The 50574-nt window shown below is 44.0% G+C and carries 47 protein-coding genes; 35 read left to right on the forward strand and 12 right to left on the reverse strand.

Going from position 1 to position 50574, the window contains the following annotated elements; all coding sequences use genetic code 11:
- Nucleotides 1-132: 132 nt before the first annotated feature.
- On the reverse strand, nt 133-1392 hold the full coding sequence (locus AB6C75_RS10520) for an adenylosuccinate synthase (RefSeq protein WP_372107730.1): 1260 nt from the start codon (nt 1390-1392) through the stop codon (nt 133-135).
- A 119-nt stretch (nt 1393-1511) separates the two neighbouring features.
- Here AB6C75_RS10520 and AB6C75_RS10525 point away from each other — a divergent pair, with 119 nt between their 5' ends.
- A complete protein-coding gene (locus AB6C75_RS10525) occupies nt 1512-2384 on the forward strand; it encodes a LysR family transcriptional regulator (RefSeq protein ID WP_372107731.1) in 873 nt (290 codons plus the stop codon).
- A 194-nt stretch (nt 2385-2578) separates the two neighbouring features.
- Nucleotides 2579-3493: a LysR family transcriptional regulator gene (locus AB6C75_RS10530; protein ID WP_065675186.1), complete on the forward strand. Its 915-nt coding sequence runs from the start codon at nt 2579-2581 to the stop codon at nt 3491-3493.
- A 67-nt stretch (nt 3494-3560) separates the two neighbouring features.
- Here AB6C75_RS10530 and AB6C75_RS10535 read toward each other — a convergent pair whose 3' ends face one another.
- A complete protein-coding gene (locus tag AB6C75_RS10535) occupies nt 3561-5078 on the reverse strand; it encodes an arylsulfatase (RefSeq protein WP_032545932.1) in 1518 nt (505 codons plus the stop codon).
- 601 nt (nt 5079-5679) lie between these two features.
- Between AB6C75_RS10535 and AB6C75_RS10540 the strand changes: the two genes are divergently transcribed.
- From AB6C75_RS10540 to AB6C75_RS10555, 4 genes are all read left to right on the forward strand, one after another.
- On the forward strand, nt 5680-7404 hold the full coding sequence (locus tag AB6C75_RS10540; RefSeq protein ID WP_032499726.1) for a methyl-accepting chemotaxis protein: 1725 nt from the start codon (nt 5680-5682) through the stop codon (nt 7402-7404).
- 234 nt (nt 7405-7638) lie between these two features.
- Entirely contained in the window at nt 7639-8637 is a 999-nt protein-coding gene (locus AB6C75_RS10545) for a DHH family phosphoesterase (protein ID WP_372107732.1), read from the forward strand.
- Nucleotides 8638-8856: 219 nt separating this feature from the next.
- Complete coding sequence (locus tag AB6C75_RS10550; RefSeq protein WP_065679656.1) at nt 8857-9777, forward strand: LysR family transcriptional regulator; 921 nt, start codon at nt 8857-8859, stop codon at nt 9775-9777.
- A 253-nt stretch (nt 9778-10030) separates the two neighbouring features.
- A complete protein-coding gene (locus tag AB6C75_RS10555; RefSeq protein ID WP_372107759.1) occupies nt 10031-12025 on the forward strand; it encodes a TonB-dependent receptor domain-containing protein in 1995 nt (664 codons plus the stop codon).
- 140 nt (nt 12026-12165) lie between these two features.
- Here the strand turns inward: AB6C75_RS10555 and AB6C75_RS10560 are convergent, their stop codons facing one another.
- The gene (locus AB6C75_RS10560; RefSeq protein WP_372107733.1) at nt 12166-12909 is read right to left on the reverse strand and encodes a class I SAM-dependent methyltransferase; all 744 of its coding nucleotides are present in this window, start codon (nt 12907-12909) and stop codon (nt 12166-12168) included.
- A gap of 114 nt (nt 12910-13023) precedes the next feature.
- Entirely contained in the window at nt 13024-14361 is a 1338-nt protein-coding gene (locus AB6C75_RS10565) for a diguanylate cyclase (protein ID WP_372107734.1), read from the reverse strand.
- Nucleotides 14362-14587: 226 nt separating this feature from the next.
- Here AB6C75_RS10565 and AB6C75_RS10570 point away from each other — a divergent pair, with 226 nt between their 5' ends.
- The 7 genes from AB6C75_RS10570 to AB6C75_RS10600 all read left to right on the forward strand — a co-directional run bounded on the left by AB6C75_RS10570 (nt 14588) and on the right by AB6C75_RS10600 (nt 23239).
- On the forward strand, nt 14588-15046 hold the full coding sequence (locus tag AB6C75_RS10570; protein WP_012604063.1) for a GNAT family N-acetyltransferase: 459 nt from the start codon (nt 14588-14590) through the stop codon (nt 15044-15046).
- A 14-nt stretch (nt 15047-15060) separates the two neighbouring features.
- Complete coding sequence (locus AB6C75_RS10575; protein WP_029223870.1) at nt 15061-15657, forward strand: LysE/ArgO family amino acid transporter; 597 nt, start codon at nt 15061-15063, stop codon at nt 15655-15657.
- Between the two features lie 326 nt (nt 15658-15983).
- Complete coding sequence (locus AB6C75_RS10580; RefSeq protein WP_372107735.1) at nt 15984-16640, forward strand: glutathione S-transferase family protein; 657 nt, start codon at nt 15984-15986, stop codon at nt 16638-16640.
- Nucleotides 16641-16853: 213 nt separating this feature from the next.
- A complete protein-coding gene (gene sbcD / locus AB6C75_RS10585; protein WP_372107736.1) occupies nt 16854-18107 on the forward strand; it encodes an exonuclease subunit SbcD in 1254 nt (417 codons plus the stop codon).
- Nucleotides 18108-18112: 5 nt separating this feature from the next.
- Complete coding sequence (locus AB6C75_RS10590; protein ID WP_372107737.1) at nt 18113-21829, forward strand: AAA family ATPase; 3717 nt, start codon at nt 18113-18115, stop codon at nt 21827-21829.
- Between the two features lie 288 nt (nt 21830-22117).
- Complete coding sequence (locus tag AB6C75_RS10595; RefSeq protein WP_108085651.1) at nt 22118-22261, forward strand: DUF2256 domain-containing protein; 144 nt, start codon at nt 22118-22120, stop codon at nt 22259-22261.
- 93 nt (nt 22262-22354) lie between these two features.
- On the forward strand, nt 22355-23239 hold the full coding sequence (locus AB6C75_RS10600; RefSeq protein WP_372107738.1) for a PA4780 family RIO1-like protein kinase: 885 nt from the start codon (nt 22355-22357) through the stop codon (nt 23237-23239).
- Nucleotides 23240-23417: 178 nt separating this feature from the next.
- Here AB6C75_RS10600 and AB6C75_RS10605 read toward each other — a convergent pair whose 3' ends face one another.
- The 4 genes from AB6C75_RS10605 to AB6C75_RS10620 form a co-directional block, all read right to left on the reverse strand.
- Nucleotides 23418-24158, reverse strand: a complete 741-nt coding sequence (locus AB6C75_RS10605; RefSeq protein ID WP_372107739.1) for an SDR family oxidoreductase — start codon at nt 24156-24158, stop codon at nt 23418-23420.
- Nucleotides 24158-25717, reverse strand: a complete 1560-nt coding sequence (locus AB6C75_RS10610) for a cryptochrome/photolyase family protein (protein ID WP_372107740.1) — start codon at nt 25715-25717, stop codon at nt 24158-24160. Before AB6C75_RS10610 ends, AB6C75_RS10605 begins: the two co-directional genes overlap by 1 nt.
- Nucleotides 25714-27096: a DASH family cryptochrome gene (locus AB6C75_RS10615; protein ID WP_372107741.1), complete on the reverse strand. Its 1383-nt coding sequence runs from the start codon at nt 27094-27096 to the stop codon at nt 25714-25716. The genes AB6C75_RS10610 and AB6C75_RS10615 overlap by 4 nt, the downstream gene beginning before the upstream one ends.
- A 225-nt stretch (nt 27097-27321) precedes the next feature.
- On the reverse strand, nt 27322-27744 hold the full coding sequence (locus AB6C75_RS10620; RefSeq protein WP_192888734.1) for a universal stress protein: 423 nt from the start codon (nt 27742-27744) through the stop codon (nt 27322-27324).
- Nucleotides 27745-27987: 243 nt separating this feature from the next.
- Between AB6C75_RS10620 and AB6C75_RS10625 the strand changes: the two genes are divergently transcribed.
- The 8 genes from AB6C75_RS10625 to AB6C75_RS10660 all read left to right on the forward strand — a co-directional run bounded on the left by AB6C75_RS10625 (nt 27988) and on the right by AB6C75_RS10660 (nt 36954).
- The gene (locus AB6C75_RS10625; RefSeq protein ID WP_305368056.1) at nt 27988-29118 is read left to right on the forward strand and encodes a PcfJ domain-containing protein; all 1131 of its coding nucleotides are present in this window, start codon (nt 27988-27990) and stop codon (nt 29116-29118) included.
- Nucleotides 29119-29142: 24 nt separating this feature from the next.
- Nucleotides 29143-29277 carry a hypothetical protein gene (locus AB6C75_RS10630; protein WP_017078071.1) on the forward strand — a complete coding sequence of 45 codons (135 nt, stop codon included), beginning with the start codon at nt 29143-29145 and terminating at the stop codon, nt 29275-29277.
- A gap of 66 nt (nt 29278-29343) precedes the next feature.
- Nucleotides 29344-29796, forward strand: a complete 453-nt coding sequence (locus tag AB6C75_RS10635) for a GNAT family N-acetyltransferase (RefSeq protein WP_372107742.1) — start codon at nt 29344-29346, stop codon at nt 29794-29796.
- Between the two features lie 316 nt (nt 29797-30112).
- Nucleotides 30113-30892, forward strand: coding sequence for an ABC transporter ATP-binding protein (locus AB6C75_RS10640; RefSeq protein WP_102267520.1), 780 nt, complete (start codon nt 30113-30115; stop codon nt 30890-30892).
- Complete coding sequence (locus AB6C75_RS10645; protein ID WP_372107743.1) at nt 30889-31827, forward strand: ABC transporter substrate-binding protein; 939 nt, start codon at nt 30889-30891, stop codon at nt 31825-31827. Before AB6C75_RS10640 ends, AB6C75_RS10645 begins: the two co-directional genes overlap by 4 nt.
- On the forward strand, nt 31824-33800 hold the full coding sequence (fhuB, locus tag AB6C75_RS10650) for a Fe(3+)-hydroxamate ABC transporter permease FhuB (RefSeq protein WP_372107744.1): 1977 nt from the start codon (nt 31824-31826) through the stop codon (nt 33798-33800). Before AB6C75_RS10645 ends, fhuB begins: the two co-directional genes overlap by 4 nt.
- A gap of 423 nt (nt 33801-34223) precedes the next feature.
- Nucleotides 34224-36425, forward strand: a complete 2202-nt coding sequence (locus AB6C75_RS10655; protein ID WP_372107760.1) for a TonB-dependent siderophore receptor — start codon at nt 34224-34226, stop codon at nt 36423-36425.
- A gap of 274 nt (nt 36426-36699) precedes the next feature.
- Nucleotides 36700-36954 carry a DUF3297 family protein gene (locus tag AB6C75_RS10660; protein WP_004733911.1) on the forward strand — a complete coding sequence of 85 codons (255 nt, stop codon included), beginning with the start codon at nt 36700-36702 and terminating at the stop codon, nt 36952-36954.
- A gap of 147 nt (nt 36955-37101) precedes the next feature.
- On the opposite strand, the gene AB6C75_RS10665 is transcribed toward AB6C75_RS10660, so the two are convergent.
- Complete coding sequence (locus AB6C75_RS10665; RefSeq protein WP_372107745.1) at nt 37102-37602, reverse strand: hypothetical protein; 501 nt, start codon at nt 37600-37602, stop codon at nt 37102-37104.
- Nucleotides 37603-37779: 177 nt separating this feature from the next.
- A complete protein-coding gene (locus tag AB6C75_RS10670; protein ID WP_372107746.1) occupies nt 37780-38499 on the reverse strand; it encodes a membrane lipoprotein lipid attachment site-containing protein in 720 nt (239 codons plus the stop codon).
- Between the two features lie 555 nt (nt 38500-39054).
- On the opposite strand from AB6C75_RS10670, the gene glpT reads away from it, so the two are divergent.
- The 8 genes from glpT (at nt 39055) to AB6C75_RS10710 (ending at nt 45507) form a co-directional block, all read left to right on the forward strand.
- A complete protein-coding gene (glpT, locus tag AB6C75_RS10675; protein ID WP_372107747.1) occupies nt 39055-40428 on the forward strand; it encodes a glycerol-3-phosphate transporter in 1374 nt (457 codons plus the stop codon).
- A 78-nt stretch (nt 40429-40506) separates the two neighbouring features.
- Entirely contained in the window at nt 40507-41562 is a 1056-nt protein-coding gene (gene glpQ, locus AB6C75_RS10680; RefSeq protein WP_372107748.1) for a glycerophosphodiester phosphodiesterase, read from the forward strand.
- A gap of 262 nt (nt 41563-41824) precedes the next feature.
- Nucleotides 41825-42289 (forward strand): ASCH domain-containing protein, encoded by a 465-nt coding sequence (locus AB6C75_RS10685; protein WP_372107749.1) that lies wholly within the window; start codon nt 41825-41827, stop codon nt 42287-42289.
- Nucleotides 42290-42384: 95 nt separating this feature from the next.
- A complete protein-coding gene (locus AB6C75_RS10690; RefSeq protein ID WP_372107750.1) occupies nt 42385-43329 on the forward strand; it encodes a D-2-hydroxyacid dehydrogenase family protein in 945 nt (314 codons plus the stop codon).
- A gap of 39 nt (nt 43330-43368) precedes the next feature.
- Complete coding sequence (locus tag AB6C75_RS10695; RefSeq protein WP_372107751.1) at nt 43369-43869, forward strand: N-acetyltransferase family protein; 501 nt, start codon at nt 43369-43371, stop codon at nt 43867-43869.
- 43 nt (nt 43870-43912) lie between these two features.
- Nucleotides 43913-44416: an HAD family hydrolase gene (locus AB6C75_RS10700; RefSeq protein WP_372107752.1), complete on the forward strand. Its 504-nt coding sequence runs from the start codon at nt 43913-43915 to the stop codon at nt 44414-44416.
- A 112-nt stretch (nt 44417-44528) separates the two neighbouring features.
- Nucleotides 44529-44909, forward strand: coding sequence for an STAS/SEC14 domain-containing protein (locus AB6C75_RS10705; RefSeq protein WP_099166966.1), 381 nt, complete (start codon nt 44529-44531; stop codon nt 44907-44909).
- 184 nt (nt 44910-45093) lie between these two features.
- A complete protein-coding gene (locus AB6C75_RS10710) occupies nt 45094-45507 on the forward strand; it encodes an NUDIX domain-containing protein (RefSeq protein WP_371728160.1) in 414 nt (137 codons plus the stop codon).
- A 52-nt stretch (nt 45508-45559) separates the two neighbouring features.
- Here the strand turns inward: AB6C75_RS10710 and AB6C75_RS10715 are convergent, their stop codons facing one another.
- Nucleotides 45560-45961: a YkgJ family cysteine cluster protein gene (locus tag AB6C75_RS10715; RefSeq protein WP_017107975.1), complete on the reverse strand. Its 402-nt coding sequence runs from the start codon at nt 45959-45961 to the stop codon at nt 45560-45562.
- Nucleotides 45962-46159: 198 nt separating this feature from the next.
- Here AB6C75_RS10715 and AB6C75_RS10720 point away from each other — a divergent pair, with 198 nt between their 5' ends.
- From AB6C75_RS10720 to AB6C75_RS10745, 6 genes are all read left to right on the forward strand, one after another.
- A complete protein-coding gene (locus tag AB6C75_RS10720; RefSeq protein WP_372107753.1) occupies nt 46160-46321 on the forward strand; it encodes a hypothetical protein in 162 nt (53 codons plus the stop codon).
- Nucleotides 46294-47019: a pseudouridine synthase gene (locus AB6C75_RS10725; protein ID WP_372107754.1), complete on the forward strand. Its 726-nt coding sequence runs from the start codon at nt 46294-46296 to the stop codon at nt 47017-47019. The genes AB6C75_RS10720 and AB6C75_RS10725 overlap by 28 nt, the downstream gene beginning before the upstream one ends.
- 78 nt (nt 47020-47097) lie before the next feature.
- Nucleotides 47098-47472 (forward strand): VOC family protein, encoded by a 375-nt coding sequence (locus AB6C75_RS10730; RefSeq protein ID WP_017063953.1) that lies wholly within the window; start codon nt 47098-47100, stop codon nt 47470-47472.
- Between the two features lie 96 nt (nt 47473-47568).
- A complete protein-coding gene (locus AB6C75_RS10735; protein WP_372107755.1) occupies nt 47569-48177 on the forward strand; it encodes a sugar O-acetyltransferase in 609 nt (202 codons plus the stop codon).
- 178 nt (nt 48178-48355) lie between these two features.
- Nucleotides 48356-48889, forward strand: a complete 534-nt coding sequence (locus tag AB6C75_RS10740; RefSeq protein ID WP_372107756.1) for a hypothetical protein — start codon at nt 48356-48358, stop codon at nt 48887-48889.
- A gap of 268 nt (nt 48890-49157) precedes the next feature.
- Entirely contained in the window at nt 49158-49379 is a 222-nt protein-coding gene (locus tag AB6C75_RS10745; RefSeq protein ID WP_372107757.1) for a hypothetical protein, read from the forward strand.
- Nucleotides 49380-49655: 276 nt separating this feature from the next.
- Here the strand turns inward: AB6C75_RS10745 and AB6C75_RS10750 are convergent.
- Nucleotides 49656-50574: transposase (locus AB6C75_RS10750; RefSeq protein WP_372107758.1), on the reverse strand; the 919-nt coding region annotated here is incomplete at its 5' end.

Here is a 50574-nt window from a genome sequence, read left to right on the forward strand (position 1 = left end):
GGGGATTATCTGCTAACTGCAAGATCGTTCAAGTCTTCTTAAACGATCGGCATTACACCTAGTGTGGGCTTTTTTGTGCCTGTCGTCTTTCAGCTAAAGCAACCGCTTTAGCTGAAATACTTGAGTAGAGCTCTAACCTCGAATGATCATTTGTTCGCGCTCTGGACCTACTGATACCATCACGATTGGCACGCCCATCAACTCTTCGAGACGCGTAACGTAATCTTGTGCTGCTTGAGGAAGGCTCTCAAACGTGCGGCAGCCAGTGATGTCTTCATCCCAGCCAGCCATATCTTCATATACAGGCTTTAGTTCAGCCGTTTGTGGCCAAATCGGGTTTTCAGTGTGCTCACCAGAGTAAGCGGTACAGATCTTAAGTTCAGACAAACCAGACAGGCAATCAATCTTAGTCAGTGCGATTTCCGTTGCAGCTTGCAGGTCAACACCGTTGCGAGTTGCTACCGCGTCGAAGTAACCCATATCACGTGGGCGGCCTGTTGTTGCGCCGTATTCGTTAGAGCTTTCGCGGAAGCTATCTTGCTCTTCCATTGCAGTCACTAGCGTACCAGTACCTACAGATGAGCTGAACGATTTAGCAACCGCAATAACGCGCTCAGGGCGAAGGGCAGGTAAACCACTACCGATGCCTGCGTATGCAGCGGTTACATTTGAAGATGTCGTCCAAGGATATTCACCGTAAACAAGGTCGCGACCTGCACCTAACTGAGCTTCGAACAGTAAGTTCGCGTCTTGCGATTGCAGTGCTTTAAGCGGCTCAGTTACGTTGCAAATGAATGGGCGCCAAGCTTTAGTCACTTCAAGTAACCATTCTGTCATTTCAGAAGCAGTCTGAGAGAAGTCACATTGTGGGTATAGCGCTTTAAGTTGAGGCATCTTCCAATCAAGTAAGAATTGAATGCGTTGCTCCAAAATTTCAGGTTGATTCAACCAGCCAACAAGAATGCCTTTCTTCATCACACGATCGCCGTAAGCGGGTGCAATACCTTGACGTGTTGAACCGTAAGCACCATCGCCTAAACGTTCTTCTTCAAGTGTGTCTTCAAGCGCGTGTAAAGGTAGACAAAGTGTCGCACGGTCTGAAATCGCCATTTTCACTTTGATGCCAGCTGCTTGTACTTCTGCAATCTCTTGAGTTAGCGCAGCAGGGCTGATCACCATGCCAGGGCCAAGAACTGCCGTACAATCAGGATTAAAAATACCACTAGGCAGTTGATGCAGTTTGAATGTACCGAAGTCGTTTACTACGGTATGGCCGGCATTGTTTCCGCCTTGAAAGCGAATGCTAGCAGAAGCTTGGTCTGCTAAAAAATCAACGATACGGCCTTTGCCTTCGTCGCCCCAGTTTGCGCCTACAACAACAATAGATGGCATAATTTTTCTCCTGACTGATTGAGAAATCATGTTAGGCCTACAAAGTGGATAAGAGAAATTAATTATCTTTATTATCTTGATAAGGATTTCATATATCATGTAAAAAACCTGGGAGGGATATGATGCTGGATATTAATTTGTTGAAGACGTTTGTGACGCTAGCGGAATACAAGCATTTTGGAAAAGCTGCCAACGCTCTTCATATGACGCAACCCAATGTGAGTTTGCACCTGAAACAACTAGAACAACAAACACGCATCAAGTTGATAGAGCGAAGTCCGTTTCAACTGACTCAAGCAGGTGAAAGGTTATTAGAGACAAGCCAAAGAACGTTACTCGAACTGCAGATTTGTCAGGCCGATCTCAACGCTATTAACGATCTCAAAATTGGTACTTTGACTATTGCTGTCAGCGACATCATTTCCCGGTTCTTGTTGATTCGTCCTTTCCAAAAGTTCAAAGCGCAGTATCCGGGTATCGATCTCACGTTGCTGAATACCACGTCATCTCAAGCATCGAGCTTAGTTAAGAACGCTCAGGCGGATATTGGATTTGTTATCGCCAAAGAACAGCACAACGAGTCACTGTATTTTACTAAGCTTCAAGAGCTTTCATGGTGTGCGTTAGGCGATGGGTTTGATATCCAAGACTCTGACGAAGAACTCACCTTGATTCTACTTGGCCACGATACGAGAACCCGTGACTTCATTGATGAAGGTTTACCAAGTTTGAACCTACCTAGTTATAGGGTGATGGAAGTAGGGAGCGTAGACGCTCAAATCGATTGGGCGGAAGCGGGATTTGGTGTGGCGATTGTTCCTGAGTTTGCAATATTCACTAAGCAGCACTTGAAATCAAAAGTGACTCCATTAACCAACTTCTCAAGCACAAGCCTTGGTTATATCGTGAGGCAGAACCAAGTCTTGTCTAAAGCGACCAAGCAGTTATTAGGCTGGGTGAATGATGAGATTACTCTGTCACAAAGCAAATAAACGCCATCACTGACTTTGAGTTACCTGAGCCTGCCAAGTGTGGGCTTTTTGTGTTCTGTTAATCATCGTTTTCTAGCATGATAATTCGTAGGTGACTTCCCAAAATAAAAGGGTCGCTAATGAAGTGCTTGGTTGATACGGTATAATTCAATGATATGAAAGTTAATTTAGTACGCTAGTTTGGTAAATAGAACATGAAAAACACAGATTTTAGTCTGATCCCGTATTTTGTTGTCATGATGGAAGAGCTCTCTATCTCGAATACCGCGAAACGTTTTGGCGTTACTCAGCCCGCGATTAGTAAGGCGCTTAACCGACTAAAAGAAACCTATGATGATCCGTTGTTTGTGAAAACAAAGGAAGGCTATAGACCGAGCAGTTTTTGTTATGACATCTACCCTCAGATAAAACAGGCCTACGATGCCTTTGAATCGACTTTCCCGAGTAAGCGAAAGTTCGACCCAACAAAAATTGAAAGGTCGTTTAATGTCGCTTGTATTAGTGGTGCAACTTATTCATTGATGAAGCGTGTATCCGATATCCTCTATGCGGAAACGCCAGATATAGGTCTTCATATTGACCCTTACTATACTGCAGACATCATTCTAGATCTTCGCCAACACCGATATGATTTGTGTATAGTCCATACGCCTATCAACGATCCGGCAATGGAGTGTGTTCAGCTCTCTAACGAACCTATGGTGGTTGCTTATGATAAAAACCACCCTAGATTAGGGAACGAGATTACGTTGGAAGAATACCTTGAAGAGAAGCATGTTCTTCATAGTATGTGGGACACCAAAGAGTCGCCATTAACTAAAACTAGCAAATACGCGAAGAGTAGAAAGGTTGCACGAAAGGCGCCTGGCCCATTTGAAATGCTTGATATGGTAAGAGGGACGGATTGGCTTTGTATTAGTCAGAAATCAATACTTGAAAGGTATGGCCTGTTGGATGATTTTAAGCTGTCGCCTTTACCGTTTGAATCGGATCTTGGTACTGAATATCTGGTGTGGCACAAGAGTCGTAATGCAGATATGGCGCATTCATGGTTTAGAAAAAAGATTGTTGATGCCTCACAAAAAAAGCCCCAGTGGGGCTTTAATTAGTCAGTTATCTTTAATGGTCGGTAGCCTGGTTATCTAGCTGTTGCTCCGCTGTTTAACCCTTGCTCCGCTATTTCGCGTTTTGTGCTTGCATCTGCTGAATTAGCTTTTGCATTTTTAGCGTGTTGTAATTGATCTCTGCAGCACTGAAGCCTTGGCCTTGTTGCATTGGGTAATCGTTTAGAGAGCCCATGAACTTAATCACTTCTTGAGACATTGGTACGAATAGCCACATGTTATCTACCATCCAACGAGTGTACATGCCAGATTCTTTCGCTGCGGTTTCAAACGGGTCCATACGTAGGTTTGTAATTGAAGCCCAAGCAGGAGCTTGACGGATAGCCGATTGCATTGTGCCTTCCATCATAGCGAAGCTTGCTTTCCAATCGTTCCAACGAAGCGCATTGAAGTCACCGTTTGCAGAGAAGTAGAAGATAGTTTCACGGGGTGACTTTTCAGCCTTTCCTTCAAAATATGGCATAAAGTTCGAGCCATCTAAGTGAACACGCCAATCTTTATTATTTAGAGAAACACCTTCTTTAAGGTCTTCAACGATAGAGTCATTGCCGGCAGCGGCAGCTAGTGTCGGTAACCAGTCTTCTTGGGACATTAGCGCGTTAACCGCAGAGCCAGGTTTGATAACACCTGGCCATTTCACGATTTGTGGAACGCGCATACCGCCTTCGTAAGTTGTGCCTTTTTCACCGTGGAAAGGAGATGTACCGCCGTCAGGCCATGTGAACTTCTCTGCACCGTTATCGGTAGAAAGGATAACAATAGTGTTGTCTGCGACTTCTAAGCGTTCAAGAGTATCAAGCAACGCGCCGACGTTGTCGTCTAATTGAGCCATACCATCAGCGTAGATACCTTGACCAGAAATGCCGCTGTAATGTTCGTTCAGACGAGTCCAAACGTGCATGCGAGTCGAGTTGTACCAGATAAAGAAAGGCTTATCTTCTTTTACAGATTTCTCCATGAACGTGATAGCCGCTTCGGTAAAGTCCTCATCGATGTTTTCCATACGAGCACGAGTCAGTGGACCTGTATCTTCGATTTTGCCATCAGAGGTTGCTTTGATAACGCCACGAGGCCCGTAGTTCTTTCTGAATTCTGGGTCTTTAGGGTAAAAGTAAGTTTCAGGCTCTTCTTCCGCGTTTAAGTGGTAAAGGTTACCAAAGAACTCATCAAAACCATGGTTTGTAGGAAGGTGTTTGTCTTGATCGCCTAAGTGATTTTTACCGAATTGTGCGGTCGCGTAACCTTCTTCTTTAAGAGCATCACCAATGGTAGGAGCCCAGTCAGGAATACCGTGTGCTGAACCTGGCATACCGATAGTAAGTAGGCCGGTACGGAATGGGTGTTGCCCTGTCACGAACGAAGCACGGCCAGCTGTACAAGATTGTTGTGCGTACATATCCGTAAAAATAGCACCCTCGTTAGCAATACGGTCGATGTTAGGCGTTTCGTAGCCCATCATTCCACGGTTGTATGCGCTAGTGTTGTAGTAACCAAGATCATCTGCCCAGATAGCAAGAATGTTCGGTTGGTCTGCCGCAGCGACGCCTTGAGCAACGCTGAGTGCGCTCATTGCTAACACGGTTTTGGTTAATTTAGTCAAGGTAATGTCCTTTCTTTAGTTTCTATTTGTTTAGAAAGAAAATACCAATTTTGTATTAACTCAGAGGACTACTGGGTATGAATTCTAGTTACTTAGAGGATCATCCGTTTAGTCTCACCAGTGTCCCGCTTACTGTTCACCTCCGATTTTGCTCATGAGTCAAATTAATGTCGACTTAAATACTAGTGCCGAAAATACCTAACTCGTCGTTTAAAACACTGTTTTTGCTTATTCTCGAGGTGATGTATGTCCCGTCAAATATCTGTCTCTCAGTTTTATAATTCTATTAATGTACATGTAGCGAAAATGTGTTATTGATTGATCTGTCGTTAATGGGTTGGGTCTTCTTTGTTTGAATGTATTGATGATGTCACTACTGGCGGGCAGGGCCGCTGCAAAAACTCAACCCCATTACTGATAAAAAATCATAACAATAACTCGATCGCACTAGCCGTATATCCATGCTTTGATGCGATCAATTAGATACTTATAGTTAATTTAGTAAAGACGAGCCATGTATATGAATATAAAGAAAAAGCTCTATTCGTTGGGGGTGTTCTCCATCTTCGGCATGATTTCATTGTTGTTTACCACATCTCAATTTGCGGACACCACCGCTAAAATGAGCGAAGCCAAACAAATTACCAAAGAACTTGAAGTGCGACTGCTAAACCTTCGTCGTAACGAGAAAGATTTCTTACTTCGCAGTGATCTGAAATACCTCGACAAGTTCGACGTAAATTACAAAAAATTCTTAGCGTCTGAATCTGAGCTTAATGCTGTGCTGAATGATCTGGGTTTGGCCAACAGTACGCATTTGCGTGAAGATATCGAAACGTACCACACAAGCTTTGTTAACCTTGTTAAAGCCAGCCAAGTGTATGGACTAGCACGAGACAAAGGATTGTTAGGGGAATTTCATGCTGTACTCGATAACATCAGTGCCACCGCGAGTGCTGAACAAAAAATTGAGCTGTATCTCTTCAATGATCTGATCGAGAAGGGTGAGTTCGACCCAAGTGTTCTGTCTATTACTTCTAATGCGGGTGGCTCAGCTGCTTTGATAGAAGCAGCTCGTCAAGTCGTAGATCAGAAACGAGTGATAGGGTTAAAACATAACGAAGGGTTACTAGGGCAAGCGCGTACAGGTTCGCACGTTATCGAGACTCAATTCAAAGAATTCTCGGCCGTGTTAGATCAACAGGCACAGCAAGAGATGGATAAACTATCGCTGATCAACAACACCCTTTGCGTCACACTGTTAGTGGCGATCATTCTATTCAGCTGGTTAATCGTACGTTCAATCATCGGTAAGATTGAGTCTCTACTTACTGTGATCCGTAATATTGTCGACTCGAACGACGTGTCTATTCGTGCGACGGAGAATGGCAAAGACGAACTCGGTAAGCTAGGCGAATACTTCAATCAACTGCTAGACCAGCTTGAAGGGTTGATTGCGACGTCTCAATCTAAGTCACATCAGTTGACACAAAGTACGTCGAGCATGCATGACGAGCTGGAATCGGTCATCAAACAGTTCGAAGTTCAAGCAAACCACACCTCAACAATGACAACTTCAGTGCAAGAGATGGTACTGACTATTGGGGAGATATCAGAAAGTACATCGGTTGCCGCTGAAGGCGTTCATCAAGCGAAAGTGAATGCCGACAAAGGTCGTGAAGTGGTGGTTGATACCATCAATAACATTACCCAGCTGTCTGAACGCCTTTCAAGTAGCCAAGATTCGATTAGTTCTTTGAATCACCATGTCGATCAAATTGGTAGTGCCGTTAACATTATCCAAGGTATTGCGGAACAGACTAATTTATTGGCATTAAACGCAGCCATTGAAGCCGCTCGTGCTGGTGAGCAAGGTCGTGGCTTCGCAGTTGTTGCGGATGAAGTCCGAGCGTTAGCAAGCAGAACGCACCAATCAACCACTGAAATCACCAGTGTAGTAACTGCAATCCAGAGCCAAATGAATGCTTCTATGACAGAGATTGGCGAGTGTAACCAACAAGGCCAGCTGACACTTAAAGATTCAGAAGAACTGGATGCAAGCTTGCAACTGATCTTGAGTGATATGGAAAGCATTCAAGGCAACTCAGAACGTATTGCTTCAGCGATTGAAGAGCAGGGTGCCGTAATGACACAAGTGAGTGACTCAATTACTGAGTTGAATACCATCTCGAATGATAACAACGCTTCGGCGCAGCATTGCTTGGTCGAAGTCGATAAAGTAGCCGAGCAAGCGAACGATATGGACCAAGCGGTAGCGCAGTTCAAGACGTCATAAGATCAAAGAGCGGCTATAAACCAAAGGCGTGAATTATTCGCGCCTTTTTTATACCTGAAGGATAGGCAAGTGCCTGAATCGATAGAAATAAGAATAAGGCATTACAAAATAGACTTAAGTATCTGTGGAATAAAACTAAAATAATGACAGACTAACGATGAACGAACGCGTTGACGTGAGCCATGTCTTTGGCGCGTTTCGAATAAACGTTAAATCTTACGGAAGAGGAATAGCATGCACTACGACGTATTCAATGGAGACGCAGACGGCATCATCGCGTTGTTACAACTGCGATTAAGTGAACCGAGAAAAAGCGTGCTCGTCACCGGTGTAAAGCGTGATATTAAGTTGGTTTCTCAAGTTGCCAGTCAAATCATAGATCCGGGCACTCCAAATGATGTCTCTTCCGTTACCGTTCTTGATGTGTCGATGGAGAAGAACCTGCCAGCATTGCACTCACTGTTAGATGCCAACATCGATGTGTTTTACTGCGATCACCATCGAACAGGGGACGTGCCAACCTCTGAGCATTTAGACACTCTGATAGACACCTCGGCAGAGAGTTGCACGAGTTTATTGATTAACCGGAAGCTAAATGGTGCACACGTAGCTTGGGCAATCGCGGCGGCCTTTGGTGATAATTTAAAAGTAGTGGCCGCACAGTTAGCTGATGAAAATGGATTCGAACAATCACAAATTGAGTTCTTAGAAGAGCTAGGTACCTTGGTTAATTACAACGGCTACGGCACATCATTGAGCGATCTACATTTCACGCCAGTTGAGCTCTACCAAAACCTTTATCAATATCCGAACCCGTTCGATCTTATGGATGACAAAGACTCGGTGTTTTATCGACTACGAGCTGCTTACCAGAATGACCGCCAGCAATTATCAAACCTTGCCCCTGCGTATGAAAGTGTATTCGCACGTGTGTTTGAACTGCCTGGTGAGACTTGGGCAAGACGTATCAGCGGTGTATTTGGCAATGAGATCGTGAATCAAGATCCAAACCGAGCGCAAGCAGTATTAACGAAAAACCAAGATGGCGAATCTTATACTGTTAGCCTAAGAGCACCACTATCCAATAGAACAGGCGCAGATGAAATTTGCTCTAGCTTTGTAACTGGCGGAGGAAGAAAAGCAGCGGCTGGCATTAATCAACTTAGCGAACTTGATAGAGGGAATTTCATTTCACTGTTGGACGCTTATTATTCGCCGAGTGTTGAGCGCTAACGAAAATAGTAGCGAGAGTGAATAGGGTAAAGAGAGGCCATTTGGCTTCTTTTTTTGTGTCTAAAGTCACCCAAATAAGCCTTTCAAAAACTTAGTTAGCATCAAATTCGGCACTTCACATTGTATGACATCAAAGTAAGAGTGATTATCAATTGTATTAATTCTGGGGAAATAGCACTATACGCATATTGAATCTTCAGTATTTTGAATATCCTTATAATGAATCTTGCCCAGGTCGACCTTAACCTACTCGTTATTCTTAAACACCTTCTTGAAGAGAAGCACGTATCAAACACAGCCTTGGCGTTGGACATGAGCCAACCGACGGTGAGTCGTTCACTACAAAAACTACGAACGGTATTCAACGATGACTTGTTAGTCCGCGCAGCCTATGGTTATGAGCTAACCCCGAAAGCAGAAGTCATCAAGCAAGACCTCAATTCTGTGCTCACACGCCTTGAGAAATTGGTCCATGGAGACGTATTTGAACCGGAGACGAGTAATAGTACCGTTCGGTTCTTTGGCTTGGTTCCTCAGGTTTCACACCTTTTGCCAAAAGTCGTGGCACAAATCCGCCAACAAGCGCCGAATATGGTTGTCGATATCGACTCGATTCCTAAACGACACTTTGAACCTCTGTTATCAGGTGATGCGCACTTTGTATTGTCGACGCATGAACCATTAAGTTCTGAACAAAACCTGTATCGAATGTTCGTAATCAGTCGCGATTATCGGTTATTAATGAGCAAAGACCACCCTCTGGCGGATAAAGAGATCACCGTTGATGATTTATTGAGTAGCCAACTCGGCCAGATCTCACTGCAAGGGGATAAGAAGCTCTCGATTGAAAGTCGTTTCAAAGATTTGGGCTTGATCGATAAGCAGCGTCAGCTATCGATACCGATTCAACTGTCTAACTTTAACGTCGCTCCAGATATGGCTGAAGCGACCGATATCATCTTTCACCTGCCGACACCTTTTGCTCAACAAGCAGCAAAACAGAGAAACCTTGTTTGTAAACGCGTACCCAAAGCGATCAGGAGCCCATCAGAAGACGTATATCTCTACTGGCATAAACGTTTCCACAATGACCCTATGTGCCGTTGGATTCGTGAACTATTTAAAGAGACATACTCCTAAATTATCTGGCACATGAATGTTACTGGCTTAATGCTAATGAATTGAATATATGTTGCCTGTATTATTTGATAGGTGAATAATCATAATGAATTTTCAGCATGAAACTTTCGTTGATTGGAGTGATAACTGGTTGTTTAATGCAAACCATTATCATTACTAATTACATATAAGAATAAATATCATGTCTGAGAAATCTCTGTTGATTCGCAAGCCTCTTTTGGTTCGCAAGCACCTTATAGTTCGCAAACCTCTTATGATTCGTAAACCCCTTTCGGTCGCAGTAGCTGTTATTTGCACCTCACTATCGGCTAACGTGTTAGCGCAAAAAGAAGCGCAAGCGACAGATGAGCAAATGGTTGTTACGGCAACTCGTACTGAAATGGCTCTAAAACAAGCGCCAGCTTCAATGTCGGTTATCACCGCTCAAGACATCGAAGACAGCCCTGGAATCACTTTGGCTGACATCGTTGCAGAATCAACGAGTGTGGAATCTGATTTTGATAGCACACGTGCTGGCCGTCAGATGATCTCTATTCGTGGTATGGATTCAGACTATACGCTTATCATGGTGAATGGCCGTCGCTTAAGCTCTGCAAGTGCCATCATTCGTGGTAACGATTTCGATCTCTCGACTATTCCAGCTGAGTCAATCGAACGTGTTGAAATCATCCGCGGCCCAATGTCTGCACTTTACGGTTCAGATGGTATGGGTGGCACAATCAACATCATCACCAAAGCTCCAGAAAACGATTGGAGTTCTACATTAAGTATGGACACTTCTTCTCCATTAGACGGAGATGGTGGCGAAGAATATTCTGTTGGTTTTACTACGTCCGGTGCATTGATTGACGATGAATTGTTTGCGCGTTTTTCTTTAAATCAAACCTCGCGTGACGCATGGCAACCATATACAGGTAATGGTCGTGAAAATATTACCGCTCTCGAGGAACGCGACACTTTAAGTTTGCTTGCCAACCTGACATGGAATATGACAGACAATCAGACGATTGATTTAGACCTTGGCTATAGTGACGATAAACGTGATGGTTTAGCAGAACACGCTACAGGTTCGAACCTAGTGGATAGTAATGTTGTACGTAACAGTCAAGCGATTACACACAGCGGTTTTTGGAACTGGGGTGACACACAAGTTCGTTACTCTCGTGAAAACGTGACAGACAACGATGCCGCTGATCTAGGTAACAATTACAGTAGCGATGTAGAAGAGCTAACTCAAATAGTAGAAGCGTCAGCAACGACTTATCTCGGTGATAGTCACACCGTAACTTTTGGTGTGGACTACCAGTTGAGCGAATTAACCAACAAAGAAAACTTGATCAACGGTACATCAGAAGCGTATCAAGGTGCTTTGTTTGTTCAAGACCAGTGGTTGATGACTGAACAACTCACCGCAACCATTGGTGGACGTTTAGATAAGCACGAATTGTACGGTGAAGAATTCAGCCCTCGTGTTTATCTAGTTCACCAAACAACGAATGACCTCATTATCAAAGGCGGCGTGGGTAAGGCGTTTAAAGCGCCTTCGTTAACTCAAAACCAAGCTGACTACACTGTTAATAGCTGTAAGGGAGCGTGCGATTTATATGGCAACGAAAACCTGAAGCCTGAAACGAGCTTGAACTATGAAATTGCAGCAATATACAACCAACCACGTTGGAATGTTGAAGGTGCCTTGTTCCGCAACGAAATCAATGACCTTATTGATCGCGATGAAACGTACTGCGAGAACGGCGGAGTGTTTGAATCGGGTAAAGGGTGCGCGGACAGTTCTAGCTCTACTGGCTATGTGAAAGGTAAGCGTACTTATACCAATGTATCTGAGGCGGTGGTTCAAGGTGCTGAACTTACGGGTCAATTCCAGATTACCGATGAGTGGGGCGTGTCTGGTAACTACACGTTCTTAGACACAGAAGATAAGTCAACGGGTGAAGAACTGCTTGAGCGTTACAAGCATTCAGGTTTAGTTAAACTGAACTGGAGCCCAACTTTCGATCTGAATGCCTTTATTAGTGCGCGTTACCGTGGAGAGCGTAATATCGAAAGCGACTTAACGCAAGACGCATACACAACACTGAACATCGGTACGGTGTATAACGTTAATGATTCTGTTCGAGTGCGTGCTGGTATCACTAACTTGACTGATGAAGCTGTATCACAAGAGCTAGAGAGTATGGGTTATGTTGAAGAGCCACGTACTTACTACGTAGGTATGACAGCGGACTTCTAATCAATCTGTGTTTGATTTGGTAGGAAGATACATATAGAAACGAAGAACCCACATTGACTCGATACTCTATAAAGAGAACGGCGAGTGTGGGTTCTTTTTTGTGTGCTTGTATCGGTTTAATTCGTTTGGAATTAGCTTACCTAGATTTTTACACAAGTGACCAAAGCATTACCTGATTTGGTATCCCAAGGCAGCAGCTTGTCATAATCGTGCTCAAAAATATGAACCTCAAAGTAGGGCTTCAATATCTCGATCAATTCCTTAAACGAGAATGCCACCATAGGGTGTTCGTCATTCCATACTTGAGTTTCACCTGCAGTCGTTTTTTCGATACTTAGCTTTAACATTTGCTTACTACCTTCGCCAGAGTAGTACCAACCTGAGCGAAAGGTAAAGTCATCATGTTCTTTGTTGGCTGTATGTCGAACAAACAAGTCATTGCTTATCTTCTCTTTATCAACCACGTTGAAGCAGAAGACACCTTCGTGTTTCAAAGCTCGGTGCACGCTTGCAATGCACTCTTTTAGTCTCTCAATACCGTCGTTGTAATGGATGGAATACAAGAAACAAGTGATAAGATCGAGCGGTTCTGAGACCGAAAAGTTACTCATGTTTTGTACTGAAAAGTTAGCTTCAGGGCAACGAACTTGAGCAATGTTGAGCATTGGTTTATTCAGATCAAGGCCACTACTTTGATAGCCGTAATCAATAAAATGGCGAACGTGTGGTCCAGTGCCACATCCAAGGTCGAGGTGTGTTTTTCCTTCATTTCCAAAAATCTGATGTAACCTACGAACGCAGTCACTCTGCGCTTGGTAGTCAATATCGACACACATTAAATCATAGTAACCGGATAGGTCGGTATAGAGTGCGTTGGCGGACATGTTTGCTTGCAGCATTTGCTGAAAAAATTGGGGTGGCGCATAGTAAACTAGAACTTAAAAATAACAAGAAAATCTTGGGTCAACTTATAAGCTTAAATGACCTTTTCTTGATGCTTAGCAATTGTTTCTTGAGCCACACTCTACACATGCACCTTCGTGGTTTACAGAGACTCTATTTTTTCCGTTGGATTTAGCACGATAGAGCGCGTCGTCTGTAACTCGAATCAACGTATCTAGGGAGTTGTTGGTACGAACGATGCAGCTGTCGGTAATGCCAATACTGACGCTTGATTGAAACTTGGTGCGATTAAATCCCAAGAATTGATGGGTTCGAAATTCTTCGCAAATACGTTGACCAACAATTTTTGCTTGTGAGTATGCCGTGTTGAGAATGGTTCCATGAGTCGTTCGGTTTTTTGGAAAGAAGACGATAAACTCTTCACCTCCCCAGCGGCCAACCACGCCGTTCAAGGCTTTGACGTGCTTCTTGATGGTATTCGCGAGAGTACGAATCACATCGTCACCAACACTGTGTCCAAATTGGTCATTAATCTTTTTGAAGTCATCAATATCCAATAGTAAACAAGACATCTCAGTTTGTTCTTTTAACGGCTTTTTTAACCAATCGTAAATGGCACTGCGCCTGAACACTTGTGTTAGATCGTCGTGAAGTGCGCGGTGCAGTAGCTCTTGTTCTAATATCACCTTGTCGGAAACGTCTTCTATCACCACTTGAATCGCTTTCTCGCCTTCCCAATTAATGATGTTGTCGTAGATGTTGAAGTGTTTTTTACTCCCGTCAAAGCATTGGTTTTCAACCACAGAACTGAAGCTTGGTGTATCACCGGCAAGAATACTCTGGCTGCGTCTCATGGCATTGATACGACTGTCCGGCGGAATAATTGAAATGATTGAGTCCATGGCGAGCACTGCTTCTATCGATTTGGCACCCTGCATTTCAACCCAGGCTTGATTAACCATTAGAGGCTTGAAATTTTGGTGGACGAGCACGCCCTGTTTCGAACTATTGAGTAAAGTCCGGTACATACGATCTTTTTCTTGATGTTTACGCTCTGAAGCAACAACTGAGGTAATATCTATGATCATTACACGAAGAGCGGGGCGGTCGTTGACTCTGACCGCTTGAGCAAGGCTAAACAGCGAGAGAAGGCGGTTATTCACCGGAATATCTTTATAGAGCTTTCCCTTTCCCAGTTGGCCTTTAATCGCAGAAAGGTAACGTTCACGGACAGAGCCGTGATAATCTTTGGGTATTAATGAGTAGACAAAATCGACGTTGTTGAGAAGTGCTTCACGGCAACTGTAACCGAAGATTTTTGCAATGTTTTCGTCGACATCGATGACACGGTGGTCTTGCAGCGTAATATAGCCCTGTGCAGAGTCGAAATTCTGCCTAGGGGTGGCTGTGGTTAAATCTAGTTGGATGCTCATATAGATCTGACTACATATCCTCTCACCAAAAACAGGTGCTTTAAATAAATGGTGGTGTCGTAAATAAATTGTGACTGCTGTATATCGACAAAGCTATCAGATACCTAACACGGCAAGCGTCACGAGACTATGTGATTAAAGTGTGCCGTACGCAACTTTTTGAGGGTAGCGTAATTTTACTGTATCTAAAACGGATAAAAAAATTATTAAGGATAATTAAAGAGTTATGGAAATAAAAATTGATGATTTGTCGGGTGGAGAGGTTATTGAGCTACTCGAAGAGCATTTAGCTGATATGTATGCGACATCGCCAGTCGAAAGCGTTCATGCACTGGATCTAGATGGGCTCAAGTCGCCAGAGATTACTTTTTTCAGTGCTTGGAAAGACAGCCAACTGCTTGGGTGTGTCGCCATTAAAGAGCTTGATACACAACACGCTGAACTGAAGTCAATGAGAACCTCGCAGTTTGCAAGAAAGTCCGGTGTCGCAAGCAAGCTATTGCAGCACGTTTTGGATACGGCAACCGCTCGCCAATATCGACGTATTAGCCTAGAAACGGGATCGGAAGACTACTTTAAGCCAGCGCGTAATTTGTATCAAAAATTTGGCTTTGGTTACTGTGAACCTTTTGCTAATTATGTGTTAGACCCGCACAGTCATTTCATGAGTATTGAGTTACGTTAAGAGGCTAACCTTTGATGCCGACTTATTTTGCAGGTTTTACTCTCGGGCTTTCGCTTATTCTCGCGATCGGTTCTCAAAATGCGTTCGTTCTTAAACAGGGCTTAAAGAATCAGCATGTGTTTGCTATTTGTGCTGTCTGCGCGATTTCAGATGCATTACTGATCAGCTTTGGTGTGATGGGCTTTGGTGCAATCGTTGATCAGTTTCCACAAATTGAGCAGTTTGCTCGTTACGGTGGGGCTATCTTTTTAGGGGTTTACTCATTCTTGAGCTTTCGCTCAGCATTTACCGAAAATCATGCCTTAGAAGCCGGTGTCGAAACCAAAAACTCTTTAACCAAAGCAGTTACCATGTGCTTAGCGTTTACTTGGCTTAATCCGCATGTGTATCTGGACACTGTGGTATTGCTGGGTTCTATCTCTACACAATATCAACCAAATCAAATGTTGTTTGGTGCAGGTGCAGTATCGGCTTCATTCGTGTTCTTTTTTTCACTTGGCTATGGTGCTCGCTTCTTAGCTCCAATGTTTAAAAACCCGAGATCATGGAAGATGTTGGAGTTTGTTGTAGGAGTGATCATGGCATCAATTGCACTATCTTTGGTTGTTTAGTTTTACTCTGCTTTCGTTAACTTCTCCTCATCAGTTGAACGCTGTTGGGGAAAGTACGGCTTGTTAGCTTGCTAGCTCGTTAATTAGTAATTAGTAATTAGTAATTAGTAATTAGTAATTAGTAATTAGTACTGTATCCCTCTGTCTTGCCTCCCTAGCTATTAATTATTCTTTGCAAAGATTTCGCATTTCTCTGTTGGTTTTAAACGTCTTGATAACAACAAATTAAATTATTTCGTGAAATAACGAATTATTCTTCGTCTTTTGGATTTTGGGTTCGTCTTAGGGGGGTAACAAGAAATTATTAACCCGATTCGGAGCCAAAAATGACTAAATTGATTAGCTTTAAAAACTGCCCATTTGTTCAACGTGTAATGGGTTCACTAGTAATGAAAAACGTCCCGTTTGAAATTGAGTACATTGAACTGAATAACAAACCACAGTGGTTTTTGGATATCTCACCGAACGGGCAGGTACCTGTATTAATTACAGAGAACGACACCGTCCTTTTTGAATCTGATGCAATTGTTGAATATCTAGACGATAAATATACGCCTATTGAAGAGGTTTCACCCGAGCAGAAAGCACTCGACCGTGCTTGGTCTTATCAAGCGAGCAAACATTACATACCACAGTGCGGCACCATGGCGAGTAAAGACAAAGAGACATTTGAAACACGCTTAGCCAATTTACAAAAGGCGTTCCTAAAGGCAGAGAAAAAACTGGGTGATACTGAGTTCTTTAAAGGGGACTACATCTCTAACGTCGACATCGCTTGGTTACCACTGTTACACCGAGCATTTGTAATTAAAGAGCGTTCAGGCTTCGATATGCTAGAAAGCTTCCCGAAAGTACAGAGGTGGCAAGCGGCTCTGATTGAATCTGGATTGACCGATAAAACCGTTCCAGCGGACTTTATTGACAAGTTCAGCGGCTTTTATTTAACGAATAACTACCTGGCAAGCCTAGCAGAAGCTCGCTAAAAAAAGATTAAGTATTTTATGGCGTTTAGGCCACAGACAACTAAAACCGCTCTAACGTTGAGCGGCTTTTTAATGTCAAAAATAACGATTGGTCACGCTATGGCCAGAGTTGGTCTAGAGTCTGAAATTAGTTGGTTTTCACAAGCTTATAAAAGGGAATTATGTCGACTATTTTGGTAGATTAAAGGGATTACAGACTTCCAGTGAGCAGCAATGAAGATTCTTCACACGTCCGATTGGCATCTTGGCCAAAACTTCTACAATAAAAGCCGTAAGAATGAACATGAACGGTTTTTACAATGGTTACTTGAGCAAGTTACAGAGCACGACATCGACGCGATCATTGTTGCTGGCGATATTTTTGATACCAGCACACCGCCAAGTTACGCTCGTGAGATGTATAACAAGTTTGTGGTCGATTCGAACAAGATCGGCTGCCAATTGGTGTTATTAGGTGGAAATCACGATTCAGTCTCTGTGCTTAAAGAGACACAACAGTTGCTCAAATACATGGGTGCAGACGTGATTCCGAACACCAATGAAGATCATGCGACTCAGGTTGTCGAACTAAAAGGCAAGAACGGCGATGTAGAAGCGCTGGTTTGTGCCATTCCTTTTATTCGCCCTCGTGATGTGTTGACCAGCCAGGCGGGCGTCACAGGCGTTGAGCGTCAGAAGCAACTCGGCGATGCAATCAAACAGCACTACCAAAGTGTTTATGATGCCGCTTTAGAAAAACGTGCGACGTTTGAAAACAGCGAGCACATGCCGATTATCGCTACTGGTCATTTAACAGCGATGGGTGTTCAACAATCGGATTCTGTGCGTGATATCTATGTCGGTAACCTTGATGGTTTCGCCGCTGATGGTTTCCCAGATGCCGATTATATTGCACTTGGTCATATCCACCGCCCACAAGTTGTGGCAAAACGTGAATACATTCGTTACTGCGGTTCACCAATCCCATTAAGCTTTGACGAACTTAAATCTCAAAAGCAGGTATGTGTGGTTGAGTTTGTTGAGGGCGTGCGAACCATTTGTCAATTGCCCGTTCCTACATTCCAACCTCTAGCTGAAATCAAAGGCGACTTGAGCGAGATCGAATCTCAGCTGAACCAATACATAGGTTTAGATAGCGAACAAAGCGTGTGGTTATCGATAGAAGTGCAAGCGCAAGATTACTTGTCGGATCTACAAGAACGTATGCGTTCATTGACTGACGGTTTGAATGTGGAAGTACTTCAACTGCGCAGAGCAAGAGAGCGTCGCAATCAAGCATTAGAGCAAGAGTCGGCAGAAACCTTATCTGAACTGAGCCCGATGGACGTGTTTACGAAGCGTATTGCCTTAGAAGAGTTTGAAACCGATTCTGAAAAAGCGCGTTTAGAGCGCATGACGGTGAAGTTTAAACAAGTGATGGTTGAAGTGTCTGAGAGCTCTCAAGCGCCAAACAAAGTAGAAGAGTAACCAGTATGAAGATTTTAAGCCTAGAATTTGAAAACCTGAACTCTTTGAAAGGACGTTGGAAACTCGATTTTACCCAATCACCGTTTGCGGAAAATGGCCTGTTCGCGATTACTGGTCCAACAGGGGCGGGTAAAACCACCATTCTTGACGCGATTTGTTTGGCATTGTTCCACCGCACACCGCGTTTGAAAAGTATCGCCAAAGGCAACAACGAATTAATGACGCGTGGCACGGGTGAGTGTTTTGCTGAACTGGAGTTTGAAGTGCAGGGCAAAACGTATCGCTCTAACTTCCACCAAAAGCGAGCGCGTGGCAAACACGATGGCGCATTACAAACGCCAACGTGTGAGTTTGCTGATGCGGACACCGACAAAGTTTTAGAGACCATGCTGACCAAGAAAACCAAGTTGGTGGAGCAGGTAACCGGTCTCGATTTTTCACGCTTCACTAAATCCATCATGTTGTCTCAGGGTGAGTTTGCGGCGTTCTTAAATGCCAATGCTAACGACCGTGCCGAGCTACTTGAAGAGCTGACGGGAACCGAAGTTTATAGCCTGATCTCTGAGCGCATCTACGATCATTTCAAGTCGAGTGAAGAGTCGCTTAATCACCTTAAAGCCAAAGCAGAAGGTGTGAGCTTACTGTCTGAAGAGCAAATCCAAGAGCTAACCGCAGAACGAGAAACGTTAGAAGCGGAACAGAAGCGTTTAGCGGAGCAATTAAAAGAGTGGCAAGCGCATCTAAGCTGGTGGAAAGACGTGACCAAAGCTGAGCAAACTATTGCAACCAGTGAGCACGATTGTAAAACCGCTCAAGATGAACTAGGCCGTAACCAACCTTCATTAGAGCGCTTGGCAAACAGTGAGCCGGCTGAAAAGCTGCGCCCAATGCACAAAGATTTAAAGCGTTGCGAACAAGAGGTGAACACTACTCAAGCTCACCTAGATAACAGCACCAAGTTACTTGCCGTTCGTGATGCAGAAAAGCAAGACGCGCAAACTAAATTGACTCAAAGCAGTGCAATTGTCGAACAAGTAAAAACCGAGCAACAAGATCAAGAGAAGATCATCGATCTTGTCCGTCCGCTAGATAACCAAATTGCCGTACTCAAAGATAAGCAAACTGCGGCCGTTAATGCAGCAAATACGCTAAACGAGCAACACACGCAACAGCGTAATCAACAGATCGTGTTAGCCCAAAAAATAGATGCACTAAAGCAACAAGATCAACTCAGCACTGAGTACTTAAATACACATCAAGCTGACCAACATCTGGAAAAATACTTAGGTCAGTGGCAAGCCAAAGTTGAGCAAGTTCGTACGCTAGAGCGTCAACATGCAGAACAGTTAAACTCGGCTAAGCAAGCTTTGTCGGTTCTTGATGCTCAGCAAGCGGTTATCAAAAGTGCGCAACAAGCCAAAGCAACGCAAGACAAAACTTTAAGTGAATTGGTTGTGTTAGAGAGTAGTGCAAAGCAACAGTGGGAAGCATTGCAAGGCAACACCAGCGAACAAGTATTGAATGCGCAAAAAGATCTGTTGGAGTACTGGAGTCGCAATACGCACTCATTACTTGAGATCAACCGTGGCTTCCTAAATGCCCAGCAACACCTGCACGCCAAAACTCAGGCACATCAGACCAACATCCAATTGGTCGACAAGCTTTCGAAAGAACGTGAAGTGTTAGTCGAGCGATATAAAGAGAAAGAGACCTCTCTTGAACGATTAACGCGATTGATTGATCAAGAAGGCGAATTGGCGAAATACCGTGCGGCTTTGGAATCTGGAACTGAGTGCCCACTGTGTGGTTCAACAGACCATTCGATTGAGCAGTCGCAAGATATTGCAAATTTGGTTGCTCAAAAAGAAACGGAAAACCTAGAGTTAACGGCCATCAAAAAAGAAGGCCAAGAGCATCGTCAGCAGTTAGATTCTCTTGCCCCTATGATTGCAGCGCTTAATGATGACATTCAACGTGCGCAAGCGGATATTCAACAAGCTCAATTGAATTGGCAAGGCGTTGTCGGCAAACTTCAACAGAGCTTATCGGATTTCGTTGGCACGGCTCCTGAACTGGCGCTGCTAACGATTAACGATTTAGGTAATGAAGCTACCGTCGCGACCTTTGCTCAGCAGTGTGAGCTTCAACTAAGTCAAAGCGCGCAGCAAATCAAAGCATTGGGCGATGCCAAAGCACACTATGCGGAAGCTGAGAAACAACACCTGTCTGTAAGTGTTACGGCTGATAAGGCGCAATCTAATCTCGAGTTGGCCGAGCAACGCTTAGCGGATCTGAATAAGCAAAATCACAGCACGAGCGAACAAGTGGCTCAGATTGCTCTAGCAAAAGAACAGCAATGGAACGCTCTGAAAGAGAGCATTGTTCAAACGGCTATCGAAGCGCCTGAACTTGAACATATTGATGATTGGTTTACTGCTAAATCACAAGCATCAAGCACATGGCAGCAAACTAAACAGCAACAGGCTGATATTGAGAAGCAACTGATTACTCAAAATGCCGAATTGAAAACTTTAGATGACAAGCTAAGCAGTGTTGAGAAAGAGCTCGCGACACTGACCCAACAGAGTGAGTCTCTAGTGTTAGAACTGACTCGTATTAGTGCTGAAAGAACAGAGTTGTTTGGTGACAAAGACATTCAAGCCACCAGCAATGCGATGAAGCAAAAAGTCACCGAAGCGGTAAATGCATTTGATGCCGCGCAGTTGGTGCTTAACCGCTGCGAGCTGGAACATCGAACTGAGCAAACCAAACACATTAGCTTCTCTGAAGAGTTGACTAGCAAGCAGTCAAGTTACACACAAGCGTCGAATGCTTGGTTAGAAGCGCTGAAAACTAGCCCATTCGAAGGTGAGGCTGATTTTGAAGCAGCATTGTTGGATGAAGAGGTTAGAACTCAACTTCAAAGCCTGAAGAAGTCTTTAGACGAAGCGATTGTCAGTGCACAAGCTAGGTTGAACACCGCCAAAGCGACGCAAGTGGAGCTACAAAACCACGTAAATGCGAAAGCATGGCAAGAGCAAGACCAACAGCAAGTTGAAGAAGCAACTACTGAATGCCAAAACGCACAACAAAGTCATGCGACAAAGATCGGCGCGATTTCTGCCAATCTTGAAACGGATAGCCAGAACCGCAGCAATCAGCAAGATTTGTTCAAGAAAATCGACGAGCAACAAGTCGAGTTTGATGATATCTCACGTCTCAATTCACTTATTGGCTCAAAGAACGGCGACAAGTTCCGTAAGTTTGCTCAAGGTCTAACACTGGAAAACTTGGTGTACTTGGCCAACAAGCAGCTACAGCGTTTGCATGGTCGTTACGAGCTAAAACGTAAAGCCGACGATGGTTTAGAACTGCAAGTGCTCGACACATGGCAGGGCGATGTGATGCGTGATACCAAGACTTTGTCCGGCGGCGAAAGCTTCTTGGTGAGCTTGGCGTTGGCACTCGCGCTATCTGATCTTGTGAGCTACAAAACCAGTATTGATTCTCTGTTCCTAGATGAGGGTTTCGGCACGCTCGATAGTGACACATTGGACATTGCACTGAACGCGCTCGATAACCTGAATGCATCAGGCAAGATGATTGGTGTCATTAGCCACGTTGAAGCACTGAAAGAGCGAGTTCCCGTTCAACTTAAAGTGACAAAACACTCTGGTTTAGGTGTGAGTGAGATGGAGAAGCAGTACAAGGTTGTTGCTTAGGTTCTAGCTATATTCCATCAGCGCAGAAATAGATACAAAGCTAGATGAAGCAGATCCCTGACTCAGTCGTTCCTCCTTCTCGAGAATGACGGAGTTTCGGGGGGCTGTTATCAATCACTCCGCCGTCACGTTCTGCAGTAAAGAGTGATTAGAGTAACTGCCGCTATTCCCTAAAGTGTGGTACGAACGTAATAGGGAATCTGGGGTTGGTCGTATTACCTTCGTCATTCTATGAAGCGAGAATCGAGCGTAGACGCAGGAAGTGGACTCATCAAAAAGGAAACGGCCATGCACAAGAAGCCCCATTTACCAACTAAGACATGTCCTATTTGCAAAAAGCCTTTCTCATGGCGTAAAAAGTGGCAGCGCTGTTGGGATGACGTGATCTACTGTTCTGAACGTTGCCGTCGTCATAAGACAACTTTGTCGTAATTTCTGTTCGTTTTTAGAACACGTTAATAGTTTCGTCATTCATTTCTTAAGTTAATATTTCTATCTGTAAGACAACTAATGTATAAAGGCGGCATGAAGATACCTAAAAGAATACAGCCCTTAGTTGACGATGGTTTAGTCGACGAGGTGACAAGCCAATTAATGAGTGGCAAAGAAGCATCAGTGTACATAGTACGCTGCGGCGATACGATCCGTTGTGCCAAGGTATATAAGGAAATAAGCCAGCGCAGCTTTAAAAAAGCAACGGCGTATCGTGAAGGCCGAAAAGTACGTAATAGCCGCCGTGCCAGAGCGATGGAAAAAGGCTCTGGTTTTGGCCGAGAACAACAAGAGAAAGTGTGGCAAAACGCTGAAGTGGATGCCTTGTATAAGCTGGCTGAAGCAGGCGTACGTGTGCCTGTGCCTTATGGCTGTTTTGATGGCGTACTGCTGATGGAGTTAGTCACTGATGACGAAGGCTATGTCGCTCCTAGATTGAATGATGTGGTGATGCCGCCTGAACAAGCGATTGAAGATCATGCGGTGATGATGACTTATGTCGTTAAGATGCTTTGCGTTGGTTTGATTCATGGCGATTTGTCTGAGTTCAACGTATTGGTTGATGAATATGGTCCTGTGATTATCGATTTACCGCAAGCGGTCGATGCTTCTGCGAACAACAATGCCGAGTGGATGCTGACTCGTGATGTTAATAATATCCGTGACTATTACGCGCAATTTGCCCCTGAACTGGCGACCACTGAGTACGCTAAGGAAATGTGGGCACTGTTTGAGAAGGGTGATTTGAAGCCGGACAGCAAACTAACGGGTGAGTTTACCGAAAGCGATGCCTTGGCAGATATTGATGCCATCATGCAAGAAATTGACGCAGCCCGCGCTGAAGAGCAAAGCCGACGAGAGCGCGTGAAGGAAGAAAAAGAAGGCGTCGACGAGAGTAAGTTCAACTGGGTTGAGTAGCGGTAATAGTAATGATCAGTTTTGATCCTTAGTTGAATCCTCAGAGAGTCCTTCGTTGAAACGACATCTTTAGTTTCAACCAACAGCTTCGAGTTAACGACTAAACCCAACAGAGTCACACCTTTGTTGGGTTTTTTCTTTTTTACCATTCATCAAAGCCAGCGATTGGTATTCTTCCCTACCAAGTCAATTGCTCACCATCATACGCGTAGAAATGACCGCTTTTATCCGGTGTCGCGGTTCGAATAATATCGACCAACTGATGAGCTACATAGCTCGACTCAAACAAGTTACCTTCAGGGACATTGGCCTGAAAAGGCTTCGATAGAGCTGTGTCTGTTGTGCCCGGGTGTAGCGCTAATATGGTGCCATTCTTAATGGTGCGTTGCCATTCAATCGACATGGTTTTGATGAACATATTGAGCGCCGCTTTCGATGACCGATAGCTATACCAACCACCTAATCTGTTGTCTGAAATGCTACCTACCTTTGCGGAAACTACAGCAAACTTTGGATTGTCGCTCGTTCTAAGAACAGGCGTGAAGTGCTTGGCCAGTAATAAGCTAGGTAGGGTGTTTACCGAGATGTTTTTCAGAAAGAATTCTGGGTCGATAGAAGATAGGTTCTTTTCCGGCCCCAGATCTGGTGTATGAAGCATACCCACGCAGTTTATCAACCAATCCAATTTTTCAAACTGTCTGCTGAGTTGCTCGATATCAGCTTCGTTGGTTGCATCGACTTTGTGCCAGTTCAAACGATTGTTTTCTAGTTCTGGCTGTTGAGAGTGGTAAGTCGCGTCGACATGGACATCGAGAAAATCAAACCGAGACAGCTCAGACAGCAGGTGCTTAACCACGGCGAAACCAATACCGCCGCTGCCACCAATGACCAATATGTGTAATCTGAGTTGTTCCACCATTATAAGTTCTCCAAGTTAGTCAGTCGTTGTTCTGCCGTGTTGAGTATCGCTTGTTGGTCTTGCTCATCCATATTGTCCCAAGAGCGATAAAGCATCCCCATTCGAGGGTTGCGATTTAAGGCCTCGCGGTGTTGGTTCATGAAGCGCCAATACAAGCTGTTGAATGGACAAGAACTCTCGCCACTGCGCTCTTTAATTTGGTAATGACAGCCTTTGCAGTAATCACTCATGCGATTAATGTAAGAACCGCTGGCAGAGTATGGTTTGGTTCCGACGATCCCGCCATCAGCAAAAAGTGCCATACCTCGCGTATTCGGCATTTCGACCCACTCAATCGCATCAACATAAATACCAAGGTACCAACTGTCGACTTGATCCGGAGCAATGCCTGTAATTAAGCAGAAGTTACCAGTGATCATGAGCCTTTGAATGTGGTGCGCATAAGCAAACTCGAGGGATTGATCAATCGCGTGCTTCATACAATTCATCTTGGTTTGCCCATCCCAAAAGTAATGAGGCAACTGACGGTCTGCTGCGTAGTGATTTTTGTTGGCGTAAGCAGGCATGTTCGCCCAATAAATGCCACGTATGTATTCTCTCCAGCCTAGAATTTGGCGTACGAACCCTTCGACTTGTGCAATATCGATAGTGGGTGTGTTTATCTTAGAAGAGGCTTGATAAGCCGGCAGTGCTGCATCAATCACTTCTTTAGGGCTCAGCAGTTTACTGTTCAGCGAGAACGAAATACGGCTATGATACAAGCTCCATTTAGAGTCGTGTTCTGTCGTCATCGCATCCTGAAACTGCCCAAATAACGGTAAGCAAACCTGGCAGAAATGAGCGAGTAAAGACAAGCTTTGTGCGCGGTTAACTGGCCATAATAATTGGTCGCCAACTTCACCAATGGTTTTAACTTGATGACGTTCGATGCGTTCTAGAATCGCGGAAATGTCGTTGGCAAACATCAGAGGTTGAGGCAGGCTTTCAATGTCTTGTTTCTTGAGTTTCTTTCGATTGCTCGCATCGTAATTCCATTTGCCGCCAACTGGCTTTCCGTCTTCTAGCAAAATGTCGAAGCGCTTTCTCATTCGGCGATAGAAGTGTTCCATCATGATGTGTTTGTCTTTCGGAAACTGTTGTTCGATCTCTTCGAATGGAAAGAGGAAGTGTTCGGAATCACAACAACCTTTGGTCGCATTAGTGAGCTTTAGCTTGTTCATCTGCTCTAAAAGGCGATATTCATCTGGCCTTTGATATTCGAATTTCTCAGCGCCGAATTCGTGTACGTAGTGTTGCAATAGAGCATCGAGATTTTCAAATTGCGTGGTGTCATCAAGAGTGAGGTGGAGTACCTGATGACCTTGTTGTTTGAGTTCGTCGGCAAAATAGCCCATCGCCGAGAAAAAAGCGGCCACCTTTTGGATGTGCGATGCAACGTAGTCAGTCTCTTGCTTGAGTTCTGCAATGATATAAATGACGTCGTCATCAACTTGTTGAAACCAAGAGTGCTGGACATTGAGTTGGTCGCCTAAGACAAGGCGCACGGTTTTGAAGTTCATAACATATCCTGATTGTTAGTTAAGACAGGTTCTTTGCTGCTCGCATTCCACTTGTTGATAAATATATGGTCTGGGTCATACATATCTGTCTGCCTAGCCAAGTCGAAATGGTGTGATTTGGGTTGTGCTTGGTTGGCATTTTTTTGCTTGTTGGTTTGGGTGTTTACCTGAGAGTTCAGGGTTCCGGCTATGTAAGCCCAATTGCCCCAGTTTGATGCCACGTCATAGTCGATAAGTTGGCTCTCAAAATAGGCTGCGCCGTGTCGCCAATCGATCCCTAGTTCATAGATCAAACAGCTAGCGGCTAGCTGTCTTCCGCGATTAGACATGTAGCCTGTTTCGTTAAGTTGGCGCATACACGCATCGACAATCGGGTAGTTGCTATTGCCACTTTTCCATTTGGCGAAATTCAGGCTCGACGTTGCGGAGGAGTTAGGACTGCAGAGTTCACGGTTTGAAGAATCACCGAACAACAACGAGCCCAATGATAAGCGCTTCCAATAGAAATATTCGCGCCATAACAACTCAAAGTAGATCCAATAGGTTGAATCGTTACTGCCATGTTCGGCTTCGAATTGTTTCAAATGGCGATAAATCGTTTTAGGCGAAACGCAGCCGAGTGCCAACCACGGCGAAAATTTGGTTGAGTTCTCGATGCCGTCAAATGCGTTTCGAGTCTGCTTGTAGTTAAGGGCGTAATCATGTGAAAAGTAGTTTTCTAAATGCACTAGTCCTGCGTCTTCGCCACCCAAATAATCGTTTGTTACTTCGCTCTCGTCATTTGGTGAACTGAATAATGAGATTGTCGATGTCGATGCTAGTCTCACTGCAGGTGGAAGACGTGAAATAACTGTCTCATCATCATTAACGTCCAAGTGTTCGACTATCTTTCTAAACTTGGTAAAGGAGCTTGGGACTTTCGATAATTCGAACGGTAGCTCATGTAAGTCAAACAAGGTGGCGTGATGTCGCAAGCATGTTATTAAGTCAGGGTGGCGGCGATGTACTGAATGAATCAATTGTCGCTCGTCGTAACCGCAATGTGCATTGGCGAAAAAGTGGGTGACGTGCTGTGTCGCAATAATTTGGCTGAGTGTTTGCTCGGCTACGTCTGGTTCTAAATGATTATTGTGAATCAGGACAAGTTGCTGACCAAGCTTCACTAAATTGGCTTCTAGATTGGCTATCGATTGTGAAATAAAGGTTTGGCGATGCGCTCCATAACTGTGCTCTTGTGCGAATTCAGCAGAGAAGCGAGAGAGCGTAGGTTCGACAATAACGCAAACGAGTTCATCGACCACCTGCGCGGCTTGGTGAAGCAACTGATTGTCGTTGATTCTGAAGTCGTTTGTAAAAAGATAGAGACCAATCTTTTTCATTGCTGACACTCGTGATTTGTTAATTATTAGACGCTTACGAGTTGATCAGCCGACAAGATCACAAATGATTTCAGCAAGTCAGTGATAGTTGGATTGAGGTAAATAAGAAGATTGAATAGGGGATGTAAGCCAACCAAAAATACCGATAGAGGTTGGCTCTTTATAAGTGCAAACAGCATGTTTTAGGAGCCGCGAGCCTTTAGAGGCTTTAGTCCGTAGAAGCAGTTAGTCCATAGGAACGACGAGTATGTCGACAGAGGACGAGTCTATCAATTGCTTCGAGTGCGAGATGATCTTATGCCAAAAATCATGATGATGACCACAAAGCATCAGGTCAATGTTGTGCGCTTTCACGGTGTCTTTGAGCTTGTCATTCAAATCACCCGTACCCACAAAGATATGCTGAATCGGCTGTTTAGCGTAAGCCTCAAATTCTCTTAAGTGTTTTATAGCACTTTCATTGACTGGTAGGTCATTATTACTTTGTTGAATATCAACGAGTTCTGGGTAAATTTCTCCGTGAGTACCGTCGATATAAACAAATGAAAGTTCCGTTTCTAGTTTGTTCGCGAAGAAGGTTGCTCTGTCGATGAGGATTTTCGAGTCATCAGACATTTCAAGTGCGACCAGAATATGTCGGTATTCCATAATTAAAGCCTCTTGTTATTAGTGATGTTACAAGCATAGTTTCTCTCTAAGTAAATGATATCGAAGAGGTCTCATATTGCGTAAAATCATCATTCAAAGATCTTCTAAGTACTATCGTATTTATATCGCTTTGATTGATAAGAAATTTACAAAAGGTTGTTATAGTGACTTTAGGTCGAGCTTTAGGTTTTTTGCTATTAGATATGCTCGACAGTTCAACGCGCCATTAACGAAGAGGCATCAATGACAGCATTACTTACCATTCCCACTCGCACATTAGGCTTTGACTACGATATTGAGATCAGTGATTGGTCACAAAAGCTCGTGGGCTTTCATGTGTTTGAAGATGGTAGACGCCCACTTGATGGTGGTATTGGTTTAAGCCTCAATCTTGTTGAACAGTTTGATGTAAATGGTCGTTGGTTAGATTCGTTGCCTGCTCGTTATCGTGAAATCACCGATGATTTTCCAGAGTATCAATATCAAATGCTTTGGTTAGCTGCGAACACTTATGAGGCGGCTCAACTGCTTGAATTAAGACCCGTTATTTTGGCGTTAATCTGCATGAAACACAGTGTCGATAACAAGAAAGCATTGGAACTGAGTCGCCTAGGACAAAAGAGAATCTTAGCCAAACTGGGCTTAGACGGCAGTAAAGCGACCCTAAAATTCATCGATAAGCTAGAGCTTAACTACAACGTCGGTGATGAGCTCGACCACATTGTACGAATTCTTGAACCGCTACAAAGACGTGTTCTTAAATTCAAGCACTATTCCAAAGTTGGCTACACAGCATTACGTTTGGATCAAGTTCATCCATTTCTAACCGGCAGTCGATTGGGCATTGCGATGGTGGAAGAGGGCAGGCTTAATGCGCCTTCAAAAATGGCGATGTTCCAAGATGCGATATTGTTAGGACTAGATTTGGAGATGGATGATCCATTACGCGCAATTACCAGCCAGAACTCATTTGCGATGTTCGAACAACTTCACGATAGATGGACAGAGCAACGTCAACTGCGTCGTTTAGAAGGTAACCGCCCAATGGATAAAGACATTCCTTACCCGGTTCCTTTGCTAGGTAACGACAATATTCATCCGCTTACTGATTACTACGACCTTGAAAAAGAAGGCATGGAGCAAAAACACTGCATTGGTGTTTATCACAATCGAATCATGAGCGATCGCTATGTGGTATTCCGCATGTTCAAACCTCAGCGTTTAACCATTGGCCTACGTCGTGTTCCAAGCAAAGCCTTTCCGTTTGAAATTGACCAGATTTGTGGGAAACGAAATGCACCGCCATCCGAGTCTGCTCGCCAAGTCATCCATGACTGGTTAGAAGCGAGTAAGCAAAAGTATCCTAAGCAATAGCCATGAAGTAGAAGGAGTAGCAGGATGTTTCAACAAGGCGATTTATGTCCGCATTGTGGTTTGATTATTATTATGCCAACAGATTTGCAAGCCGAATGCTTAGGGTGTGGCGAAGAAATCAATCAAGACCCTGCAGACGATTACGACGAAGAAGAGTAACTTTACCTACACTAATATAAACCAAGGCTAGGATGGCCGTATTAGCCCTTCAAAGGATGGAAAGACATGCAGAAAGTAATCTTTAGAAATTGCGATGAAAGTTCGCCATATTGGAGTGAATTAGAGCGCTTGCTTCAAAATGAATGGTCGGATTTTAAGTTTAAAGATACCTATAAAGACTGCGTACAACTCCCTCCAGTAATAGTAGTGCTTCGCGATAATGTGGTCATTGGTGGCTTGGCGTATTCCCATTTTCAGGAACCTCATCAAGTGCGGGATGTGGTGTGGATCAACGCCGTGTTTGTTGAACCTCAATGGCGCGGTCAAGGTATTGCGAGTGAATTGATTAAACGAGCTGTTGAACAAATGCCAGACTATTATCAATCCCAACCCTCGAAAGATTCAACGTCTAAGTTGTACGCCTACACCAATATTGCGCCTTTGTACCTTTCTCTTGGTTGGTCAATCGTCGAGATTGAAACCGAACCCAATCATCACGTCATGAGCGTTTCGTTTTAGGCTGAATATTCGGAAACAGCCTAACAGACACGAAACTCTCTGCCTTTCTCATCTATCTATTTATGAGCGCATTTTCATAAATGCTTAAACTTCGTTGCGACAAGATCTTGAATCAACGTCAGATGCCTTCTCTAAATTAATCTTCTAACTCTTTAAAATATAGGGATAAATTGGTACGACATTTAGTTTAATCTAAATGAAAATCGTTTGCGTTAGCGTTTTTGCAAGTGTATAAAAGCGTGTCTGTTAATGATTTTATGAATATGTTCGTATTTCATTAATTCTTTAGTGAATGATGTGTTTTAAGGTTGAAGGTATGCTCGAAGCAAAGGGACTCGGTTTTAGTGTAGGGGATAAGCAATTGCTCAAGACATTCAATGTGTCGTTTGAGCAAGGAAAGATCTACGCTTTGGTTGGGCATAATGGCTCGGGGAAATCGACCTTATTAAAGTTGCTAGCGAAGCAACAGCACGCCACTTCAGGCGATATTTTCCTGAAAGATAAACCGGTCGCTAAATGGTCGGATAAGGACTTCGCACAACAAATTGCTTACTTACCTCAACATTTACCTGCAACCGACAGTTTATCCGGCAAAGACCTGGTGAGCTTTGGTCGCTACCCTTGGCACGGCTTATTGGGTCGACTTTCAAGTAAAGATAAGCAGTATGTTGAAGAGGCGATGCAACTTACCGACACAGCGCAATACGCTGATCGTTTGGTGGATACTTTATCGGGTGGTGAACGCCAACGTGTGTGGCTCGCGATGCTGTTGGCTCAACGCACCAAATACCTTTTGCTGGATGAGCCTTTAGCCGCGCTCGATATCGGCCATCAGATTGAAATGCTGACATTGATTAAGCGTCTGAGTAAAACATTAGAGATTGGCGTGATCATTGTGATACACGACATCAATATGGCTGCACGTTTCTGCGACCACATTATTGCCTTACATAGCGGTGAACTATTAGTCGAAGGTGAGGTTGATGAGGTGTTCAAAGAGCCAATATTGAAAGATATCTATGGTGTGCCTATGCACATTACTCAACACTCTGCGGGTTACCCAGTCGCGATGCCTGGTGATTTGGAGCCAGCATGATGCTTAAACAGTCTTTCCAATCAATATTACATCGCTCGCACGTCACTCGTAATCTTATTTCAAGAGTCGTCATATCGAGCGTACTGGTATTTTCTCCACTTGCGTTAGCCAATCAAGATACATCTGGGTTGAATGATGGCGATCGACCTCGATTAGTTTCCATCGATTGGACTCACACTGAAACGCTTTTGGCGTTGGGCGTTACACCTATTGCTGTCGCGCAAATACCCGATTACAACTCGTGGGTAAAGTCTCCTCAAATTCCCCCAACTGTTGCGGATGTTGGCTTACGAACGCAACCAAACCTTGAACGTATTCATGAGCTCAAACCCGACAAGATATTACTCTCTCCAATGTTTTCAACGTTGGAGACTCAACTTAGCAAAATTGCCCCTGTTACGACCATTGGTTTGTACCGAAGTGGTGATGTTGATTGGTCAGCGCTAGAAACGGTTACTCGAAAGCTAGCAGAAGTCTCTGAGAAACAACCTCAAGCTGAAGTTTTGATTCAGAAAGCGAACACTGAAATGGATCGTTTAGGATCTCTGCTACCCAACAGTGCTCCTGCAATGTTGATGGTGCAATTCATGGACACTAATCACGTTCGCGTCTTTGGGGATAACAGCCTATACAAAGCCTCAGTAAACAAGATTGGCCTTGAATCAGCATGGAAAGAGCAAACCAACGCTTGGGGTTACAGTTTGGTTGGTGTCGATCAGCTTATTGGCGTTAAAGGACAAATCGTGATTATTTCGCCAATGCCAGCAGGAACTAAAGAGAGCCTTAAAGCAAATCAGTTTTGGCAATACATTGTGAAAGAGTCGGGCTACCCCGCGTTACAAGTTCCAGCGGTGTGGAGCTTCGGTGCGATACCTTCTGCAACACGCTTTGCGCGCTTCATTGTCTCTGAATTGAACCAAGGAGACGTGCTATGAGAGTTCTCTCGTTAGGTGTTATGACTCTTTTATTGGTTTCTACACTGGTGTTAATAGGCCAGCACCTATCTGTCCCTCAGTTCGGACTGAGCCGATTTTCTAGTTTGTGGAGCGCTGATTTCACTTCTCCAGACTCAGTGAAGCTGCATTTAGCTTGGTGGCCGAGGTTATTCACTACATTGCTATCTGGCGCAGCGTTGGCAGTGGCGGGTGTATTGATGCAACAGGTGCTCAGAAACCCTTTGGCTTCACCGTCTACGTTAGGTGTCGCGAGTGGCTCAAGCTTTGCTCTGATGCTAGCGACGCTTTATGCCCCTTGGCTTTTAGAGTGGTCTTATTCGCTAGTGGCACTTGTTGGTGGCGTAACTACGATTGGTTTGGTGTTCCTATTGTCTTGGCGACGTGCTTTATCTCCAACCGTCGTGATTGTGTCTGGCTTGGTCGTGAACCTCTATTTTGGCGCTGTGAGTACTGTCTTGTTAATGATGAACCAAGACAAACTGAATGGCTTAATGATTTGGGGCGCAGGTTCATTGGTTCAAACCGGATGGGAAGATGTTCAGTACTTGGCTCCACGCTTAGCGATTGCGACTCTCATGGCGTTTCTGTTCGTAAAACCACTGAGCTTGCTTCAGTTATCAGAGCAGGGTGCTAAGAGCCTCGGTGTTTCGTTACCGAAATTGAGAGTTGGTTGTTTAGGGTTAGCAGTATTGTTGACAGCTTGGGTTGTGAGTGCTGTTGGTGTTATTGGATTCGTTGGTTTAGCAGCTCCTGCGTTAGCACGCCTGATGGGTGTGCACCGTTTAGTCCCTAAGTTATTGGTATCTATGCTGTTAGGTGGCTTGTTGTTAAGCCTTACCGATCTGCTTATTCAACAGTTGCCTGGCATCATGTCTATGTTTGTCCCGACAGGGGCTGCAACGGCTGCGTTAGGTGCTCCACTGTTGTTGTGGTTGCTGCCCAAGTTATCAATGAAAAGTCAGTCACAAACACAAACTGTATTAACGCGTCATAAGGAAGTAGCTTCTCGCTTAAACGAGCATTCAGTGGTATTGGCCAGCTTGTTTATTGCGATGTCCCTGGTCGTGTTCAGTTTGTTCTCTGTACAAACTGAAGGTTGGCGTTGGTTATTTCAAACTCAAGACTGGGCAATGCTCGAATGGCGTTTACCTCGATTAACGGCAGCGGCATTAGCGGGCGGCATGTTGGCCGTCGCTGGTACGATCATTCAGCGTTTGAGTGGCAACCCAATGGCCAGCCCAGAAGTGATCGGTATCAGTTCTGGTACGGCATTAGGTTTGATTATCGCAATCTTTGCGGGCTTTGGCAGCAGCGTGGTTGGGCTTTATGTCGGTGGCTTTATTGGCGCGGTCTGTACTTTGGGCATCATTGTCGTGCTTAACCAGAAGTCGGGCTTCCAACCGGAAAGAGTACTATTAACAGGCGTTGCGATAACGGCACTGATGAACGCTGTGCAAAGTTTTGTATTGGCAGGCGGTGATCCAAGAAGTTATCAAGTTCTGGCTTGGTTGGCAGGTTCAACGTATTACGTCACCGAGGTAACACTCGTGCCGTTACTGATATCTTCGGTTGTATTTATCTCGTTAGGTTTTCTCTGTGCGCGATGGTTGGATGTGTTGCCATTAGGGCAAGCGAGTGCGCAATCTCTTGGTATCAATGTATCAAGATCTCGAATTCTATTGTTGGTGCTGGTGGCATGTTTAACCGTGAGCGCAACACTGGTGGTGGGCCCGTTAAGCTTTATCGGTTTGATGGCTCCACACATAGCGAGATTATTTGGTTATAGCCGTGCTAAAGAGCATCTGATCTGTTCTTCGTTAATTGGTATGGCACTGATGTTGTTCTCGGATTGGCTTGGTAGACAGTGGCTTTACCCACAGGAGATCCCAGCAGGATTGGTAGCTTCGATTATCGGTGGCATGTATCTGATGTGGGGCTTAAGAAGGTTATAGCTTAGCTGCTTGTAGTCCTTGTCGTTACTTATCGCGACTACTGAACGCTTGTTAACGGATTTCTGTTGAATGAACGGGTTGAGCTTTTAGAGGACAAGACTAAACAACAAGATTGTCGTGCTTGGTTTATACGGAATTGTCTCTTTCTTTATTGATAATGATAATCACAACAACAACTAGTTGGTCATTTCAACGAAGAAGCTGAACGTATTCTAAAAATGGATAACGGCAATCTTATTGAGTTGAGTAAAGGGCGTTTAGCTCAAGCGCACCAAGCACTAGAAAGTGTTGTCGCTTGAGTTTTAAGAGCCAAGTTAGGTTCAAATACAAACAATTGATTAATAAAAATCACAGTGATTGTTTGTGTTTTATTGCAATAGGTTCATAGCCGTATAGAAGGAGAAATATATGAATCGGCACTTTATGCGTACCCCAACAGCACTTGCGGTCGCTTTAGTTATATCGTCAGGAATGGCTCAAGCTAACGAAGATGAAACCGTTGTTGTTATTGGACAGCAACTTGAAGACAGCTCAGTAGGTCCTGATTTTAGTTACGTAGGATTAAGCAGTCGAACAGCAACAAAAACAGACGTAGCGATAGGTGAGACACCACGTGCAATTTCGATTGTTACTCGTGAACAGATGGACGACCGAGCGTCAATCAGTATTGCCGACGCATTACAGTACACGCCAAGTATTCAAGCGAACTACTTCGGTGAAGACAACAAGCAAGATTGGTTTGTTATCCGAGGCTTTAAGCAAGCTAACAGTGGCTTGTATCAAGACGGAACGCGTTTGTATTCATCGGGCTTTTACAGCTGGCAAATCGACCCGTTTGGCTTGGAACGAGTAGAAATCTTGCGTGGTCCAGGATCAGCGCTATACGGCCAAACTCCTCCAGGTGGTGTTATCAACGTAATCAGTAAGCGTCCACAGTTTGATGGTGACTCGGGTAAGTTTGCTATCGAATACGGTACTGATGATCGAAAGCAAATTAGCTTAGATGTGAACTCTGAAGTTAACGATAAAATGGCGTTTCGCCTGCAAGCGCTTGGTCGTAAAAATGGTAGCCGTGTCGATGGTGTAGAAGCTGAACGCATTTTTATCGCTCCTTCTCTGGCTTACAAATTTACAGACGATACTAAAATTACGGTGCTAACTAGTTACCAAAAGGATGACTCTGACCCATACCTACAATTCTTACCGATGGAAGGGACGCTAACGTCAAATCCAAATGGAAAAATCAGTGATAGCCGGGCATTGGGAAATACAGATTGGGAGACGTTTGAGCGTGAACAAATCTCGATAGGTTATGAATTTGAACATCACTTTAATGACCGTACATACTTAATGCAAAACGTTCGTTACAGCCAAATGGACATAAACCTACGTCAAATGTATTACTCGCGGTATATTGGTGACACAGCTCTAGCACCTTACGATCCAACCCGTTCTTCTATTATCCGACAAGCATCGACGGAAGAGGGGACATCCGATGCGTTTAATATCGATAATCGTTTGATCCATAAATTTACAACGGGTTCGGTAGAACACACCTTGTTGACTGGTATTGATTACCAAAGCATCGATATTGATAGTAAAGATTACGCGGCTGATCCAATTATTGGTGACGGAAACAGTCTTTTGCCTGTGCCGGGTGTAGGAAATATACCGAACCCAATCTTTAACGTGTTTGACCCGTCATACAGCACAAATGTAGCTTTGTTGAATCCAACAACGTTTGCGCCACTTGATGAATCAGATCGTCAAACCACTAAAACGAAAAATAATCAATTAGGCCTTTATTTACAAGACCAAATGATGATTGCGGATAAGTGGGCAGTACAAATCGGTGTTCGTTACGACGATTCTCAAAACAAGACTCATAACACGACGACAGGTGCTAAAACTAAGGTTGATAACGAAGAGTGGACAACCAACTTCGGTGTTGCTTACCTGATGGATAGTGGCTTTACACCTTATGCGAGCTATGCTCAGTCGTTTAACCCAATCATTCAGCTTGATCAAAATGGTGACCCAGCGAAACCAGAACGTGGCGAGCAATACGAAGTGGGCTTGAAATACCAACCGCGTAGCTTCGATGGTTACTTCAACATTGCCGCATTCGAAGTGTCGAAAGAAAACTTAGCGCGCCAAGTTGCCGGTCAACTAACACAAATTGGTGAAGTTCGTAACCGCGGTCTTGAGTTAGAAGCTGTCGCAAACGTAACTGAAGCATTAACCTTGATTGGTAACGTTTCATTCATCGATTCCGAAATAACTGAAGATGCGACAAGCAGCAATGTAGGCAATACGCCGTCACAAATTGCTGACCAATTGGCTTCAGCTTGGGCGAACTACCGTTTCCTAAATGGTCCACTAGATGGCTTAACTATTGGTGCGGGTGCTCGTTATGTTGGTGATTCTTACGCTGATAATACCGAGACAAACAAAGTGTCTTCTTACACCTTGTTTGACGCAACATTGAGCTACCGTATTGAAGATTACAAGTTCCAAGTTGCAGCTAAGAACTTAGCAGACAAAGAGTACGTCGCGACGTGTGATTACTACTGCTTTTACGGTGATCGCCGTAACGTGATTGCGAGCGTAACTTATGACTGGTAACGTAACTTTATAATCAGTGATTACTCGTTTATGAGCACTCAGTCCAACGGGCTGGGTGCTTTTTTTATATTAGGGTAATCATTCTTAGCTTCGCTAGAAATGTTGAAATCTGTGAAAGTTTTGTTTTGAAATGCTGCAACTACCGCCCTTAAATCAAACAACTCGCTGTTGATTAAAACGATCACTACGATTTATTGCAGCAGTTGTTGAGCACAAAGCCTATATTGACTAGAATGGCGCACTTTTTTTATTTACGTACATACAGGTAATGAACATGAGCGATACTAATTCAAAACCAGCTTTACCAGATCATCTAGCAGGTAACCCACGCAGCCCACACCACGTGGCTGAGTGTTTCGAATACCCAATCGGCATTCGTCTAAATGGTAAAGAGCGTACTGATGTTGAAGAATACTGCATCAGCGAAGGTTGGGTTAAGATCCCTTCTCCAAAAGCGCTAGACCGCCGTGGTCAGCCAATGCTTATTACTCTAAAAGGCTCTGTAGAAGCTTTTTACATCGAAGAATAATCGCTTTGTGTGACGAGCTAATGCTTCGTGTAGTTAGCAAATGTTTTGCCTAATTAGCCAACATAAAGTCACTAAGAGTTGTTACTTGAAAGGGTCTAGAGAAATCTAGGCCCTTTTTGTTTGCTAAATCTATTAGGCTTATTACCTTTACCAGGCGATACCAGCACCAATTGAGAATTCCAAGTCTTCACCTTCTGCTTTATCGAATCCTGCTGTCACTACAAACCCACTGTCCATAATATAGGTGGCATCTAAGCCTCCGACTTGTTTGGTTGAGCTGTCAGAGAACTCGCGGCTATCCAAAGTTACGTCTGTATGTGTTCGCTTAATCCCGTAACCGGGAGTGATGTACAAGTTTTCGGTGATTCCAATAGGGGCGTGAAACTGATATTCGTTGTCACGTTGTTTGTATTCGTACGATTCTTCGTCTTCGTTATAAGCCGAACGAGTAAACTCAATACCATAACCTATGCTACCCGGGCCGCGATATTTTATGTAAGAAGCAGACCAATCTCTCCACCCTCGTTCAGCTGATAGGCCAAATGTTATCGCAGTTTCTTCTTGGTTTTGTTCATTGGCTTGTGCGTTAGACATAGTGAACAGCAAGACAGCGGCTAATGTCAGAAGGGGGAACTTTTTGATGGTCATTGGATCTCTCGCTTATGTATACAAAATATCGGCGAATTCAAAGTACTGAATGCCAGTAAATTAGTAACCTAGTCCGGATCTTCCTTGAGCTTTTTAGTTATGTATTCTTGGTTGATGCTTGATCGGCATCCTCTTGGATTTGAGGATGCCTTTTTGATATGGGATTGGTGATAAGTATTACTTCAAAGTACGTAGCTTATTAACCTGCATTTTTGCTCGCACTTTGGTGGCTTGTGCTTGCGACGGCAAGTTGTCTTTAACCTTGTTTTTAATGTCTGCGACAGGGATGAAATTCCACTGACCGTCGTGATACTTAACCACAAATGTTTCACGGTTCATTTCTTCACGGAACACCCAAACACCATCGTCGAGACGCTTAAAGTCACCAACTACATTGCCGTTCGTACCTCGAATAGTCCAAAAGGTATATTCAGTATCAAGATAAGACTTCTGCTCACCTGAGATCATCTTGTCTCCAGAGCTAACTTTGACATAGTTATCACGAATGATGATTTCACCAACACGCTTATCATCCACGTAGATGCTGTATAGCGTTTCGTTATCATCAGAACGTTGTTTTACGGCGCTTATATGAGCTTCCCCTGTGTCTTTATTAAAAAATGGTACATCACCGATATCTGGGATGTAGACGAAGCCTAGATCAGCTTGTTCAATGATATTAGCAATATTTTCTGAATCGTCTTTGCCGTATCCAGGGTCGATATTATCAAACCCATTGTCGACATCACTATCAGAGTCGCCGTTTCCAAAACCTGGGTCAATGTTTTCGAAACCATAGTCACCATCAAATTGAGGTTGTGCCGGTTCAGAACCACTGCCAGATGAACAACCTGCTAAAACAGCAGTAAGAACGAGTGCGATAAGTGATTTGTTCATGATATTTCCTAACGTTTGTTGAATTCGTAAGATGCTCACTGACTAACCTCACTACTAGGTGATGGGTACACACCTTGTGTATAGACATTGCTGCATCGCTTGAGATGTACAATAAACAACCTTGGTAATTCGATAAATAAACGGAAAGAAATACAAAACATCACCATTGGCTATGTATTGCTAGTTATACGCATTGCCGATTGCGATGTGCGACTTATCTATTCACATTAATTGGGCGCAAAGAGGTTGATTCTGTTTACAATTTTTTAACTTAATTGCATATCCTTGTTTGAAAAGTTCGATATTTGCTCACTCGAAAGATAGTTTTCTATACAAGCGCACTCTGCACTCAAGAACAACACAAACAAAAATATGAAGCGCAGTCTAATTAAATGAAACTAATATGCTGTATTTAAAGTTATTTTTTGTTAATAACCACCTCTATCACAGAAATTAATCCTGAAGCACATACAATTCCCTTAATTTCGAATGAGCGCTAAATTTTTTCGTTCGAGCATTTAAATTCTTCCTTCGCCCAATAATTATGAGGTTCCTATGTTTGGAATATTCAAACCTATGGCGCATATCGATCGCTTGTCATCAGATAAGATCGATAGCACCTACACACGACTACGATGGCAGCTGTTTCTCGGCATCTTCGTTGGCTATGCGGGGTATTACTTAGTCCGTAAAAACTTTAGTTTGGCGATGCCTTATCTCATTGAGCAAGGTTTTAGCCGCGGAGAACTAGGGGTTGCATTAGCGGCGGTATCTATCGCTTACGGCTTATCTAAGTTCTTAATGGGCAGTGTTTCTGACCGTTCTAACCCCCGATACTTTCTCAGCGGTGGCTTGTTAATGTCGGCATTGGTCATGTTCTGCTTCGGCTTCATGCCATGGGCGACAGGCAGCATCACTGCGATGTTTACCCTGCTGTTCTTGAATGGTTGGTTTCAAGGCATGGGCTGGCCAGCTTGTGGGCGAACCATGGTTCACTGGTGGTCACGAAAAGAACGTGGTGAGATCGTATCGGTATGGAACGTTGCTCACAACGTGGGTGGCGGTTTGATTGGCCCAATGTTCTTGTTGGGGCTGTGGGCTTTTAACGACGATTGGCGAACCGCTTTTTATGTTCCTGCATTTTTTGCCACTCTCGTTGCTGTCTTTGTTTGGTTTACTGTAAGAGATACACCTCAATCTTGCGGCTTACCACCGATTGAAGAACACAAAGATGATTACCCAGACGACTACGATACGTCTCATGAGAAAGAAATGACGGCGAAAGAGATCTTCTTTAAGTACGTTTTCTCTAACAAGCTGTTGTGGTCAATCGCGATTGCTAATGCGTTTGTTTACCTTATCCGTTATGGCGTACTCGATTGGGCTCCGGTTTACTTAAAAGAAGCGAAAGACTTCTCTGTAGATAAATCCTCTTGGGCCTACTTCCTGTATGAGTGGGCAGGTATTCCTGGCACGTTATTGTGTGGTTGGATTTCAGATAAATTATTCAAAGGTCGACGCGCTCCAGCAGGGATCCTGTTTATGGTTCTCGTAACTGTCGCAGTGTTGGTGTATTGGTTGAACCCTGCGGGTAACCCAACGGTTGATATGTTGGCACTGATTGCGATTGGCTTCCTTATTTATGGTCCAGTAATGCTAATCGGCTTGTATGCACTTGAACTTGCACCAAAGAAAGCGGCAGGTACGGCGGCAGGTCTTACTGGCTTGTTTGGTTACTTAGGTGGCGCAGTTGCTGCCAATGCGGTGCTTGGTTTCATGGTTGACCATTACGGCTGGGATGGCGGCTTCATGATTTTGGTCGGAGCTTGTGTTGCTTCAATAATTTGTCTGCTTTACGCCTTCCTCGGTGAGCGTGCGCACCATAAACAAAAAGATCTCGAACGAGAAAAAGAAGCGCTAACTCAGTAGTTTATTAGCTGAACCACACCATACTAATAACAACAGAGGCAGGTATATCCAGCTTCTGTTTTATCAAGGGAAACAATAATGAAAACAACGTCACTGTCTCTGACCTTATTAGCCCTAAGTTTATCTGCAAATACGTTCGCCGATCCTTTAGTGATTGCCCATCGCGGCGCTTCTGGTTATTTACCTGAACACACATTACCCGCTAAAGCGCTCGCTTATGCGATGAAACCCGACTACATCGAACAAGATGTAGTGATGACTAAAGACGACCAATTGGTGGTTTTGCATGATCATTATTTAGATCGCGTCACTGATGTTGCTGACCGCTTTCCAGACCGTGCACGAGCAGATGGCCGTTACTATGCGATTGATTTTACGCTTGCCGAGATCAAGTCATTAAAGGTGACCGAAGGCTTTAACTTAGATGAACAAGGCAACAGAGTGGCAGGGTACCCAACGCGCTTCCCAATGTGGCAGTCTGATTTCCGTGTCGCTACATTTGCAGAAGAAATCGAACTGATCCAAGGCTTAAATAAGACCTTAGGTTATGACGTGGGCATCTATCCTGAAATTAAAGCACCTTGGTTCCATCGTCACGAAGGCAAAGACATCTCCAAAGCTGTGCTTGCGACCTTGCATCAATATGGTTACCTATCAAAAGACGATAAAGTGTATTTGCAGTGTTTTGACACCAATGAACTCCAACGCATCAATGATGAACTCATGCCTGCGATGGAAATGGATCTTAAGCTCGTTCAGTTGATGGCCTATACAGGTTGGAATGAAACCATGACGTATCAAGGTGACAAAGTAACGCCGTACAGTTACGACTGGATGTTTGAAGCTGGTGGCATGGAAAAAGTGGCGACTTATGCGGAAGGAATAGGCCCTTGGAAGCCAATGTTGGTGGACGATGCATCAACCAAAGATAACATTATTATTAAACCGTTAATGAAGTCAGCAAAAGACGCGGGCTTAGATGTTCACCCGTACACGTTCCGTGCTGATCCGGGAAGAATCCCAGCTTATGCTGATAACTTTGATGGCATGTTGGATGTCTTCTACAACCAAGTCAAAGTCGATGGTGTGTTTACTGACTTCCCAGACAAAGCGGTCGACTTCTTGAACCGTTAATATCCTGCTAATTACGAGCGACTATTAACGAGATATTCAGAGCCAAAAGCACACACTAAAGGTGTTTTTGGCTCTTCTTTTACTCTTTGGATCTTCTTGTATTGGCCTCGAAATACTAACGATATTCTTCTTTCTCAGCCCACATTTTGATATTCACTCGGTTTACAGCAATAACCTGACTTGATAGGTTACTCCCAATGCAGCCAGATGCTTAATCTATAAGTATTTATCGGCTCAACCTAATATTGAATTTGGAAAGATCATGGAAGAAAGAAGCAAAGCTTATCTCGATAGCTACCTCGACACATTGCCAGCAGAGGTTGCCTCGCAATACACCTCCTTTAGTGCCGACTATTACTGTGCTGATGAATACAACGCCAACCTCTGCGCGCAGTTGATTCTCAAGGGTGAAAAACAAGCGTCCTGCGGCCTTGAATACTGGTATACCCATGAAGGCGAGACGCGACCAGTAGTTGGTCACTTGCAAGTCGTCACCGACTGGGATGGCAAGCCCGTCTGTATCGTTGAGATCACGTCGGTGTCGTTGTGCAAATACAACGAGGTGACGGCGGAGTTTGCTGCTGCCGAAGGTGAGGGCGATAAAACACTCGAATGGTGGAGAGAAGCTCACTGGAACTTCTTCTCTCGTGAATGTGAAGAGCTCAAGATCTCACCAAGTGAAGACATGTTACTCATGTTGGAGCGTTTCAAAGTGGTTTATAAATAGTGAAGCCCCATCGCGTGTGTGTTGAATCGGAAGGCTTGGCACTTTAGCCTCCATTTGACTAACGCCAGAAGATTAACATTCACAAGGAGAGTGATGTGAAAATAGCGATATTGGATGACTACCAGAACGTCGTTAAAGACCTCGATTGCTTCAACAAACTCGAACAACACGATGTCACGGTATTTACCCAGACTTATTCAGAGCAAGAGCTCGCCATTAAGTTAGTCTCGTTTGAAGCCATTGTGCTCATTCGTGAAAGAACCGAGATCACCGAATCTTTGTTATCGCAGCTCCCAAACCTCAAGCTGATTAGCCAGACGGGCAAAGTAAGTAACCATATCGACCCGCAAATGTGCGAACGATTTGGTGTTACCGTGTTAGAAGGCCGAGGCTCGCCAGTCGCACCCTCTGAATTATGCTGGGCGTTGATTATGGCTGCATCGCGCCACATTCCTACTTACGCGTCAAACCTTAAGCAAAACCAGTGGCAAGATTCAGGCTCGTTAGGGTTAGGTCGAACTTTGAAGGGCTTGAAGCTTGGTATTTGGGGTTACGGAAAAATCGGAAAATGCATTGCACAATATGCCCAAGTATTTGGGATGTCTGTCGTAGTGTGGGGCAGCCAAGCTTCACGTGATCAAGCACAAGCGGATGGATTAGAAGCAGCAACAACTAAACAAGACTTCTTTCGAGAAGTTAATGTGCTTTCTTTGCATTTGCGTTTGAATGATGTCACCAGAGGATGTGTTACGGCACACGACCTTAGCTTGATGAAGCCGAACTCACTGTTTGTGAACATTAGTCGTGCCGAGTTAGTGGAACCGATGGCTCTGTATCATGAACTACGCGAGGTACCGATCAAAACAGCCGCTATTGATGTGTTTGATTGTGAGCCCGTAACAACAGACGCTGAACCTCTATTATCCTTGCCTAACGTCACGGCAACTCCACATTTGGGCTATGTTGAACAAAATAGCTACGAACTCTACTTCGATATCGCTTTCGACAACATTCTGTCCTATCAAAAGGATGGCATATAGCGATAGAATTTGCCGAAAGCAATAAAAAGGTAGAGAAGTATGAGCTTAACAATCAGAGAAGTCGCGGTAGAAGATGCACAAGGCATTATTGATGTATTGAATCCAATCATTATCGAAGCGCGTTATACGATCTTGGATCAGACTTTTACTGTTGATGAAGAAAAGGGATTCATTGAGTCGTTCCCAGAACGTGGTGTATTTAGCGTTGCAGTCAACGAAACGACCAACCAGTTACTTGGCTTTCAGAATGTAGAACCATTCGCGACTTACACCAAGGCCTTTGACCACGTTGGTATTATTGGCACTTATGTTGATGCAAATAGCCGTGGGCAAGGCGTTGCAAAACAGTTGTTCGATTACACATTTAAGGCAGCCAAAGCTAAAGGTTATGAAAAGCTTTTTGCCTATGTAAGAGCAGACAACGAGCGTGCGTTAGCGGTATACCTTAAGCAAGGTTTTGAAATCGTCGGAACAGCTAAGAAACACGGTAAGATTGGCGACCAGTACTTTGACGAGATCCTGATCGAGAAGTTTTTATAGGTTCGCTTAAACATTAGATAATTCATCGTATGCAGGAGGCAAGATGACAAAGCTAATCGAATTAACAGAAATAGTCTTATTCGACTGGGGCAATACGCTGATGGTCGATTTCCCAGACGCACAAGGGAAGATGTGTGACTGGGAAACCGTACAAGAAGTGAGTGGTGCTCGTGCATTATTGGCAGAGTTGTCGAAAACTCATCAAGTTTATGTTGCCACCAATGCTGGTGATTCCAGTAAAGACGACATCATTCGAGCCTTTGAGCGTGTTGGCCTTTCTCAATATATATTGGGTTACTTTTGTAAGGCGAGCATTGGCTTTTCTAAGTTCGATTCGGGCTTTTATCCTGCCATCATTTCCAAACTCGGTGTTGCACCACAAGATATCACCATGGTTGGCGACACCTTAGAGAAAGACATTTACCCAGCACTTGAAGCGGGTTTGAATACGGTGTGGTTGAACACGGAAGGAGTTGAGCTTAAGTCAGAGCATCCGCGTATCGTGCAAGTTCAAAGCCTAAGTGAACTGTTGGAGAAGCGCGATTAATTCTCTGATATTAAGTTCAGATAAAGCGCTTGTCTGATTTGACGCGAACCTCTCATCTCTTTGTTATTTAATCCTCTAAGCTAACTTTAGTTTCTACTATGAGGGCTAGGTTATGAGTATCGAACGTCATGGAATATCAGTTGGCATTGAACGTGTTAGCGGTGAAACCATCGTTGTGTTTAAAGCGAAAGGCAAACTCACACACGATGACTATCAAGCGATGATGCCAATTCTGAATACCACACTAGAAGAACTCGACTCATCTGAACTTAAGATGCTCGTCGACATTTCGACCTTAACAGGATGGGAGTTGCGCGCAGCTTGGGATGATTTCAAACTTGGGCTAGAACTGAACTCGAAAATAGACAAAATTGCCATCTACGGCGATAAAAGCTGGCAAGAAATGGCATCAAAAGTCGGGAGTTGGTTTGTGTCGGGTGAGATTAAGTCTTTTGAAGATCATGACTCCGCTATCGAGTGGCTAGTTGATTAATTCAACCACAGTTCAGTTCTTATGACAGCTGGCGAGTGTTCTACTTGAAGGCTGTCGTTTATCGACTCTCAAAGCCATTTCCTAAGCAATTCAATAGAATATGTTCACTTCTGGATGTAACATACGCCTAGCGCGATACGTTGTGCTAACCAAAATAATAAACACAATAACAAGGTTTAAGAACATGAATAAGGTAATTGATAAGCTCGCTTGGATATTCATTGAAGATGGCAAGTTGCTGATGGTGAGATCAAAAGGCAAAGAGCTGTTCTACTTGCCGGGCGGAAAGCGCGAAGCAGGGGAAAGTGACGAGCAAGCATTGGTTCGTGAAATCAAAGAAGAAATATCAGTAGACCTAGTACCTGATTCCATCAAATACGTTGAGACGTTCACTGGCCAAGCTGATGGCAAAGCAGAAGGCGTGTCAGTGCAATTGACGTGTTACCTTGCAGACTATACTGGCGAACTCGCTCCAGACGCTGAAATTGAAGAGCTTAAGTTTGTTGATGGCAGCGACAGAGCAGTATGTTCATTGGCTGCTCTTGTTGCGCTTGATTGGTTAGAAGCAAACCAGTATTTACCACTTATCAGTAAATAATGGTTCGTTAATACAAAACGACTGTTTAGTGAGGATCTTTATAGATCAGTGCTTATGAAAAGCTTGAAGGACGGCTGTCTTTCATAAGAATGTCGAGTTTTCTTTGAGCTTTTTTCGTATCTTGTAGATCCACCACCTCAATCATCTCGCATTCATCTCTTACCATCTCATTGATTAAGCTCGGATAGTGGCGGCAATCTTCAGGTCGGTCTAAGTAAATGCTGCACGTATATTTCGCTTGGGCATTCTTATCTTTCGTTGGAACAACTTCTAGGAAAGGGCAACGACTTAAACGTTCGCCAGATTTAGGATCAAACCAGATCTCACTACCGCGAACATATTCAAATATGTCTGGATTGAACAGCTCCCACAAATCAATCTCTTCTTGAGTCGCGGCAAGGTCACCATCTCCATATTTGATACAGCATTTTCCGCATTGATTACAATTTTTCATTAGTGACTTCATTGGTTGGTGAGCTTTTGTCATTTTACCACTGATAGCCGTGGCACGTTGATTTTGTTGTCCATCACTCGGAAACTCAAAGGAGCAACCTGATTTGATATTCATTTATCTAAGTCACAACACTGCAAACAGGGATGTAAACAGTGATACAATTTGCGCCTAGCAAGTCATTAAAACAAAGGCATAAAAATGAGAACCGTATACACCACTGAAGGCAACATTAACGCAATGAAACAGAAAGACGCTTACCCAAAGTTGGCGCTATGTGATAACTGCGTTCGAGACTATGTGGTGATTGCTCAAGGTGAACGCACCTATAAGCCTTGTGCGAAATGTGGTGCAGACGATTAATGCGCCTTGATAAATACCTTTGTAAAAGCACAGAACTAACAAAACTCGAAGCCGTTCAGCGAATCCAAAACGGTGAGGTGAGTGTGAACAGTGTGGTTGTGCTAGACGAGTCTACTCAGGTTCATGAAAGTAACGCTATCCTGCTTAATGGTGATGCATTAACGCTACGAGAGTTTAGATACATCTTAATGCACAAGCCTGCGGGCACCATCTGTTCCAATATCGACGAAGTGTACCCATCGCTTTTCAATTACCTAGAGTTAGAGAAAGCATCAGAACTGCACATCGCAGGGCGCTTAGATGCCGACACAACAGGCTTAGTCTTGATTACCGATGATGGGCGATGGTCATTCAACATCACTCTGCCAACCAAGTCATGTAAGAAGGTATATCGCGTGACATTGTCACGAGATATCAAAGATGATGTCGCTGACAAGTTCAAAGCGGGCATTCAATTGCAGGGCGAACAAAAACTGACGCGTCCGGCAGAACTCGAAGTGATTACCAGTAAAGAAGTGCTGTTGACCATTACAGAAGGTAAGTTTCATCAAGTAAAACGAATGTTTGCTGCGGTAGGGAATCGAGTTGTTGGACTACACCGTGAGCAGATTGGTGATGTTCGTGTAGATGTTGAAGCAGGTCAGTGGCGTTATCTAACTAAAGCCGAAGTCGACTCATTTCAGCAAGACTCTCAATAAGAGCTCGGAATAAACGCCGCAACTACTTAAAGCGTTAAGCGTGTCAGCACCAGAATATCAACACTATAAGGATGTAGGATGGAAAACCTCAAAGTCTCAGAAATTAAGTCTTTTGTACCCGCGAAAGACTTCGATTTATCCAAGCGTTTTTACCAGTCAATCGGCTTCGAGCTGATGTCTGAATTTCACGATGTCGCCTATCTACGACACGGCGGTTGTGCGTTCCTTCTGCAAAACTTTTATGAACCTGCGCACTGTCACAATTACATGATGCACTTGCTGGTTGAAGACGTAAAAAGTTGGTATCAACACATCCAAAACTCTAATGTAGTGTCGGAATTTGAAGTTACCGTTTCCGAGGTTGTTGAACAGCCATGGGGAATGCTTGAGTTTTGTATCACTGACCCAAGTGGTGTGCTGTGGCGTGTGGCTGAAAACATTAGGCCGCGTTAATTCATCCAACTTGCATTAAGGCCAGTGAAAACTTCAAATTATCCATCTGTTTCTTTATTTATGCCGACATAAGGCAATGATCAAATAGGTTCAAACATGGATATAAAGGCTAAAATGCACAGCCAAGACGTTTACTACTGTGACGACGTGGATTTGGTTGCTGAGCAAACTCAATGCTTAGAAGTGCTATACGATTTCAACCACACTCGTCCTAGTGAAGGTGATAAACGACAGCAGATCATGAAGCAGTTGTTCGCCGAAGTCGGTGAGGGCTGCTACATTGAACCACCATTACATGTGAACTGGGGGCGTCACACGCACCTAGGCAACAACGTATACGTGAACTTTAATCTAACTCTGGTCGACGACACAGACGTATTCATCGGCGACAACGTAATGATAGCGCCTAACGTGACCATTGCCACTGGCACACATCCCATCAGCCCAGAACTCAGGCTAAAAGCAGCGCAGTTCAATGTTCCCGTTCGTATTGGCAACAATGTATGGCTTGGCGCGCACACCGTCGTACTTCCTGGCGTCACCATTGGTGAAAACTCAGTAATAGGGGCAGGGAGCATCGTCACCAAAGACATCCCAGCTAACGTCGTCGCAGTCGGTAACCCATGCCGTGTGGTACGCGAAATCAACGAACGCGACCGAGAGTATTACCACAAAGATCGTCGCATTCCAGATGAATTAAAGTAAGCGATTTTTCACACACCTGAAATTAGCTGTGACATAAGCCATTATTATACAATGACTTAGTTGTATATTGCTTGTCTATCTTAGAAACTAGACAGAATTAGTCAGTATTTAAGTGCAGAATTTTTCTTTCTGATAGCTGTTATGCAACTTAATTGGAATCGGAGTAGGTCATCAAGCAATGAAGATTGAATCAAATAAAGTTTTGGAAATGGTATCTGCTTTCGTTTTACTCGGGGTTTCTATTTACTTTGGCTACAATAGTAAGCCTGCAGAAATGGGATTAACCATTGCAGCAGGATTTCTCGGTTTAGTATTCGCGAATCTGGATAAATTCAAAAGTTTTAAAGCAGCTGGCGTTGAAGCACAACTTAGAGAAGAGCAGATCAAAGCGGTATTAGAAAAGGAAATAGAAGCTCCTACTGATTTTTTTGACGAAACCGAATCTCAGGTACCTAATGTTAGTCTAGTCCCTGACAATGCTAAATCTGTTTTAGAGTCTTTACAAAGCCACGAATATACGTGGCGCTATGTTTCAGGAATATCAAAAGAAACTAGTTTGACTCGAGTTCAAGTTAAAGAGTCACTCCAGTGGCTTTCAGAACATGGTTATGCAAAAAAATCTCTTGGGAAAAACGGCGAAATTTGGGCGTCTACTCAAGAAGGTCGTTATCTTTATACAGTAATCTGCTTTGACGGGGTTCCAGTTGCATAACAAACTGTTCAGGATTGATTCGCAACGCGTGGCATTTTTACTATGCGTTGATTTGAGTGTTGAAGGTGGTATGCGGCGACTTCGGTATTACGTTGCTCACCCCTTAACAGGCGTTATGTTCTTACCGAAAAATGCGAACCCATAAGCAATTAATTGATTAATATGTAAAGTAGATTCTACCTATTGATCTTAATCAGTATATCGTCTCAATTTATTGCTGATATTCAAGTTGCATATATTTTGTATGCAATTTGATTAAGAGGTTCAAATGCAAGTTTACAAAGACATTGATAATGATTCTGGTGTAAGAGGTTACGAAATTGGATCTGACTATATAACAGTTTGGTTTGATGGTACTGCCCGTTCTTATACTTATAGCTATTCGAGTGCTGGAAGTTCTCATGTTGAGGCAATGAAAAAGTTAGCTGTTTTAGGTGACGGATTAAACGCGTACATCAATAACAACGTCAAATTCAAATATGTACGTTAGTAGTTGAAAGTACGAACATAACAAATAAGGATTAAGGTGTTGCGTAGCCAACACTAAATCCCAAGTGTTGAACAAGCCCGAAGCCACTTTATTAAGTAAATTGTACGATTGAACTTGAAGGGCACATCGCTTTGAGGCTTTTCTCAAGGCGAGCGAGGTCAAGATAAGATTGCGATAGCAATCTTATCAACCAGTTAGCTGTTTTTCGTTTCTTTCGTCGTCACATCTCCTCTGTTTTCGTCAATGCCATTCTCCTTATTATCAAATGCCTTTCGGCTACATGGGTCGGCTTACTCCAACACATGCCATTTCATGCTCACAACAAGGGCAGATTCGTATCGCTTTGCTCCTTACCGGTACTGGCACTGGCGGCATCCTATAGACCAAGTTCAACAGCAACAGCTGAATACGAACTCTTAAGGCGTGTGCTTGACCACGTAAAAATCCGTAGTCTCTTACTCGCTGTAACCCTTTGGGGAGCACGTGCTGCAAAATGAGCAGCAAGAACTTAAGGATGGGCAAAGTGCGCGTTCGCCATGTATTGGTTTGGCTCTCTTTATAGCGGAACGTGACCGTATCATCGGTGATATGGATGATGTCTTCATCAGGCAACACACCACGATAGAGATAGCGAGCTAAATAGCTCAGTGCAGCCTGACCATAACCAACCTGCCTACAATCGACCACCCATTGTTTGGGAATGCCACTCGGCAGCCACAACGTTGGGTGCTGATTAATTGCTTCTAGCATTCTTGCTCGCCAGACTTTGGCCAAAGCAAATGCGTTAAAAAGGTAACGTTTGTTGCCTTTGTGCCACGTTTGTCTTGATGGGTCGTATTGGCCTGCCGCCACAATAATGTGCAGGTGTGGGTGCAAGTTTCGTTGTCGGCTGTGGGTATGCAGCACGGCTGTAAACCCAAGTTCACCTTGCATCTGCCTCTTCGCAAAGTCCTTTAAAACCCCCGACGCCACCTTAAACATACCGTTATATGTCGCTTTAGGTTGATGCCTTGCTAAGACTCTTAGTTGATACGGTAAAGTGAAGGTCACCATGAAATAGTGAACAGGTAACCGCTTTTGCTGCTGACGTTGTAGCCAGTCAGAAGTGGTGCGTTGTTGGCATTGAGGGCAGTGTCGGTCACCACAAGAAAGCGGTAATCGGTCGTCGTGATGGCAGTGGCTGCAAAACCACTGT

The sequence above is a fragment of the Vibrio sp. 10N.237.312.B06 genome, from assembly GCF_041464685.1.
GTDB classification, from domain to species: Bacteria; Pseudomonadota; Gammaproteobacteria; order Enterobacterales; family Vibrionaceae; genus Vibrio; species Vibrio tasmaniensis_A.

Coding starts and splice junctions, on each gene's coding strand:
- AB6C75_RS10670 (WP_372107746.1), bottom strand. CDS start 38,499: ATGAACAAATCACTTATCGCACTCGTTCTTACTGCTGTTTTAGCAGGT.
- AB6C75_RS10625 (WP_305368056.1), top strand. CDS start 27,988: ATGACAGCATTACTTACCATTCCCACTCGCACATTAGGCTTTGACTAC.
- AB6C75_RS10615 (WP_372107741.1), bottom strand. CDS start 27,096: ATGAAAAAGATTGGTCTCTATCTTTTTACAAACGACTTCAGAATCAAC.
- AB6C75_RS10590 (WP_372107737.1), top strand. CDS start 18,113: ATGAAGATTTTAAGCCTAGAATTTGAAAACCTGAACTCTTTGAAAGGA.
- AB6C75_RS10740 (WP_372107756.1), top strand. CDS start 48,356: ATGAAGATTGAATCAAATAAAGTTTTGGAAATGGTATCTGCTTTCGTT.
- AB6C75_RS10730 (WP_017063953.1), top strand. CDS start 47,098: ATGGAAAACCTCAAAGTCTCAGAAATTAAGTCTTTTGTACCCGCGAAA.
- AB6C75_RS10525 (WP_372107731.1), top strand. CDS start 1,512: ATGATGCTGGATATTAATTTGTTGAAGACGTTTGTGACGCTAGCGGAA.
- AB6C75_RS10550 (WP_065679656.1), top strand. CDS start 8,857: ATGAATCTTGCCCAGGTCGACCTTAACCTACTCGTTATTCTTAAACAC.
- AB6C75_RS10660 (WP_004733911.1), top strand. CDS start 36,700: ATGAGCGATACTAATTCAAAACCAGCTTTACCAGATCATCTAGCAGGT.
- AB6C75_RS10545 (WP_372107732.1), top strand. CDS start 7,639: ATGCACTACGACGTATTCAATGGAGACGCAGACGGCATCATCGCGTTG.
- glpQ (WP_372107748.1), top strand. CDS start 40,507: ATGAAAACAACGTCACTGTCTCTGACCTTATTAGCCCTAAGTTTATCT.
- AB6C75_RS10635 (WP_372107742.1), top strand. CDS start 29,344: ATGCAGAAAGTAATCTTTAGAAATTGCGATGAAAGTTCGCCATATTGG.
- AB6C75_RS10560 (WP_372107733.1), bottom strand. CDS start 12,909: ATGTCCGCCAACGCACTCTATACCGACCTATCCGGTTACTATGATTTA.
- AB6C75_RS10565 (WP_372107734.1), bottom strand. CDS start 14,361: ATGAGCATCCAACTAGATTTAACCACAGCCACCCCTAGGCAGAATTTC.
- AB6C75_RS10610 (WP_372107740.1), bottom strand. CDS start 25,717: ATGAACTTCAAAACCGTGCGCCTTGTCTTAGGCGACCAACTCAATGTC.
- AB6C75_RS10715 (WP_017107975.1), bottom strand. CDS start 45,961: ATGAAAAATTGTAATCAATGCGGAAAATGCTGTATCAAATATGGAGAT.
- AB6C75_RS10540 (WP_032499726.1), top strand. CDS start 5,680: ATGATTTCATTGTTGTTTACCACATCTCAATTTGCGGACACCACCGCT.
- AB6C75_RS10580 (WP_372107735.1), top strand. CDS start 15,984: ATGACTAAATTGATTAGCTTTAAAAACTGCCCATTTGTTCAACGTGTA.
- AB6C75_RS10620 (WP_192888734.1), bottom strand. CDS start 27,744: ATGGAATACCGACATATTCTGGTCGCACTTGAAATGTCTGATGACTCG.
- AB6C75_RS10530 (WP_065675186.1), top strand. CDS start 2,579: ATGAAAAACACAGATTTTAGTCTGATCCCGTATTTTGTTGTCATGATG.
- AB6C75_RS10745 (WP_372107757.1), top strand. CDS start 49,158: ATGCAAGTTTACAAAGACATTGATAATGATTCTGGTGTAAGAGGTTAC.
- AB6C75_RS10630 (WP_017078071.1), top strand. CDS start 29,143: ATGTTTCAACAAGGCGATTTATGTCCGCATTGTGGTTTGATTATTATT.
- AB6C75_RS10735 (WP_372107755.1), top strand. CDS start 47,569: ATGGATATAAAGGCTAAAATGCACAGCCAAGACGTTTACTACTGTGAC.
- AB6C75_RS10605 (WP_372107739.1), bottom strand. CDS start 24,158: ATGGTGGAACAACTCAGATTACACATATTGGTCATTGGTGGCAGCGGC.
- AB6C75_RS10575 (WP_029223870.1), top strand. CDS start 15,061: ATGCCGACTTATTTTGCAGGTTTTACTCTCGGGCTTTCGCTTATTCTC.
- AB6C75_RS10665 (WP_372107745.1), bottom strand. CDS start 37,602: ATGACCATCAAAAAGTTCCCCCTTCTGACATTAGCCGCTGTCTTGCTG.
- AB6C75_RS10645 (WP_372107743.1), top strand. CDS start 30,889: ATGATGCTTAAACAGTCTTTCCAATCAATATTACATCGCTCGCACGTC.
- AB6C75_RS10710 (WP_371728160.1), top strand. CDS start 45,094: ATGAATAAGGTAATTGATAAGCTCGCTTGGATATTCATTGAAGATGGC.
- glpT (WP_372107747.1), top strand. CDS start 39,055: ATGTTTGGAATATTCAAACCTATGGCGCATATCGATCGCTTGTCATCA.
- AB6C75_RS10555 (WP_372107759.1), top strand. CDS start 10,031: ATGATTCGTAAACCCCTTTCGGTCGCAGTAGCTGTTATTTGCACCTCA.
- AB6C75_RS10535 (WP_032545932.1), bottom strand. CDS start 5,078: ATGAGCGCACTCAGCGTTGCTCAAGGCGTCGCTGCGGCAGACCAACCG.
- AB6C75_RS10640 (WP_102267520.1), top strand. CDS start 30,113: ATGCTCGAAGCAAAGGGACTCGGTTTTAGTGTAGGGGATAAGCAATTG.
- AB6C75_RS10705 (WP_099166966.1), top strand. CDS start 44,529: ATGAGTATCGAACGTCATGGAATATCAGTTGGCATTGAACGTGTTAGC.
- AB6C75_RS10600 (WP_372107738.1), top strand. CDS start 22,355: ATGAAGATACCTAAAAGAATACAGCCCTTAGTTGACGATGGTTTAGTC.
- AB6C75_RS10570 (WP_012604063.1), top strand. CDS start 14,588: ATGGAAATAAAAATTGATGATTTGTCGGGTGGAGAGGTTATTGAGCTA.
- sbcD (WP_372107736.1), top strand. CDS start 16,854: ATGAAGATTCTTCACACGTCCGATTGGCATCTTGGCCAAAACTTCTAC.
- AB6C75_RS10685 (WP_372107749.1), top strand. CDS start 41,825: ATGGAAGAAAGAAGCAAAGCTTATCTCGATAGCTACCTCGACACATTG.
- AB6C75_RS10695 (WP_372107751.1), top strand. CDS start 43,369: ATGAGCTTAACAATCAGAGAAGTCGCGGTAGAAGATGCACAAGGCATT.
- AB6C75_RS10720 (WP_372107753.1), top strand. CDS start 46,160: ATGAGAACCGTATACACCACTGAAGGCAACATTAACGCAATGAAACAG.
- AB6C75_RS10700 (WP_372107752.1), top strand. CDS start 43,913: ATGACAAAGCTAATCGAATTAACAGAAATAGTCTTATTCGACTGGGGC.
- AB6C75_RS10655 (WP_372107760.1), top strand. CDS start 34,224: ATGCGTACCCCAACAGCACTTGCGGTCGCTTTAGTTATATCGTCAGGA.
- AB6C75_RS10595 (WP_108085651.1), top strand. CDS start 22,118: ATGCACAAGAAGCCCCATTTACCAACTAAGACATGTCCTATTTGCAAA.
- AB6C75_RS10520 (WP_372107730.1), bottom strand. CDS start 1,392: ATGCCATCTATTGTTGTTGTAGGCGCAAACTGGGGCGACGAAGGCAAA.
- fhuB (WP_372107744.1), top strand. CDS start 31,824: ATGAGAGTTCTCTCGTTAGGTGTTATGACTCTTTTATTGGTTTCTACA.